The sequence below is a fragment of the Isoptericola sp. NPDC056573 genome, from assembly GCF_042793335.1.
Classification (GTDB): Bacteria; Actinomycetota; Actinomycetes; order Actinomycetales; family Cellulomonadaceae; genus Isoptericola.
This window is the reverse complement of record NZ_JBHTUY010000003.1, coordinates 414,305-470,793: the sequence shown is the minus strand read 5'-3', so window position 1 is coordinate 470,793 and position 56,489 is coordinate 414,305. Positions and strand designations below refer to the sequence as shown.

55 protein-coding genes (2 of these 55 running past the window's edge) are annotated in these 56,489 nt (G+C 74.5%); 8 read left to right on the top strand and 47 right to left on the bottom strand.

What is annotated here, in order from left to right; translation table 11 throughout:
* Positions 1-838: the start of a proline--tRNA ligase gene (locus ACFQ8E_RS07335; protein ID WP_430549908.1), read on the bottom strand. 995 nt of this gene lie to the left of the window's left edge; only the first 838 of its 1,833 coding nucleotides appear in the window; the start codon lies at positions 836-838; its stop codon lies off the left edge, out of view.
* Between the two features lie 92 nt (positions 839-930).
* Here ACFQ8E_RS07335 and ACFQ8E_RS07330 point away from each other — a divergent pair, with 92 nt between their 5' ends.
* On the top strand, positions 931-1,821 hold the full coding sequence (locus tag ACFQ8E_RS07330; RefSeq protein WP_430549907.1) for an Fpg/Nei family DNA glycosylase: 891 nt from the start codon (positions 931-933) through the stop codon (positions 1,819-1,821).
* 12 nt (positions 1,822-1,833) lie between these two features.
* Here the strand turns inward: ACFQ8E_RS07330 and ACFQ8E_RS07325 are convergent, their stop codons facing one another.
* The 6 genes from ACFQ8E_RS07325 to dxr form a co-directional block, all read right to left on the bottom strand.
* Positions 1,834-3,024 carry a glycine C-acetyltransferase gene (locus tag ACFQ8E_RS07325; RefSeq protein WP_430549906.1) on the bottom strand — a complete coding sequence of 397 codons (1,191 nt, stop codon included), beginning with the start codon at positions 3,022-3,024 and terminating at the stop codon, positions 1,834-1,836.
* Positions 3,025-3,026: 2 nt separating this feature from the next.
* The gene (gene tdh / locus ACFQ8E_RS07320) at positions 3,027-4,124 is read right to left on the bottom strand and encodes an L-threonine 3-dehydrogenase (protein WP_430549905.1); all 1,098 of its coding nucleotides are present in this window, start codon (positions 4,122-4,124) and stop codon (positions 3,027-3,029) included.
* A gap of 116 nt (positions 4,125-4,240) precedes the next feature.
* Entirely contained in the window at positions 4,241-5,191 is a 951-nt protein-coding gene (locus tag ACFQ8E_RS07315) for a GNAT family N-acetyltransferase (protein ID WP_430549904.1), read from the bottom strand.
* A 79-nt stretch (positions 5,192-5,270) separates the two neighbouring features.
* The gene (ispG, locus tag ACFQ8E_RS07310; RefSeq protein ID WP_430549903.1) at positions 5,271-6,413 is read right to left on the bottom strand and encodes a flavodoxin-dependent (E)-4-hydroxy-3-methylbut-2-enyl-diphosphate synthase; all 1,143 of its coding nucleotides are present in this window, start codon (positions 6,411-6,413) and stop codon (positions 5,271-5,273) included.
* Positions 6,414-6,549: 136 nt separating this feature from the next.
* Positions 6,550-7,869 carry a M50 family metallopeptidase gene (locus ACFQ8E_RS07305; RefSeq protein WP_430549902.1) on the bottom strand — a complete coding sequence of 440 codons (1,320 nt, stop codon included), beginning with the start codon at positions 7,867-7,869 and terminating at the stop codon, positions 6,550-6,552.
* A 67-nt stretch (positions 7,870-7,936) separates the two neighbouring features.
* Positions 7,937-9,139 (bottom strand): 1-deoxy-D-xylulose-5-phosphate reductoisomerase, encoded by a 1,203-nt coding sequence (gene dxr, locus ACFQ8E_RS07300; protein WP_430549901.1) that lies wholly within the window; start codon positions 9,137-9,139, stop codon positions 7,937-7,939.
* A 189-nt stretch (positions 9,140-9,328) separates the two neighbouring features.
* On the opposite strand from dxr, the gene ACFQ8E_RS07295 reads away from it, so the two are divergent.
* Positions 9,329-10,135, top strand: coding sequence for a hypothetical protein (locus ACFQ8E_RS07295; RefSeq protein WP_430549900.1), 807 nt, complete (start codon positions 9,329-9,331; stop codon positions 10,133-10,135).
* Between the two features lie 9 nt (positions 10,136-10,144).
* On the opposite strand, the gene ACFQ8E_RS07290 is transcribed toward ACFQ8E_RS07295, so the two are convergent.
* On the bottom strand, positions 10,145-11,416 hold the full coding sequence (locus ACFQ8E_RS07290; RefSeq protein ID WP_430549899.1) for an MFS transporter: 1,272 nt from the start codon (positions 11,414-11,416) through the stop codon (positions 10,145-10,147).
* A 70-nt stretch (positions 11,417-11,486) separates the two neighbouring features.
* On the opposite strand from ACFQ8E_RS07290, the gene ACFQ8E_RS07285 reads away from it, so the two are divergent.
* Positions 11,487-11,891, top strand: coding sequence for a MerR family transcriptional regulator (locus ACFQ8E_RS07285; RefSeq protein ID WP_430549898.1), 405 nt, complete (start codon positions 11,487-11,489; stop codon positions 11,889-11,891).
* Positions 11,892-11,956: 65 nt separating this feature from the next.
* Here the strand turns inward: ACFQ8E_RS07285 and ACFQ8E_RS07280 are convergent, their stop codons facing one another.
* The 7 genes from ACFQ8E_RS07280 to rpsB form a co-directional block, all read right to left on the bottom strand.
* Positions 11,957-12,508, bottom strand: a complete 552-nt coding sequence (locus ACFQ8E_RS07280) for a DivIVA domain-containing protein (RefSeq protein ID WP_430549897.1) — start codon at positions 12,506-12,508, stop codon at positions 11,957-11,959.
* Positions 12,505-13,596, bottom strand: a complete 1,092-nt coding sequence (gene rlmN / locus ACFQ8E_RS07275; RefSeq protein WP_430549950.1) for a 23S rRNA (adenine(2503)-C(2))-methyltransferase RlmN — start codon at positions 13,594-13,596, stop codon at positions 12,505-12,507. The genes ACFQ8E_RS07280 and rlmN overlap by 4 nt, the downstream gene beginning before the upstream one ends.
* Before the next feature lie 105 nt (positions 13,597-13,701).
* Positions 13,702-14,598: a phosphatidate cytidylyltransferase gene (locus tag ACFQ8E_RS07270; RefSeq protein WP_430549896.1), complete on the bottom strand. Its 897-nt coding sequence runs from the start codon at positions 14,596-14,598 to the stop codon at positions 13,702-13,704.
* The gene (frr, locus tag ACFQ8E_RS07265; protein ID WP_430549895.1) at positions 14,598-15,155 is read right to left on the bottom strand and encodes a ribosome recycling factor; all 558 of its coding nucleotides are present in this window, start codon (positions 15,153-15,155) and stop codon (positions 14,598-14,600) included. Before frr ends, ACFQ8E_RS07270 begins: the two co-directional genes overlap by 1 nt.
* 65 nt (positions 15,156-15,220) lie before the next feature.
* On the bottom strand, positions 15,221-16,000 hold the full coding sequence (pyrH, locus tag ACFQ8E_RS07260) for a UMP kinase (RefSeq protein WP_430549894.1): 780 nt from the start codon (positions 15,998-16,000) through the stop codon (positions 15,221-15,223).
* 261 nt (positions 16,001-16,261) lie between these two features.
* The gene (gene tsf, locus ACFQ8E_RS07255; protein WP_430549893.1) at positions 16,262-17,101 is read right to left on the bottom strand and encodes a translation elongation factor Ts; all 840 of its coding nucleotides are present in this window, start codon (positions 17,099-17,101) and stop codon (positions 16,262-16,264) included.
* Positions 17,102-17,214: 113 nt separating this feature from the next.
* Positions 17,215-18,126, bottom strand: a complete 912-nt coding sequence (gene rpsB / locus ACFQ8E_RS07250; RefSeq protein ID WP_430549892.1) for a 30S ribosomal protein S2 — start codon at positions 18,124-18,126, stop codon at positions 17,215-17,217.
* Positions 18,127-18,856: 730 nt separating this feature from the next.
* On the opposite strand from rpsB, the gene ACFQ8E_RS07245 reads away from it, so the two are divergent.
* Complete coding sequence (locus ACFQ8E_RS07245) at positions 18,857-19,249, top strand: murein hydrolase activator EnvC family protein (protein WP_430549891.1); 393 nt, start codon at positions 18,857-18,859, stop codon at positions 19,247-19,249.
* 165 nt (positions 19,250-19,414) lie between these two features.
* On the opposite strand, the gene ACFQ8E_RS07240 is transcribed toward ACFQ8E_RS07245, so the two are convergent.
* From ACFQ8E_RS07240 to ACFQ8E_RS07100, 29 genes are all read right to left on the bottom strand, one after another.
* Complete coding sequence (locus ACFQ8E_RS07240; RefSeq protein WP_430549890.1) at positions 19,415-20,362, bottom strand: tyrosine recombinase XerC; 948 nt, start codon at positions 20,360-20,362, stop codon at positions 19,415-19,417.
* A 132-nt stretch (positions 20,363-20,494) separates the two neighbouring features.
* Complete coding sequence (gene dprA, locus ACFQ8E_RS07235) at positions 20,495-21,847, bottom strand: DNA-processing protein DprA (protein ID WP_430549889.1); 1,353 nt, start codon at positions 21,845-21,847, stop codon at positions 20,495-20,497.
* Positions 21,840-23,375, bottom strand: a complete 1,536-nt coding sequence (locus ACFQ8E_RS07230) for a YifB family Mg chelatase-like AAA ATPase (protein WP_430549888.1) — start codon at positions 23,373-23,375, stop codon at positions 21,840-21,842. Before ACFQ8E_RS07230 ends, dprA begins: the two co-directional genes overlap by 8 nt.
* On the bottom strand, positions 23,375-23,734 hold the full coding sequence (locus ACFQ8E_RS07225) for a YraN family protein (protein ID WP_430549887.1): 360 nt from the start codon (positions 23,732-23,734) through the stop codon (positions 23,375-23,377). Before ACFQ8E_RS07225 ends, ACFQ8E_RS07230 begins: the two co-directional genes overlap by 1 nt.
* Before the next feature lie 147 nt (positions 23,735-23,881).
* Entirely contained in the window at positions 23,882-24,181 is a 300-nt protein-coding gene (locus ACFQ8E_RS07220; protein WP_013838354.1) for a DUF2469 domain-containing protein, read from the bottom strand.
* Positions 24,178-25,005, bottom strand: a complete 828-nt coding sequence (locus tag ACFQ8E_RS07215; protein WP_430549949.1) for a ribonuclease HII — start codon at positions 25,003-25,005, stop codon at positions 24,178-24,180. Before ACFQ8E_RS07215 ends, ACFQ8E_RS07220 begins: the two co-directional genes overlap by 4 nt.
* Before the next feature lie 71 nt (positions 25,006-25,076).
* On the bottom strand, positions 25,077-25,898 hold the full coding sequence (gene lepB, locus ACFQ8E_RS07210; RefSeq protein WP_430549886.1) for a signal peptidase I: 822 nt from the start codon (positions 25,896-25,898) through the stop codon (positions 25,077-25,079).
* A gap of 192 nt (positions 25,899-26,090) precedes the next feature.
* Positions 26,091-26,453, bottom strand: a complete 363-nt coding sequence (gene rplS / locus ACFQ8E_RS07205; protein ID WP_429762293.1) for a 50S ribosomal protein L19 — start codon at positions 26,451-26,453, stop codon at positions 26,091-26,093.
* Positions 26,454-26,622: 169 nt separating this feature from the next.
* A complete protein-coding gene (trmD, locus tag ACFQ8E_RS07200) occupies positions 26,623-27,444 on the bottom strand; it encodes a tRNA (guanosine(37)-N1)-methyltransferase TrmD (protein WP_430549885.1) in 822 nt (273 codons plus the stop codon).
* Position 27,445: 1 nt separating this feature from the next.
* Positions 27,446-28,003, bottom strand: coding sequence for a ribosome maturation factor RimM (gene rimM, locus ACFQ8E_RS07195; protein WP_430549884.1), 558 nt, complete (start codon positions 28,001-28,003; stop codon positions 27,446-27,448).
* Between the two features lie 139 nt (positions 28,004-28,142).
* Positions 28,143-28,382 (bottom strand): RNA-binding protein, encoded by a 240-nt coding sequence (locus ACFQ8E_RS07190; protein ID WP_429728397.1) that lies wholly within the window; start codon positions 28,380-28,382, stop codon positions 28,143-28,145.
* Positions 28,382-28,801 (bottom strand): 30S ribosomal protein S16, encoded by a 420-nt coding sequence (rpsP, locus tag ACFQ8E_RS07185; RefSeq protein ID WP_430549883.1) that lies wholly within the window; start codon positions 28,799-28,801, stop codon positions 28,382-28,384. The genes ACFQ8E_RS07190 and rpsP overlap by 1 nt, the downstream gene beginning before the upstream one ends.
* Positions 28,802-28,996: 195 nt before the next feature.
* Positions 28,997-30,100, bottom strand: a complete 1,104-nt coding sequence (locus ACFQ8E_RS07180) for an amidohydrolase family protein (protein WP_430549882.1) — start codon at positions 30,098-30,100, stop codon at positions 28,997-28,999.
* A gap of 53 nt (positions 30,101-30,153) precedes the next feature.
* Positions 30,154-31,770, bottom strand: coding sequence for a signal recognition particle protein (ffh, locus tag ACFQ8E_RS07175; RefSeq protein ID WP_430549881.1), 1,617 nt, complete (start codon positions 31,768-31,770; stop codon positions 30,154-30,156).
* Positions 31,771-31,824: 54 nt separating this feature from the next.
* On the bottom strand, positions 31,825-33,663 hold the full coding sequence (locus ACFQ8E_RS07170; protein WP_430549880.1) for an HD domain-containing protein: 1,839 nt from the start codon (positions 33,661-33,663) through the stop codon (positions 31,825-31,827).
* 2 nt (positions 33,664-33,665) lie between these two features.
* Entirely contained in the window at positions 33,666-34,004 is a 339-nt protein-coding gene (locus ACFQ8E_RS07165; protein WP_430549879.1) for a P-II family nitrogen regulator, read from the bottom strand.
* The gene (locus tag ACFQ8E_RS07160; RefSeq protein ID WP_430549878.1) at positions 34,001-35,287 is read right to left on the bottom strand and encodes an ammonium transporter; all 1,287 of its coding nucleotides are present in this window, start codon (positions 35,285-35,287) and stop codon (positions 34,001-34,003) included. Before ACFQ8E_RS07160 ends, ACFQ8E_RS07165 begins: the two co-directional genes overlap by 4 nt.
* 214 nt (positions 35,288-35,501) lie before the next feature.
* Positions 35,502-36,668, bottom strand: a complete 1,167-nt coding sequence (ftsY, locus tag ACFQ8E_RS07155) for a signal recognition particle-docking protein FtsY (RefSeq protein ID WP_430549877.1) — start codon at positions 36,666-36,668, stop codon at positions 35,502-35,504.
* A gap of 82 nt (positions 36,669-36,750) precedes the next feature.
* Positions 36,751-37,077 carry a hypothetical protein gene (locus ACFQ8E_RS07150; protein WP_430549876.1) on the bottom strand — a complete coding sequence of 109 codons (327 nt, stop codon included), beginning with the start codon at positions 37,075-37,077 and terminating at the stop codon, positions 36,751-36,753.
* Positions 37,078-37,081: 4 nt separating this feature from the next.
* Positions 37,082-40,663, bottom strand: coding sequence for a chromosome segregation protein SMC (smc, locus tag ACFQ8E_RS07145; RefSeq protein ID WP_430549875.1), 3,582 nt, complete (start codon positions 40,661-40,663; stop codon positions 37,082-37,084).
* Between the two features lie 142 nt (positions 40,664-40,805).
* Positions 40,806-41,264 (bottom strand): nucleoside-diphosphate kinase, encoded by a 459-nt coding sequence (ndk, locus tag ACFQ8E_RS07140; RefSeq protein ID WP_430549874.1) that lies wholly within the window; start codon positions 41,262-41,264, stop codon positions 40,806-40,808.
* A 70-nt stretch (positions 41,265-41,334) separates the two neighbouring features.
* Positions 41,335-41,778, bottom strand: a complete 444-nt coding sequence (locus ACFQ8E_RS07135) for a DUF4233 domain-containing protein (RefSeq protein ID WP_430549873.1) — start codon at positions 41,776-41,778, stop codon at positions 41,335-41,337.
* Positions 41,775-43,457, bottom strand: a complete 1,683-nt coding sequence (locus tag ACFQ8E_RS07130) for an MDR family MFS transporter (RefSeq protein ID WP_430549872.1) — start codon at positions 43,455-43,457, stop codon at positions 41,775-41,777. The genes ACFQ8E_RS07135 and ACFQ8E_RS07130 overlap by 4 nt, the downstream gene beginning before the upstream one ends.
* Positions 43,458-43,557: 100 nt before the next feature.
* A complete protein-coding gene (locus ACFQ8E_RS07125) occupies positions 43,558-44,166 on the bottom strand; it encodes a TetR/AcrR family transcriptional regulator (protein ID WP_430549871.1) in 609 nt (202 codons plus the stop codon).
* Between the two features lie 57 nt (positions 44,167-44,223).
* Positions 44,224-44,934 carry a dihydroxyacetone kinase phosphoryl donor subunit DhaM gene (gene dhaM / locus ACFQ8E_RS07120; RefSeq protein ID WP_430549870.1) on the bottom strand — a complete coding sequence of 237 codons (711 nt, stop codon included), beginning with the start codon at positions 44,932-44,934 and terminating at the stop codon, positions 44,224-44,226.
* Positions 44,931-45,656: a dihydroxyacetone kinase subunit DhaL gene (dhaL, locus tag ACFQ8E_RS07115; protein WP_430549869.1), complete on the bottom strand. Its 726-nt coding sequence runs from the start codon at positions 45,654-45,656 to the stop codon at positions 44,931-44,933. Before dhaL ends, dhaM begins: the two co-directional genes overlap by 4 nt.
* A gap of 41 nt (positions 45,657-45,697) precedes the next feature.
* Positions 45,698-46,693, bottom strand: a complete 996-nt coding sequence (dhaK, locus tag ACFQ8E_RS07110) for a dihydroxyacetone kinase subunit DhaK (protein ID WP_430549868.1) — start codon at positions 46,691-46,693, stop codon at positions 45,698-45,700.
* Positions 46,694-46,824: 131 nt separating this feature from the next.
* On the bottom strand, positions 46,825-48,261 hold the full coding sequence (locus tag ACFQ8E_RS07105; protein ID WP_430549867.1) for a bifunctional folylpolyglutamate synthase/dihydrofolate synthase: 1,437 nt from the start codon (positions 48,259-48,261) through the stop codon (positions 46,825-46,827).
* A 41-nt stretch (positions 48,262-48,302) separates the two neighbouring features.
* Positions 48,303-48,791: a nitroreductase/quinone reductase family protein gene (locus tag ACFQ8E_RS07100; protein ID WP_430549866.1), complete on the bottom strand. Its 489-nt coding sequence runs from the start codon at positions 48,789-48,791 to the stop codon at positions 48,303-48,305.
* A gap of 113 nt (positions 48,792-48,904) precedes the next feature.
* Here ACFQ8E_RS07100 and ACFQ8E_RS07095 point away from each other — a divergent pair, with 113 nt between their 5' ends.
* Positions 48,905-49,615, top strand: a complete 711-nt coding sequence (locus ACFQ8E_RS07095; protein WP_430549865.1) for an alpha/beta fold hydrolase — start codon at positions 48,905-48,907, stop codon at positions 49,613-49,615.
* A 15-nt stretch (positions 49,616-49,630) separates the two neighbouring features.
* On the opposite strand, the gene ileS is transcribed toward ACFQ8E_RS07095, so the two are convergent.
* Positions 49,631-53,020, bottom strand: a complete 3,390-nt coding sequence (ileS, locus tag ACFQ8E_RS07090; RefSeq protein ID WP_430549864.1) for an isoleucine--tRNA ligase — start codon at positions 53,018-53,020, stop codon at positions 49,631-49,633.
* A gap of 361 nt (positions 53,021-53,381) precedes the next feature.
* Here ileS and ACFQ8E_RS07085 point away from each other — a divergent pair, with 361 nt between their 5' ends.
* Complete coding sequence (locus ACFQ8E_RS07085; protein WP_430549863.1) at positions 53,382-54,128, top strand: phosphotransferase family protein; 747 nt, start codon at positions 53,382-53,384, stop codon at positions 54,126-54,128.
* Between the two features lie 24 nt (positions 54,129-54,152).
* Here ACFQ8E_RS07085 and ACFQ8E_RS07080 read toward each other — a convergent pair whose 3' ends face one another.
* Positions 54,153-54,716: a GNAT family N-acetyltransferase gene (locus ACFQ8E_RS07080; RefSeq protein ID WP_430549862.1), complete on the bottom strand. Its 564-nt coding sequence runs from the start codon at positions 54,714-54,716 to the stop codon at positions 54,153-54,155.
* A gap of 86 nt (positions 54,717-54,802) precedes the next feature.
* On the opposite strand from ACFQ8E_RS07080, the gene ACFQ8E_RS07075 reads away from it, so the two are divergent.
* Positions 54,803-55,402: a YdcF family protein gene (locus ACFQ8E_RS07075; protein ID WP_430549861.1), complete on the top strand. Its 600-nt coding sequence runs from the start codon at positions 54,803-54,805 to the stop codon at positions 55,400-55,402.
* A 31-nt stretch (positions 55,403-55,433) separates the two neighbouring features.
* A complete protein-coding gene (locus tag ACFQ8E_RS07070) occupies positions 55,434-56,075 on the top strand; it encodes a LysE family translocator (RefSeq protein ID WP_430549860.1) in 642 nt (213 codons plus the stop codon).
* A gap of 27 nt (positions 56,076-56,102) precedes the next feature.
* Here the strand turns inward: ACFQ8E_RS07070 and ACFQ8E_RS07065 are convergent, their stop codons facing one another.
* A protein-coding gene (locus tag ACFQ8E_RS07065; protein WP_430549859.1) for a molybdopterin-dependent oxidoreductase crosses the window boundary here: on the bottom strand, positions 56,103-56,489 show its end. The gene runs 1,221 nt beyond the window's last position; only the last 387 of its 1,608 coding nucleotides appear in the window; the start codon falls outside the window, past its right edge — the gene reads right to left on this strand; the stop codon is at positions 56,103-56,105.

Here is a 56,489-nt window from a genome sequence, read left to right as displayed (position 1 = left end):
CCACCAGCGACTCGATGGTCGGGGTGTCGGGGGTGTCCTCGACGTGCGCGGCCGGGGCGTCGTCGTACGGGAGCGCGTCCGGCACGGGCGTGACCACGGCCTCGACGTTCGCGGCGTACCCGCCCGCCGAGCGCACGAACGTGTCCTCGCCGATGGGCGACGGGGACAGGAACTCCTCCGAGCGGGAGCCGCCCATCGCGCCGGAGGTCGCGGAGACGATGACGTAGTCGAGGCCGAGGCGGTCGAAGATCCGCTGGTACGCGCCGCGCTGGCGCTCGTACGCCGCCGCGAGGCCCTCGTCGTCGATGTCGAAGGAGTAGGCGTCCTTCATGATGAACTCGCGCCCGCGGATGAGGCCGGCGCGGGGCCGGGCCTCGTCGCGGTACTTCGTCTGGATCTGGTACAGCGCGAGGGGCAGGTCCTTGTACGACGAGTACAGGTCCTTCACCAGCAGCGTGAACAGCTCCTCGTGCGTGGGCGCCAGGAGGTAGTCGGCCTCCTTGCGGTCCTGCAGCCGGAAGAGGTTGGGGCCGTACTCGGTCCAGCGGCCGGTGGCCTCGTAGGGCTCGCGCGGCAGCAGCGCCGGGAAGTGCACCTCCTGCGCACCGATCGCCTCCATCTCCTCACGGACGACGGCCTCGATCTTCGCCAGCACGCGCAGGCCGAGCGGCAGCCAGGAGTAGATGCCGGGGGCCGCGCGGCGGATGTAGCCGGCGCGCACCAGCAGCCGGTGGCTCGCGACCTCGGCGTCGGCCGGGTCCTCGCGCAGGGTGCGGACGAAGAGGTGGGACAGGCGGAGCAGGTCGCCCTGGGGCTGACGGGCGGACGCGATCGACATGGGGGCAAGCCTAGCGGCGCGGCGGGCCTCCCCCGGCCGGTGTCGCCGTCGCATCACTGGTCGCCGTCGCACCGTGCTGGCAGCATGGCGGCATGCCCGAGCTTCCCGAGGTGCAGGCGCTGGCGGAGTTCCTCGACGCTCGTACGTCCGGCCACCGCGTCGTCGCCGCCGACGTCGCGGCCATCGCCGCGCTCAAGACGTTCGACCCGCCCGTGACCGCGCTCGTCGGCCAGGAGGTCCACGGCGTCACCCGCCACGGCAAGTGGCTCGATCTCACGGCCGGTCCCGACGGCGGCGAGACGCACCTGCTGTTCCACCTGTCGCGCGGCGGCTGGGTGCGCTGGTCGGACCAGGCGCCGACCACGCCGGTACGCCCGCGCATGGGCGGCTCGTCGCGCGGGGCGGCGCTGGCGCTGCGGGTGCGGCTCGACGACGGCGCAGGCTTCGACCTCACCGAGGCGGGCACCCGCAAGCGCCTGGCGGTGCACGTGGTACGCGACCCGCGGGAGGTGGAGCAGGTCGCCACGCTCGGCGTCGACCCGCTCTCGGACGCCTTCACCCCGGACGCTCTCGCCGCGTTGATGCAGGACAGGAACCAGCAGGTCAAGGGCCTGCTGCGCGACCAGCGGGCGATCGCCGGGATCGGCAACGCCTACTCCGACGAGATCCTGCACGTCGCGCGGGTCTCGCCGTTCAAGCTCACCCGGTCGTTCACCCCGGACGAGGTCGCGGCGCTGCACGACGCCGTCGTCACCACCCTGCGCGACGCCGTCGCGGCGTCGTCGGGCAAGCCCGCCAAGGAGCTCAAGGACGCCAAGCGCGCGGGGATGCGCGTGCACGGCCGCACGGGCGAGGCGTGCCCGGTCTGCGGCGACGTCGTGCGCGAGGTCAGCTTCGCCGACCGCTCGCTGCAGTACTGCGCCACCTGCCAGACCGGCGGGCAGGTGCTCGCCGACCGGCGGATGTCGAGGCTGCTGAAGTAGCAGGCCTGCCGGTCAGCCTGCCGCGACCGCGTCGCGCGACGCCACGAAGGCGTCGACGCACGCGCGGACCTGCTCCGGCGTGTGGGCGGCGGAGAGCTGGACGCGGATGCGCGCCTCGCCGCGCGGCACGACCGGGAACGAGAAGGCCGTGACGTACACGCCGCGCTCCCCCATCGCCGCCGCCACCTTCGCCGCGAGCACGGCGTCGCCGAACATCACCGGCACGATCGGGTGCTCGCCGGGCAGCAGGTCGAAGCCCGCCTCGGTCATGAGACGACGGAACAGGGCGGCGTTCTCGGTCAGCCGGGCGCGCAGGTCCGCGGAGCCCTCCACGAGGTCGAGCGCCGTGAGGGTGCCCGCCACGATCGTCGGCGCCAGCGTGTTCGAGAACAGGTAGGGGCGGGCGCGCTGCCGCAGCAGGTCGACGATCTCCTGGTGCGCCGCGACGTAGCCGCCGGACGCGCCGCCCAGGGCCTTGCCGAACGTGCCCGTGAGGATGTCCACGCGGTCCGCGACGCCGAGCAGCTCCGGCGTCCCGCGGCCGTGGTCGCCCATGAACCCCACCGCGTGCGAGTCGTCCACGAGGACGAGCGCGGAGTACCGGTCGGCGAGGTCGCAGATCTCGCGCAGCGGCGCGAGGTAGCCGTCCATCGAGAACACGCCGTCCGTGACGACCACGACGTGGCGGGCGCCGCCGTCGCGCGCCGCGCGGAGCTGGTCCTCGAGGTCGGCCATGTCCCGGTTCCGGTAGCGGAACCGGGCGGCCTTCGACAGGCGGATGCCGTCGATGAGCGAGGCGTGGTTGAGCGCGTCCGACACGATCGCGTCGTCGGCGCCGAACAGCGTCTCGAAGACCCCGCCGTTGGCGTCGAAGCACGACGAGAACAGGATCGAGTCGTCCGTCCCCAGGAAGCCCGCCAGGCGCTGCTCCAGGTCGCGGTGCTGGTCCTGCGTGCCGCAGATGAACCGCACGCTCGCCAGCCCGTAGCCCCACGTGTCGAGGGCGTGCCGCGCCGCCGCGACGATGCGCGGGTCGTCGGCCAGCCCGAGGTAGTTGTTGGCGCAGAAGTTGAGCAGCTCGGCGCCGTCGGCGCGGATGCGCGCGCCCTGCGGGCCGGCGATGCCGCGCTCGTGCTTGGTGAGACCCGCGCTCTCGATCTCGGCGAGCTGGCCCGCCAGGTGCTCCCGGAACGTCCCGTACATCGCTACGCCTTCCCCTCGTCGTCCTGCGCGTCGTCCTGCGCGTCGTCCTGCGCGTCGCCCCAGTCCGTCCAGTCGAGCACGACCTTGCCGCCGTGTGCGGAGGCCGCGGCCTCGAACCCCTCGCGCCAGCGGCTCGCGGGGAGCCGGTCGGTCACGACCGACGCGATCGCCGTCCGCAGGGTCGCGCTGGTGCGCAGCATCGCGTCCATCGCCTGCCACGTCTCGAACATCTCCCGGCCGTAGATGCCCTTGAGCGTGAGCATGTGGGTCACGACCGTGCCCCAGTCGACGGCGATCGGCCCGGACGGCAGGCCGAGCATCGCGATCCGCCCGCCGTGGTTCATGTTCTCGATCATCTCGGGCAGCGCGCTCGGCGCCCCGCTCATCTCGAAGCCGACGTCGAACCCCTCGCGCAGGCCGAGCTCGCGCTGCGCGTCGGCGACCCGGGCCGTGCGCACGTCGAGGGCGGCGTCCGCGCCCATGGCCTTGGCCATCTCGAGCCGGGCCGGGCTGACGTCCGTGCCCACCACGAGGTGGGCGCCCGCGTGCCGGGCGACGGCGATCGCCATGAGCCCGATGGGCCCGCAGCCGGACACGAGCACGTCCTCGCCGATCACCGGGAACGCGAGCGCCGTGTGGACCGCGTTGCCGAGCGGGTCGAAGATCGCCGCGACGTCCAGGTCGACCTCGGCGTGGTGCACCCACACGTTGGTGGCGGGCAGCACGACGTACTCGGCGAACGCGCCGTCGCGGTGCAGGCCGAGGCCCTGGGTGCGGATGCACATCTGGCGGCGCCCGGCGCGGCAGTTGCGGCAGGTGCCGCAGACGATGTGCCCCTCGCCCGAGACGAGGTCGCCCACGGCGACGTCGTGCACCGTCTCCCCGACCTCGACGACCTCGCCGACGAACTCGTGGCCGGGCACCAGCGGCGCCGCGATCGTGGACGCGGCCCAGTCGTCCCAGCGGTCGATGTGCAGGTCGGTGCCGCAGATGCCGGTGCGCAGCACCCGGATCTTCACGTCGCCGATGCCGGCCTCCGGCTCGGGCCGCTCCACCAGCTCCAGCCCGGGGCCCGGCCCCGGCTTGTACAGCGCCCTCATCGTCGTCCCGCCCGTCGACCCCTCACGGACCTCACCCCGGCTGCCGCCGTCGCTCGCGTCGTCACGCGCCGTACCATCTCACGATCCGGACAGATCCGGGAACCGCAGGGCACCGGTCAGAACAGCACCGTCGTGAACGTGCCGACCTGCTCGAAGCCCACGCGCCGGTAGGTGGCGAGCGCGGGCGCATTGAAGGCGTTGACGTACAGCGAGACCACGGGCGCCACCTCGCGCCGCGTCGCGACGACGACGGCGGCCATGCCGGGCGCGGCCAGGCCGCGCCCGCGCCGCAGCGGGTCGACCCACACGCCCTGCACCTGCGCCACCCCGCCCGCGACCGCGCCCAGCTCGGCCTTGAAGGCGACGAAGGGCCCGGGTCCGGTGCCCGCGCCCGAGGTCGAACCGGCTGCCTCCATGCGCACGAACGACCGCCCCTCGGCCACGAGGGAGCGCACGCGCAGGGCGTACGCGCTGCCCGGCGACGCGGCCGGGGCGTAGCCGACCTCCTCCGCGAACATCCGCACGCAGGCGGGCAGCACGGCGTCCACCTCGCCGAGGGTCGAGCGCCGCACCTCCGGGTCGGGCTCCACGTCGGGGTCGCGCGCGATCGCGAGGGACGGCTGGTCGGCGCGCACCTCGCGCGCCGGCGGCCAGCGGGGCGCGAGCAGGTCCCAGAGCGCGAGCGCCGCCGTCCGCTCCCCCACGATCGACGAGGAGCGCCGCCCCTGGGCGCGGGCCGTCGCGGCGAACGCGGCGACGGCGTCGTCCGCGTCGCGGCCCGCGAGGTCCGGGGCCAGCACGGGGACGAGGTTCGCGCCGGACCAGCAGACCGCGACCAGCGGGCCCGTCGCCGGGAAGCCCCAGGCCTGCCCGCCGGCGGCGGCGAAGCCCGCCACCGCCGCCACCTCGAGCCGCGCCGCCGCGAGCACCGACGTCACCGGGTCGAGGGCGCACAGGGCGCGGGCCTCGGCGAGGTCCTCCTGGCCGAGGACGCGGGCCCGCGGGCGGCGCACGTCGAGGCCGCGCGCGTCGCCGCGCGCCCGCACCGCCGGTCGCCAGCCGCCCATCACGCCCCCTTCGCCGCCGTGGGCCCTCCCGCCATCGTCCCCGATGCGGCCGCCACAGGTCGACCTGTCGGCCGGACCGTCAGCCGACCGTGACCTCGGGGGCCCCGGCCTGCGCCTCGTTCTCGGGGGCGGGCATCGTCTCGGCGATGCGCATCGCCTCCTCGATGAGGGTCTCGACGATCATCGCCTCCGGGACGGTCTTGATGACCTCGCCCTTGACGAAGATCTGGCCCTTGCCGTTGCCCGACGCGACGCCGAGGTCGGCCTCGCGCGCCTCGCCCGGGCCGTTGACGACGCAACCCATGACCGCGACGCGCAGCGGGACCGTCATCCCCTCGAGACCCGCGGTGACCTTCTCGGCGAGCGTGTAGACGTCCACCTGGGCGCGGCCGCACGACGGGCAGGAGACGATCTCGAGCTTGCGCGGGCGCAGGTTGAGCGCCTGCAGGATCTGCGTGCCGACCTTGACCTCCTCGACCGGCGGCGCGGACAGCGACACCCGGATCGTGTCGCCGATGCCCTGGCTGAGCAGGGCCCCGAACGCGGTGGCCGACTTGATCGTGCCCTGGAACGCCGGGCCCGCCTCGGTGACGCCGAGGTGCAGCGGCCAGTCGCCGCGCTGCGCGAGCAGCTCGTAGGCGCGCACCATGACCACCGGGTCGTTGTGCTTCACGGAGATCTTGAAGTCGTGGAAGCCGTGCTCCTCGAACAGGCTCGCCTCCCACACGGCGGACTCGACCAGCGCCTCCGCGGTCGGCTTGCCGTACTTCTCCAGCAGGCGCTTGTCGAGGGAGCCGGCGTTGACGCCGATCCGCAGCGAGACCCCGGCGTCGGAGGCCGCCTTCGCGATCTCCTTGACCTGGTCGTCGAACTTGCGGATGTTGCCCGGGTTCACGCGCACGGCGGCGCAGCCGGCGTCGATCGCGGCGAACACGTACTTGGGCTGGAAGTGGATGTCCGCGATGACCGGGATCTGCGACTTCTTCGCGATGGCGGGCAGCGCCTCCGCGTCGTCGATGGTCGGCACCGCGACGCGCACGATGTCGCAGCCCGACGCCGTCAGCTCCGCGATCTGCTGCAGCGTCGCGTTGATGTCCGTCGTCGGGGTCGTCGTCATGGACTGGATGCTGATCGGCGCGTCACCGCCGACGGCCACCTTGCCCACCTGGATCTTGCGGGACTTGCGGCGCGGGGCCAGCGTGGGCGCGGGCGGAGTAGGCATGCCGAGATTGATCGCAGTCACGGTGCCAGTATCGCGCCTGCGGGCGGGTGCTACGCACGCGGGCACCGCACCGGCACGGAATCCCCGCGCGTCGTCACGCACGACCTTCACCGGACCGGGCCGGCGGCGAGGGTCCTCAGCCCAGGCGTACCGGGTCGACCAGGTCTGCGACGATGAGGATCGCCCCGGTGCCGACGAGCACGACGAACATCACGTAGGCCACCGGCATCATCCGCGCGACGTCGGCCGGACCGGGCCGCGGGAGCCCGCGCAGCCGCGCGAGCGTGCGCTTGGCGCCCTCGTACAGGGCGTTGACGACGTGCCCGCCGTCCAGCGGCAGCAGCGGGATGAGGTTGAAGACGAAGAGCGCCACGTTGAGCGCGGCCAGCAGGCTCAGCAGGAACTGCAGCGTGCTGACCACGGGGGCGTCCGCGGCGACGGCGTCCACGGCCATCCGGCCGACACCGACCACGGACACCACGGAGTCCTGCGACCGCGGCTCGTCGGTGAACGCCTGCACCGCGGCGTCGCCGATGCGCACCGGGAGCGTGACGATCATGCCCGCCGTGCCGGAGACCTGCTGCCAGACCGCCTCCGGGACGGTCGAGACCGGCAGCGGCTCGTACTCCTGCGTCGGTGTGACGCCCAGGAACCCCGCGGTCTCCGTGACCGGCTGTCCGTCGGCGCCGACCTTCGCGGTGCCGTCGGCCTCGACCACCGGGACCTGCCGGTCCGACGTCGTGACGGTCAGCGGGACCTCCGCGCCGTCGCGCAGCACGACCACCGGGACCTGCTGGTCGGGGGCGTCCGCGATCGCGCCGGAGAGCTGCTCCCACGACGTCACGGCCGTGCCGTCCCACTCGACGATCTCGTCGCCCGGACGCAGACCCGCCGCGGCCGCCGGGGACGGCGCGGCGTCGTCGCCGCACACGGGCGCCCCCTCCGCCGTCGTCGACGTGGGCGTGCACTCGCTCACCGCGCCGACGGTCGTGGTCACCGTCGGCGCCCCGATGCCCACGAGGACGACGAACGTGAGCACGACCGCGATGAGGAGGTTCATCACCGGGCCGCCGAGCATCACGACGAGCTTCTTGGGCGTGGACAGGTGGTAGAAGGCGCGGTGCTCCTCGCCGGGGCGGATCTCGCTCACGGACGCGTCGCGCGCGTCGGCGATCGCCTGCCCGAAGAAGCCGCCGCGACGGCGGGTGCCCTCGGGTGCGGGCGGCATCATGCCGACCATCCGCACGTAGCCGCCCAGCGGGATCGCCTTGACCCCGTACTCGGTCTCCCCCTTGGTGCGCGACCACAGCGTGGGGCCGAAGCCGACCATGTACTGGCTCACGCGCACGCCGAACTTCTTCGCGGGCACCATGTGGCCCACCTCGTGCAGGCCGATGGAGAGGGCGAGGCCCACGACCATCACGGCGATGCCGACCACCCAGGAGAGAACGTCCACGGCGTCGAGCCTAGGACACCTGCGGCGACCCGCCGCACGCCCCGGTCGCGCGGGCGTGGAGGGTTCGTCAGGACCGCGCGAGGATCTCGTCCGCGCGGGCCCGCGCCCAGCGCTCGGCGCCCTCGACGGCGTCGAGCGTGACGCCGGCGGCCGCGACGCCGTCGTGCTCGGCCAGCACCCGCTCCACCGTCTCGACGATGTCGAGGAAACCGATGCGCCCGGCGAGGAACGCGGCCACCCCCTGCTCGTTCGCCGCGTTGTAGACGGCGGGGTGGGTGGCCGACGCCGCGGCGGCGGCGCGCGCCAGCCCGACCGCCGGGAACGTGTCCTCGTCGAGCGGCTCGAACGTCCACGACGCGGCGCGCGTCCAGTCGCAGGGCGGGGAGACGACGTCGAGCCGCTCCGGCCAGGACAGCCCGAGCGCGATGGGCAGCCGCATGTCCGGCGGGGACGCCTGCGCGATCGTCGACCCGTCGTGGAACTCGACCATGGAGTGCACCACCGACTGGGGGTGCACCACCACGGTGATGTCGTCGACCGGCACGTCGAAGAGCAGGTGCGCCTCGATGAGCTCGAGGCCCTTGTTCATCAGCGAGGCCGAGTTCACCGTCACCACCGGCCCCATCGCCCAGGTGGGGTGGGCGAGCGCCTCGTCGACCGTGACCTTCTTGATGTCGTCGCGGCTGCGACCGCGGAACGGTCCGCCGGAGGCCGTGAGCACCAGGCGCCGCACCTCGCTCTGATCGGGTGAGTGCGCGCCGGCGCGCAGCGCCTGGGCGATCGCCGAGTGCTCGGAGTCCACCGGCACGATCTGCCCGGGCGCGGCCGCGGCCTTGACCAGCGAGCCGCCCACCACGAGCGACTCCTTGTTCGCCAGCGCCAGCGTCGAGCCGCCCTCGAGCGCCGCGAGCGTGGGCCGCAGGCCCACCGACCCGGTGATGCCGTTGAGGACGACGTCGCTGCCGCGGCCCGCCAGCTCGGTCGCCGCCGCCGGCCCGGCCAGCACCTCGACGTCGCCCGCCGCGGCGCCGAGCCGCTCGACCAGGGCGGCCCGCAGCTCGTCCGCGCGGGCGCCGTCCGCGACGGCGACCGTGCGCGCCCCCACGGTCGCGACCTGCTCCGCGAGCAGCACGACGTCGGACCCGCCCGCGCTCAGCGCCTCCACCCGGAACCGCCCGGGGTGGGCCCGCACGACGTCGATGGCCTGCGTGCCGATCGAGCCGGTGGAACCGAGGAGCGTGACGGTGCGGGGGGTCGCGAGGTCGGGCATGGCGCCCATCATCCCAGGCCCCCACGCTCGTTCGGCCGCGTCGTCCCACCCCGTCGACCCACCCCGCCGTCCCACCCGGCGACTCGCCGCGGAATCGCGCGGAATTCACCCGCTCCGGTGCTTGACTTCCGGACAAGGACCTCTCTCGCCCGGTCGCGGCAGGGTGTGACGCCGGTTACGTTCGCATACATGCGTCCTTATCGCGTGATAGTCGGCAAGCGCGCCATGTCCACCCTCGCCGGGATCGCCGCCCTCGTCACCGGGGCGGTCGTCGGCGTGGCGGCACCCGCCGCCGCGGACGGCGACGGCGAGACCCACCGCATCTTCGCGACCCGCGAGGGCCTGGTGGGCAAGCGCACCGCGAACGGCCACACGATCGAGAAGCGGGACCACTTCGTCGCCCTGCCTTCCCGGCGCGCCCTGTCCGCCGACGGCGACGGCGCGTACTCCGTCCGGGTCTGCCGCGCCGACAGCGCGCGGTGCGAGTACGCGCCGGTGTGGGACGTCGGGCCGTGGAACACCACCGACGACTACTGGAGCTCCACCCGGCACGCCGCGCGCGACCTCCCGAAGGGGACCCCGCAGGCGTCCGCCGCCTACCGGCTCGGCCACCACGGCGGCAAGGACCTCTTCGGCCGCAAGGTCACCAACCCCGCAGGCATCGACCTGGCGGACGGCACCTACTGGGACGGCCTGGGCCTGCGCTCCAACGCCTGGATCGACGTGACCTACCTGTGGCAGGGCTCCGCCCGGACCGGGATCGTCTCCGCCGACGGCGGCACCCTCAACGTCCGCACCGGCCCGGGCACCGGATACCGGTGGACCGGCGTCGCCGCCGACACCGCGCGCGTGCCGCTGCTCTGCCACGCGCGCGGCCAGACGGTCACGGGCACCCGCGGCACCACGAACCTCTGGTACCGCATCGGCCCGAGCAACTGGGTGTCCGACGCCTACCTCAACACGGGCAGCGGCTCCGCCCTCGCCCCCGCCTGCTGACGGGCGGGGTCAGACCCCGGCAGGACTCTCGGCCACCGCGCGACCGGCGCGGTCACCACCGCTCTCCACAACCGTCGGCGTCGACCAGGCCCGCGCCCCGGCGCCGAGCGCGACGGCGGTCACCGCGACCACGACGGCCGCAGGGACCGGCAGCGCCCCGACACCGCCGCCCGCCACGACCCACGACGCCAGCGCGGCCCCGACGGCGATGCCGCCGTTGAACACCACCGGGATCAGCGCCGACGACGTCGCCCGCCGCTGCGGCCCGCCGAGGCGCAGGATCAGCGTCTGCGCCAGGGGAGGCAGCGCGCCCGACGACACGCCCCACAGCACGACGACGGCCACACCGAGGGCCGGATGCACGTCCACCACCGCCAGCCCGAGCAGGGCGAGCGCGGTCCCGCCGGCAGCGAGCGCGAGCACGGGGGCGGTCCGCGCCCCGAACCGGCCGGCCAGGACCACGCCCAGCGCGGACGCGACGCCGAACACCAGGAGCAGCCCGCTCACGCCGCCCGGCAGCGCGTCGGCCGGCACCTCGACGATGCGCGTCACGTACGTGTACGCGCCGTAGTGCCCCACCAGCAGCACGCCGACGATCGCCGTGACCGTGATCATCGGACCGGGCCCCCCGGCCGGCGCGGGTCCCGCGGCGCCCGGCGTCGCCCCCTCACCGGGCCGCTCCGTGGCGGGCGCGGCCGCACGCGCGACGACGAGTCGCACCAGGACGGCGACCACCAGCGTCAGCAGCGCGAGGCCGGCGAACGCGGCCCGCCAGCCGACCACCCGGGTGACGAGGCTGGCGAGCGGCGTGCCGAGCACCATGCCGAGGGTGGCGCCACCCAGCACCACGGCGATCGAGCGGGCGAGCAGCCGGTCGGGCACCAGGTCGGCGACGTGCGCGTTCGCGGACGCCCACAGGAGCCCGACGGCGGCCGCACCCACCAGTCGCGCCCCCACGGCGACGCCGTACGTCGGCGCCAGCGCGGTGGCGAGGGACGAGGCGGCCAGGACGCCGAGCGCGACCGCGACCACGGCGCGCCGGTCCCTGCCGGCGACGAGGCGCACGAGCGGGAAGCTCGCCACCACCACCGCGGCGGCCCACACGGACACGAGCAACCCGGTGCGCGCCTCGGAGACGCCGAGCCCCGCGCTCATCTGCGGCAGCACGGCGGTCGGCAGCATCTCGGCGGTGACCATCGTGAAGGTCGCCGTGCCGAGGACCAGCAGGGAGGGCCACGGGAGCCCGTCGGACGGGGTGGGGGGAGATCCTGGTGTCGTCATGTGTCCGACGCTAGAGTTTGACATTGATGTCAATGTCAAGTGTGAACCCGGTCACTCCTGGAGGTGCGAGATGAAGATCGGCGAGCTCGCCCGGCGCGCGGGCGTCGCGCCGCGCCTCGTGCGGTACTACGAGCAGCAGGGCCTGCTCGTGGCCGACCGCGCGGCGAACGGGTACCGCACCTACTCCGAGGACGACGTCGAGCGCGTGTCCAGGGTGGCCGGGATGGTGCGTGCCGGGATCCCCACACGCCTGATCAAGGTGCTGCTCGACATGGAGACGACGAGCCGGTCCGAGGCGCCGACCTGCCCACGCACGGTCGCGGAGATGCTCGCCACGGAGCTCGTGGGCATCGAGGACAAGATCGCCTGCCTCACCCGCAGCCGGGACACGATCCGTGACGTCCTCACCCGCACCGAGCAGGCCGCCGTCCTGTCGGAGGCCGCGGCGGGCGCCGCCACGACCTCCGGCCGGTGAACGACGAGGGCCGCCGACGTGTCGTCGGCGGCCCTCGTCAGGTCTCGCGGTCGTGCCCCGGGAGGTCACTCGACCCCGAGCAGCACCTCGATCGCGCGGGCGAAGAACCGGTCGACCGGACCCTCGGCGTAGGCGTCCGACCCCTTGGCCCGGCCGAAGGTGGCCGAGCGGATCTCGCCGGAGCTCAGCGGCTCCTGCCGGTCGAAGTAGGCGACGAGCCGGTCGCACAGCGCGTCGACGTCGTCCGGGTCGTAGCCCTGCTCGCCGCGGTCGGCCGGGGCGAACTTGTCGCCGTCGGGCCGCCCCAGGCGCCCGTACATCGTACGGGCGCGGTCGGCCAGCGCGGCCATCCACGCCTCCTGCCCGTGCGCCGCCACGTACTCGGCGCGCTGCCGCGCGATGAACGCCGACTCGAGACGGTCCAGCGCCGCGTCGACCTCGTGCGTGTCGTAGCCGCCGCGCACCAGGTCGAACGTCGACACCTGGATGTCGGCGTGCGACAGGGGCTCCGCGGTGCGACCCTCGTACGCCTGCCGGGCGTGGTCGAAGAAGTCCTCGACCTCGTCGCGGTCGTACCCGGTGCGCATCGCGGACACCGTGCTGAACAGTGCGCTCACTCGTCCTCCTCGGCAGCCAGCTGCCCGCAGGCGCCGTCGATGTCGCTCCCGCGGGTGTCACGGATCGTGGTGGGGATGCCGTGCCCGCGCAAGCGGGCCACAAACTCGTCCTCGACATCACGCTCGCTCGCGGTCCAGATGGACCCGGGCGTGGGGTTGAGCGGGATGGGGTTGACGTGCACCCAGCCGCGCCCGCGCGCGTTGAGCTTCTCCCCCAGCAGGTCGGCGCGCCAGCCGTGGTCGTTCATGTCCTTGATGAGCGCGTACTCGATCGACACGCGCCGCCCGGTGACCTCGAAGTAGCGCCGTGCGGCGTCGAGGGCCTCGTCCACGCTCCACCGGGTGTTGATCGGCACGAGCTCGCTGCGCAGGTCGTCGTCGGGCGCGTGCAGGCTGAGGGCGAGCGTCACCGGGATCTCGAGCTTCGTGAGCTTCTCGATCGCGGGCACCAGTCCCACGGTCGAGACGGTGATGTTGCGCGCCGACATGCCGAAGCCCTCGGGCTGCGGCGCGACCAGGGCGCGGACCGTCTCGAAGACGGCCTTCGGGTTCGCCAGCGGCTCGCCCATCCCCATGAACACGAGGTTGTTGAGCCGCGTGGGCCCCCCGGGGATCTCTCCCGCCGCGAGCGACCGGTTCGCCGCGCGCACCTGCTCGAGGATCTCCGCCGTCGACAGGTTGCGCGTGAGGCCCAGCTGGCCCGTCGCGCAGAACGGGCACGCCATGCCGCACCCCGCCTGCGACGACACGCACAGCGTGGTGCGGTGCGGGTAGCGCATGAGCACCGACTCGACCTTGGCGTCGTCGAACAGGTGCCACAGCGTCTTGACGGTGGTGCCGCCATCGGCCTCGAGACGCCGGGTCGGGCGGATGAGCTGCGGGAACATCGTCGTCGCGATGGCCTCGCGCGTCTTCGCCGGCAGGTCGGTCATCTGCTCCGGGTCGGACGTGTAGTGCTGGAAGTAGTGCGTCGCGAGCTGCTTGGCCCGGAACGGCTTCTCCCCCATCTCCTGGATCGACGCGACGCGCTCGGCGGGCGTGAGGTCGGCGAAGTGCCTCGGCGGCTTGCCCCGGCGGCGCGGCGCCATCTGCAGGGGCATCGGCGCGGTCTCGTCGCCCGGCCGGACCGCGGGGAACCCGAGGTCGGCGCCGGACGTCGCGGGACGGGCGGTGGTGGGGGGCATGACGTGTCCTTACAGGGCGGTCGTGGGCGCCATCGTGAGCACGAGGTACACGAACGGGGCGGTGACGACCAGCGAGTCGAGGCGGTCCAGCACACCCCCGTGACCCGGGAGCAGCGAACCCATGTCCTTCAATTCTAGGTCCCGCTTGATGAGGGACTCGGCGAGGTCGCCCACGGTGGCCGTGATCGCGGTGAGCACGCCGAGCACGATGCCGAGCACCGGGCTCGCGTCGAGGGCGAGCACCGCGCCCGCGACACCCACGGCCGTGGCCAGCACGAGCGAGCCACCCAGGCCCTCCCAGGTCTTCTTCGGGCTCACGGTGGGTGCCAGCGGGTGGCGGCCCATCGTCACCCCGGCGATGTACCCGCCGGTGTCGTTCGCCACGGCCAGGAGGATGAACAGGGCCACCCGCAGCTCGCCGTCGGGCTGCGCGAGCAGCAGCAGGACGAAGCCCGCCAGGAACGGCACGTAGGTGGCCGCGAAGACCGCGGCCGCGCAGTCGCGCAGCGCCTGCGGCCCGGGGCCGTCCAGCACCCGCCAGACGACGACGGCGCCGACGGTCAGCACGTACGCGACGAGCAGCGCCTCGGGTCCCGCGGTGTACGCCGAGACCACCATGCCCGCGCCGCCCACGAGCAGCGGCAGCATCGGCAGGTGGATGTCCCGGCGGGCGAAGGCCTGCCGCAGCTCCCACAGCGCGGCACCGACCGCGACCGCCGCGACCGCGACGAACGGCTCGGGCCGGAACCACAGGGACGCCGCGACGCCGACGAGCAGCAGGACGCCGACCGCGATCGCCACGGGGAGGTTGCGGCCGGCGCGCGACGACGTCGGGTCCGCCGCCCCGGCGGTGGCCGGGTCGAGCGGGGACGCGTCCTCGCCCGGTTCGAGGGGATGGGCCACCATCAGACCTCGAGCAGCTCGCTCTCCTTGCCGGCGAGCAGCTGGTCGATCGCGTCGACGTGCTTCTTCGTCAGCGACTCCAGCTCCTTCTCGGCCCGCGTGACCTCGTCCTCGCCGGCCTCGCCGTCCTTGACGATGCGGTCCAGCTCCTCCTTGGCCTTGCGGCGGACGTTGCGCACCGAGATGCGGGCGTCCTCCGCCTTCGTCTTCGCGAGCTTCACGTAGTCGCGACGGCGCTCCTCCGTGAGGGCGGGCATGATGATGCGGATCGCGTTGCCGTCGTTGGACGGGTTGACGCCCAGGTCGGACTCGCGCAGCGCCTTCTCGATGGTGGTCATCGAGCCCTTGTCGAACGGGGAGATGAGCACCGTGCGAGCGTCCGGGATGTTGAACGACGCGAGCTGCTGCAGGGGCGTCGGGGCGCCGTAGTAGTCCACGGTGATCTTCGAGAACATGCCCGAGCTGGCGCGGCCCGTGCGGATCCCCGCGAACTCCTCCTTGGCGACCTCGATCGCCCTGTCCATCTTCTCCTCGGCCTCGAGGAGGGTGTCGTCGATCACCGGTGCTCCATTCTCGTCGTCGTGCTCGTCGTCGTGCTGCGTGGGGTCGTACGGCTGGTGCGGCGTCAGTGGGTGGTGACCAGCGTGCCCATCTTCTCGCCCAGCAGCGCGCGGGTCACGTTACCCGGCTCCTCGAGGCCGAAGACACGCATGCGCACGTCGTTGTCCCGGCACAGGGACAGCGCGGTGGCGTCCATCACGTTCAGACCGCGCACCAGGGCGTCGGTGTAGGTCAGGTGCTCGAGGCGCTCGGCGTCCGGGTCCGTGCGCGGGTCGGCCGAGTAGACGGCGTCCACGCCGTTCTTGCCCATGAGGACCTCGTCGCAGTGCGTCTCCAGGGCACGCTGGACCGACACGGTGTCGGTGGAGAAGTACGGCATGCCGGCGCCCGCGCCGAAGATCACGACCCGCCCCTTCTCCAGGTGCCGGATCGCGCGCAGCGGGATGTACGGCTCGGCGACCTGGCCCATGGTGATCGCGGTCTGCACGCGCGTCTTGACGCCGTCCTGCTCGAGGAAGTCCTGCAGCGCGAGGCAGTTCATCACCGTGCCGAGCATGCCCATGTAGTCGGCGCGCGCGCGGTCCAGGCCGGCGCGGGAGAGCTCGGCGCCCCGGAAGAAGTTGCCGCCGCCGGAGACGATCGCGACCTGCACGCCCTGCCGGACGGCGTCGCCGATCTCCTGCGCGATCCGCCGCACGACGTCGGTCGCGAGGCCCACGCTGCCGCCCCCGAAGGTCTCGCCGGAGAGCTTGAGGAGCACCCGGCGCGCGGGCGCGGCCTCACCGGTCGCCTCGCCCGTCGTGCTGGTCCGCTCGGTCTGGTTGGTCTCGGTCACGTGGGTCACCGTCGCTCTCTGGTCTGTTCCGCATGCCGGTCTGTTCCGCATGTCCTGCGGCATGTCCGCGTCCGCCGTGCACCGCCGTCGACGGGCCCGGCAGGTCGGGCGCGCTCGCCCGGTGGTTCGTGTTCGGTGGTACGTGGTCGCCCTCCGCGCATCCTGGCACCGGACGGCGGCTCCCGCCCCGTCAGGGGGCGGGCGCGGGCGGGTACGCGAAGGCCCGACCGCACCGCGCACGGTGCGGTCGGGCCTGAGCGCGGGGAGGCGTCAGCTGCCGACGCGGAAGCGGACGAAGCCGAGCAGGTTGCCGCCGGTGGTGGCGACATGCTTGGCGACGGTCGTCTTCGTGTCCTTGGCCAGCGGCTGGTCCACGAGCACGGCGTCCTTGAAGAAGCCGTTGAGGCGACCCTCGACGATCTTCGGCAGCGCGGCCTCGGGCTTGCCCTCGGCGATCGAGACCTCGCGCGCGATCTCGCGCTCCTTCTCGACGACGTCCGCCGGGACGTCCTCGCGGGACAGGTACTTCGGGGCGAGCGCGGCGATGTGCTGCGCGACGTCCTTGGCGACGGGCTCGGCCGCGTCGTCGGTGGCGACGAGCACACCGATCGACGGCGGCAGGTCCTTGGCCGTCTTGTGCAGGTAGGTCGTCACCTTGGGGGCCTCGAGGCGGGCCACGCGGCGCAGCACGACCTTCTCCCCCATCGTGGCGCCCTGGGCGGCGATGGTGTCGGCCACGGTGCCCTCGGCGGCCGGGGCGGCGAGGCCGGACTCGGCGTCCGTGGCACCCGCGGCGGCGACGGCCTCGAGGACCGCGTCGGCGAGGGCGATGAACTTCTCGTTCTTGACGACGAAGTCCGTCTCGGCGTCGAGCTCGATCATCGTGGCGACCTGGCCGGCCGCGGAGTCGGCGACCTTGACGGCCACGAGGCCCTCGGTGGTCGCGTTGCCCTCGCGCTTGGCGGCGCGGGCCAGACCCTTCTTGCGGATGATCTCGATCGCCTGGTCGGTGTTGCCGTCGGCCTCGTCGAGCGCCTTCTTGACGTCGAGCATGCCGGCACCGGTGCGCTCGCGCAGCGCCTTGATGTCAGCGGCGGTGTAGTTCGCCATGGATGTCCTCCGTGCTGGTTCGAGGTCCGCCCGGCCCCGGTCGGGAGCCGGGCGGAGTGGGTCGTGCGGCGGTCCGCGGGCCGGTCACCCGGGGGTGACCGGCCCGCGAGGACTCACTCGGACTTCTCGGCCTCGGCGGCCGGCGTCTCCTCGGCGGCGGGGGCCTCCTCGGTCGCGACCTCGGCGGCCGGGGCCTCCTCGGCGGCGGGCGCCTCGGTGGCCTCGGCGGCGGGGGCCTCGGCCTGGGCGGCCTCGGCGCCGGCCAGGAGCTCGCGCTCCCACTCGGCCAGCGGCTCGGCCTCGGCGGTCTCCGCGGCCTCGCCCTTCTTGCCGGAGTGACGCTGCAGCAGGCCCTCGGCGGCCGCGTCCGCGATCACGCGGGTGAGCAGCGTGACGGAGCGGATCGCGTCGTCGTTGCCCGGGATGGCGTAGTCGACGTCGTCGGGGTCGCAGTTGGTGTCGAGGATGGCGACGACCGGGATGCCCAGCTTCTTCGCCTCGTTGACGGCCAGGTGCTCCTTGTTGGTGTCGACGATCCAGACCGCGGACGGCGTCTTGGCCATGTCACGGATGCCGCCGAGCGTGCGCGCGAGCTTGTCCTTCTCGCGACGCAGGACGAGGAGCTCCTTCTTCGTCAGCGCGGAGCCGGCGACGTCGTCGAAGTCGATCTCCTCGAGCTCCTTGAGGCGCTGGAGGCGCTTGTGCACCGTGGTGAAGTTGGTGAGCATGCCACCGAGCCAGCGGTGGTTCACGTACGGCATGCCGACGCGGGCGGCCTGCTCGGCCACGGGCTCCTGCGCCTGCTTCTTGGTGCCGACGAACAGGATGCTGCCGCCGTGGGCGACGGTCTCCTTGACGAACTCGTAGGCGCGGTCGATGTACGACAGCGACTGCTGGAGGTCGACGATGTAGATGCCGTTGCGCTCCGTGAAGATGAACCGCTTCATCTTCGGGTTCCAACGGCGGGTCTGGTGCCCGAAGTGGACACCGCTCTCGAGGAGCTGGCGCATGGTCACGACGGCCATGACACGTCCTTTCGCCGCGTGCGCCGGATCCTCCGGGCTGCACGCGCGTCGGGCGACCGGGCTGCTGCTGCAGGTCTCCGGTCGCGGTACTCGGTTCGTCGGTGACGGGCATCGGGCCCGGCACCCCTGGCGTCACGCCGGGCCGGCACCGCTCCCGGGGACCGGGGGCGGACCGCTGCCGACGCGGCCGCGCCCTGCACCCGGCGGGCCGGGTCGCGGGGCGCGTACGTGACGCGCGATGTCGACCGGTTCGCGTCCGCTCCCCCGACCGGCGGGCCCGCAGGACGTCGAGGACGGCCCACGGGATCCACCGGGATGGTTCGGGGAGGCGAGGCACAAGCCGATCGCGGCAGCCAGTCTACCCGACGGTTCCGGGCCTCCTAGCCCACCGGCGATCGCCCACCTGGCGCCCCGCCCAGCGCGGCCGGAACCGCCCTCGGCGGACGACGTGGCGCGCGGCACGAACGTCCCGAGCCTGCCCCCAGGAGTCGGGTGCCACGGGCGATCCACAGCGCCTCGGCCGACGCGTCCGGCGGTCTACCGACTTCGCCATCGTCGCCCCATGACGCTTCGCACCTCTACCGCCCCGACCGTCACGAGACCGCTCAGGGGACTCCTCACGGCTCTCGTCGTGCTCGGCGCCGCGGTCCTCCTGGTCGCAGCACCGCTCGCTGGGGCGGCACCGTCGGCACGTGTCCCGTCGTCGGGGAGCGACGGGTGGGCACGCCCCGTGCCCGGCGACGTCGTGCAGACGTTCGATCCGCCGGCCGAGGAGTGGGCCGCGGGCCACCGCGGGGTGGACCTCGCCGCCGCGACGGGTGAGCGGGTGCGGACACCGGCCGCGGGAACGGTGTCGTTCGCCGGGGAGGTCGCGGGCAAGCCCGTCGTGGTGGTGGCGCACCCCGGCGGCCTGCGGTCCACGTTCGAACCCGTCACAGCCTCGGTGAGCCTCGGCGACCCGGTGGCCGAGGGCGACGTCGTGGGCACGCTCGCCGCCGGGCCGGGACACTGCGCGCCCGCCGGGTGCGTGCACTGGGGCGTGCTGCGCGGGGAGGTCTACCTCGACCCGCTCGCCCTGCTCGGCCAGGCGCCACCGATCGTGCTGCTGCCCGGCGGTCCCTGAGCGGAGGCGGGCACGCCGGTCGGGCCGACTCCTACGAGCCCGTGCCGACGAACGGTACGGGCGAACGTGACGGGCGAACGTGACGGGCGAACGTGACGGGCGAACGTGACGGGCGAACGGGACGGGCGATCGGACCGGGCGACGTCGAGCGAGTGCCCGGGGCGGTCAGGCGCGCGGGAACGCCTGGACGAACACCTTGCGCAGCCGCTCGTCGTCCACGTGGGTGTACCGCTGGGTGGTGCCCAGGTCGGAGTGCCCCAGCACCTCCTGGACGGACCGGAGGTCCGAGCCGCCCTGCAGCAGGTGCGTCGCCGCGGAGTGCCGCAGCGCGTGCGGGGCGACGTCCTCCACGCCCGCCCGGGCCGCGAGCTGGTGCACCGCGTCGCGGACCTGTCGCTGACCCCAGCGGCCCCCGCGCGCGCCCAGGAGGAGCGCGGCGCCCGAGGTCGGCTGCACCAGTGCCGGCCTGCCGCGCGCCAACCACTCGGACACCGCGCGCGCCGCCGGGACGCCGAACGGCACCACCCGCTCCTTGCCGCCCTTGCCGAGCACCCGCACGAGCCGCTCCGTGAGGTCGACGGCGGGAACGTCCACCTGCACCAGCTCGCCGACGCGGATGCCGCTGCCGTAGAGGAGCTCCGCCGCCGCCCAGGCGCGCAGGGCCGCCGGCCGGTCCTCCGGCTCCGCGGTGTGCGCCGCCTCGCGGGCGCTGTCGAGCAGCGTCGCGGCCGCGTCCGCGCTCAGCACCGTCGGCAGGGTCCGCGACACCTTCGGGCTCGCCAGCCGTGCCGTCGGGTCCGCCTGCACCAGGCCCACGCGGTAGGCCCACCGCAGGAAGGTCCGCGCCGCGGCGCCGCGACGGGCGATGGTCGCCCGGGCCAGGCCACGCTCGGCCTGGGTGGCGAGCCAGCCACGGAGCACGCCCACGTCCACCCCCGGCAGAGCGTCGACCCCGTGCCGCACCGCGTACCGCAGGAGCGACCCGACGTCGGCGCGGTACGCGCGTCGCGTGTGCGCCGAGTGCCCCCGCTGGACCTCGAGGTACTCGTCGAAACGCGCCAGCGCCTCCGCCAGCGGCGCCGGCAGCGGCGGGAGGTCCGGATCGGTGTCCATCCAGGTCAGTGTGCCCCTGAGCCGTCCCGGGACGGGTGAGGCGGCGCGCGTGTCGAGGTCGTCCACGGACCGGGCGGCCCCCACGTGACCCGCCACCCGGCCGGACCTCGACGTGCTCCCGGCGCCGCCGCCTCAGCTCGGCGGTCTCCCCCTGCCCGCCTCGCCGGCGTCGCGGCGGACCCTGCGCCACCGGCCGCCCTCCTGGCCGGCGAGGCCGTGCAGCTCCAGGGCACCGAGCCCGGCGAGCAGCTCGCCCGGGGCGAGCCCGGCCGTGCGCGCCAACGCGTCCGTCGCTGCGGCGCCCCGCGCGGGCAGCGCGTCCCACACCAGACGGGCGTGCTCGCCGAGCGCCTCGACCTCCGCGGGGATCCGCCGGCGCGAACGTTCGCCACCGGCGCGCCCGGGTGCGGACGTCCCCTCGGGCGGAGCCTGCGCCGGGGTCGCGTCGGCGTCGTACGGACCGGCGAGCTCGGCCACCTCGGCGGCATCCGTCACGCAGACCGCCGCCCCGTCCCGCAGGAGCGCGTGGCACCCGGTCGAGGTACCCGACGTCACCGGGCCGGGCACGACGCCGAGCGGGCGCAGCAGCCGCGTCGCGTGGCGGGCCGTCGACAGCGCCCCCGAACGCCAGGCAGCCTCCACCACGACGGTCGCGCACGACACCGCGGCGATGATCCGGTTGCGGGCCAGGAAGCGTTGCTTGAACGGCGCCGACCCGGGCGGCACCTCGCTCACGACCGCCCCCGCGCCGTCCGCGAGCCGGCGCAGCAGGTCCTGGTTGCCCGGCGGGTAGAAGCGGTCGACGCCCCCGGCGAGCACCGCGACGGTCAGGGCGCCTCCCGCGACCGCGCCGCGGTGGGCGGCGGCGTCGATCCCGTACGCCCCTCCGGACACGACGGCGAAGCCGCGGTCCGCCACCCCGGCCGCGAGGTCGGCCGCCACGTGGTCCCCGTAGGCGCTGGACGCCCGCGCACCGACGAGCGCGACCGATCGGGCCGTCGCGGCCGCCAGGTCCGGATCCCCCCGCACCCAGAGCGCGAACGGCTCCTCCGGACCCAGCGCGGCGAGGCCTGCCGGCCATCGGCCGTCCCCCGGCACCAGCAGCGTGCCGCCGAGCCGCTCGAGGACCCGCAGCTCCCGCCGCGGGTCCAGCCGCTCGAGCCGCGGCGCCCACCGGGCGACTCCCTCCATCAGCCGGTCGGCCGCGACCGCGCTGCCCAGCGGCTCGACCGCCGACCCCCGCAGGGCGCGCGCCGGGTCGCGGACCGCGTCGACGACCCACTCCAGCGCCGCTGGGGCGCCGAGGTGCGCGACGAGCGTGCCCGCCACCGCGTCGGCCGGCTCCGCCAGCCGGCTCCACGCGGCGCGGGCGAGCGTCGGGTCGTCCGTCGCGAAGGGCAGCCCTTCGGCGCCGCGGGACCGCGACGCGCTCATGGCCGGCGCCGCGTCCTGCGCCACGCCCGGGGGCACCTCGAGCTCACGCATGGCTCCCCCTCGTGCGCATCGTCACGGCCGTGGAGACGTCGTCGGCCGTCGGCGCGACGCGCCCCGCCAGGTCGGCGTGGGTCCACGCGATCCGCAGCACACGGTCGGCCCCACGCAGGCTCAGCACGCCCCGGTCCACCATCTGCTCGATCGGCCGCAGCACGCCCGGCGCCCCCGACCGTTCCCGGAGCCACCGCCCGGCCACCTCGGCGTTCGTCGTCCAGGGCGTCCCCGACAGTCGCTCGCGCGCCGCGGCCCGGGCCTCGGCGACCCGCGCCGCGACCACGGCCGACGCCTCCCCCTCCGACCGGGCCGTCCGTTCCGCCCGCGTCACGGGCAGGACCTCCACCTGAAGGTCGACCCGGTCGAGCAGCGGCCCCGACAGGCGACCGAAGTACCGCCGCTTCGCCGTCGGGGTGCAGGAGCAGTCCAGCCCCTTGTTCACCGACGCCATCCCGCACGGGCAGGGGTTCGCCGCCAGCACCAGCTGGAAGCGGGCGGGGTAGCGGGCGGCGCCGCCGGAGCGGTGCAGCACCAGCTCTCCCTGCTCGAGCGGCTGGCGCAGCGTCTCCAGCACGCGGGACGGGAACTCGGGCGCCTCGTCGAGGAGCAGCACCCCCCGGTGTGCTCGGGACACCGCCCCGGGCCGGGCGAGGCCGCTGCCTCCGCCGACGATCGCCGCCGGGGTGGCCGTGTGGTGCGGGTCCTCGAACGGCGGCCGGGTCAGGAGCCCGTTCCCGGGGTCGAACGTCCCGGCCACCGAGTGCACCGCCGTCACCTCGACGGCCTCCGACGGCGTGAGGTCCGGCAGGATGCCCGGCAGGCGGGCGGCGAGCATGGTCTTGCCCGCGCCCGGCGGCCCGACCAGGAGCAGGTGGTGCCCGCCTGCCGCGGCGACCTCCAGCGCCATCCGCGCCTGCACCTGCCCCACCACCTCCGCGAGGTCCCCTGGTGACCGGCGCTGCACGGTCTGCCGCGCCGCCCGGACAGGCTCCAGGACCGGCGGCTCCGCGAGCTCGCCGCCGTGCAGCAGCACCACCTCGGCGAGGCTCGACGCCGCGTGGACGCGTGCCCCGGGGACCAGTCGTGCCTCGTCCGCGTCCCCGGTCGCGACGACGACGTCGGGGCAGCCCGCCTCGACGGCCGCGGCGACCGCGGGGAGCACCCCGCGCACGGGCTGGAGGCGACCGTCGAGCCCCAGCTCCGCCAGGTGCACCACCCGGTCCAGCCCGGACCCGGGCACCACGCCGTCCCCGGCGAGGACGGCGACGGCGATGGCGACGTCGAACGACGAACCGGACTTGCGGAGCGAGGCGGGCGACAGGTTGACGGTGATCTTGCGGTGCGGCCACTTGATGCCGGTGGAGAGCACCGCGGCCCGCACGCGCTCGCGCGACTCGTTCAGCGCCGTGTCCGGCAGCCCCACCAGCGTGAAGCCGGGCACGGACGCCGCGAGCTGCGCCTGCACCTCCACGACGTGCCCGGTCAGCCCCGTGAGGGCGACGGCCGCCGTCGTCCCGAGCCCCATCAGAGCACCCCCACGAGGTGCTCGACCTGCGCGGCACCCGCTCTCGGGAGCACCACCGCCACCACGTCGACCCGGATCTCGCGGCAGCGCACGTCCCGGTGCTCGGCCAGCCACTGCCCCGTGAGCCTGCGGATCCGGGACAGCTTGGCGGCCGTCACCGCCTCCGCCGGGTGCCCGAACGCGATGCCGCGCCGCGTCTTCACCTCGATCGCGACCAGCACGTCGCCGTCGCGCGCGACGAGGTCGAGCTCGCCTCCCGTGCCGCGCCAGTTGCGCTCGAGCACCTCCAGGCCCTGCGCCTCGACGTGGCGCGCCGCCACCCGTTCCCCGTACCGCCCGACGGCGTCCTTCGCCCGCATCGAACCACCTCCGCGGGGAAGCCTCGCGTCGCCGCGGAGGACGACGCGCGCGCGGACCGTCGGCTGTGGACGGGGAGCGGCCGGTGCGACCTGGGGGCAGGGTCCGTGCCTCGGGACGCCTCGTGGCATCCCGGGACGGCGAGGAAGCTAGAGGGCGAGCTCGGCCTTCGCGAGCTCCTCCACGTTGACATCCTTGAACGTCACGACGCGCACCGACTTCACGAACCGCGCGGAGCGGTAGACGTCCCAGACCCAGGCGTCGGCCAGTCGGAGCTCGAAGTAGACCTCGCCGGCGGCGGACCGCACCTGCAGGTCCACCTGGTTGGCGAGGTAGAACCGTCGTTCCGTCTCCACGACGTACGAGAACAGGCCCACCACGTCGCGGTACTCGCGGTACAGCGCGAGCTCCATCTCGGTCTCGTAGTTCTCGAGGTCTTCGGCGCTCACGGGGCCATCCTCCCATCGGGTGCCACATCGGCGAGACCGACGTCGAGCGTGCCCACCGTCGTGCCCGGCAGCACGTCGCCCGCGCCGTCGTCGGCCAGCGCCCGCAGGTTCCACGACCGGCGGTGCTGCGGCGTCGGGCCGAGCCGCCGCAGCGCGTCCAGGTGGGCGGGCGCCGAGTAGCCCTTGTTCTGGTCCCACGCGTACGCCGGGTACTGGCGCGCCAGGCGCACGAGCAGCCCGTCGCGCTCCACCTTGGCGAGCACGCTCGCGGCCGCGACCGAGGAGCACTGCAGGTCCGCCTTGACGAGGGTGCGCACCCCCGGCTCGGGCGCCTCGGGCCCGAGCGGGTCGAGGGCCGCGGCCTCGAACAGGTCGACGTCGCCCCGGCTCAGCCAGTCGTGCGAACCGTCGAGGAGCACCACGTCCACGTCGCCGCACGTCCGGCGGACCTGGGCCAGCGCCCGCCGCCCGGCGAGCCGCAGCGCGGCCACGATGCCGTGGGCGTCGATCTCCGCCGGCCCCGCGTGCCCGACGGCCCACGCGACACCCCAGCGCTGCAGCTGCGGCACCATCGCGACCCGTGCCGCCGGGGTGAGCAGCTTCGAGTCGGTCAGCCCCTGGGGCGCCGTCCGCGTCGCCGCGTCCACGACGACGACCCCCACGCTCACGGGCCCGGCGAGGGAGCCGCGCCCGACCTCGTCCATGCCCGCGACCAGCCGCGCGCCGCCCGTGAGCAGCGCGCGCTCCTGGCGCAGGGTCGGGCTCCGGCGCTGCTTGGCGCCGCCGCTGGCCGTGCGGCGGCGGGGCGGCGTGGGCCGGCGCACCGTCTCCGGACCGGACGTCGCCCGGACGGGCTGGACGGCGTCCTCCTCGACGCCCGGCTCGACGAGCGACGTCACGGCTCCGGAACCTTCGCGAAGACGTCGCCCGGGTTGCGCAGGAGCTTCGCGTCACCCAGCGGCCACACGGTGGCGAACGCCGACCCGACGACGTTCTCCATCGGCACGAACCCGCCGCCGGGCTTGCCCGTGTTGTAGCGGGAGTCCTGCGAGTTCTGCCGGTTGTCCCCCATGACGAACAGCATGTCGTCGGGCACCACCGTGTCGAACGGGTCCTGGCTCGGCACCGAGCCCGGCTTGATGTACGACTCCTCGTCGATCGGCTCCCCGTTGACGCTCACGCGACCCTGGTCGTCGCAGCACGTCACGTGGTCCCCGGGCGTCCCGACGACCCGCTTGATCAGGTGGTCGCCCGTCTCCTGCGGCAGCAGCCCCACGAACGTCAGCACGTTCGTCACCGCCTGCCCCACCGGGGTCCGCTCGGGGGGCTCGTACGGCGGCAACCAGCCACCCGGGTCCTTGAACACCACGATGTCGCCCCGGTTCACGTCGAACACGTCCGGCACCATGCGCGAGACCATCACCCGGTCCCCGATCTCCAACGTGTCCTCCATCGAGCCGCTGGGGATGAAGAACGCCTGCACCAGGAACGTCTTGATCAGCCACGACAGCACCAGCGCGCTGACCACGATGATCGCGGTCTCACGCAGGACCCCGAGCCCACGGCTCGGGGCGCCGCCCGCGGCGGTCGCGGGGCGTCCCGCCCCGACCACGGCGTCGAAGCCCTCGACCCCGTCGCCGGAGCCGCTGCCCGCGGGGTCGTGGGGACGGGGCTCGCGCGCGCTGGGCCGGTCGGTCACGGGATCGGAGTCTGCCACGGACTCACTCTTTCACTCGTCACCGTCCACGGCGAAACCCGCGGCGGGGCCCCCAGACGCCCCGGAGGACGCCCGTGCGCGCACGACGTCCCCGGCTCGGAGACGACGGACGGGCGGCCCTGCCATCGGCAGGACCGCCCGTCCGGGGTTCGCGTCAAGGCGTCGCGACGCGGTGCGTCACGACGCACGGCCTCACTTCGAGGTCGGCGCGGTCTCGCGCTTCTCGCGGATCTTCGCCTTCTTGCCGCGCAGGTTGCGCAGGTAGTACAGCTTCGCCCGGCGGACGACGCCGCGGGAGACGACCTCGATCGAGTCGATGGTCGGGGCGTGCAGGGGGAACGTGCGCTCCACGCCGACGCCGAAGCTGATCTTGCGGACGGTGAACGTCTCGCGGACGCCGCCGCCCTGGCGCGCGATGACGATGCCCTGGAACGCCTGGACGCGCGAGCGGTTGCCCTCGACGACCTTGACGTTGACCTTGACGGTGTCGCCGGCGCGGAAGTCCGGGACGTCGGAGCGCAGCGAGGCTGCGTCGACGGAGTCGAGCGTGTGCATGATGTTCTCCCCGCTCTGCCACAGGTCAGGAGCAAGATCGTGGCGCGCCCGCGGGCGCGCGATGTCTGACGTATCGGTGGGTGCGTCGGCTCCTCGACCGGCGGGCTGACCAGCAGCCCGTCATGACCTCCCCTGTGGCAGAGGCCGGGTCGGCGAACACACCAGCGCCCTATTCTGCCATACGTCCCGGCACGGCTCCCGGCCCGGGCCCCGCCGCGGGGCGGAGGTGTCCGTCACGCACGTCCCAGCCCAGGCCGGACAGGACGGCCAGGTCGGCCTTGTCGAGCGCCGTCGGGTCGAGCGCGGCCACCATGTCGGGCCGCCGCGCGGCCGTCCGCTCCAGCGCCCGGTCGCGGCGCCAGCGCTCGATCCGGGCGTGGTGGCCGGACAGGAGCACCTCGGGCACCTCGAGCTCCTCCCACTCCGGCGGCTTCGTGTACACCGGGTACTCCAGCAGCCCGGCCGCGCCGTGCGACTCCTCGACCAGCGAGTGCGGGTTCCCCACGACACCCGGCAGCAGCCGGCCGAACGCCTCGATCATCACGAGCGCGGCCACCTCCCCGCCGTTGAGCACGTAGTCGCCGATGGACAGCTCGCTGACCCGGTGGCCGGCGGCGCGGGTGCGTTCGGCGACGCGCGCGTCGATGCCCTCGTACCGCCCGCACGCGAAGACCACGTGCTCCTCGGTCGCGAGCGCCTCCGCGTGCCGCTGCGTGAAGACGTCGCCCGACGGCGTGGGCACCACCAGGTGCCCGCCGCCGTCCGCCGGCAGGACGTCGTCGAGCGCGCGGCCCCAGACGTCCGGACGCATGACCATGCCCGCTCCCCCGCCGAACGGGGTGTCGTCGACCGTGCGGTGCCGGTCGGTGGCCCAGTCCCGCAGGTCGTGCACCCGCAGGTCGAGCAGCCCCGCCCTGCGCGCCTTGCCGACCAGCGAGAGGTCGAGCGCGGCCAGGTAGTCGGGGAAGATCGAGACGACGTCGACGCGCACGTCAGGCCTCGCCCTGCTCGGTCTCGCCGCCCGCCCGGTCGACGACGACCGCGTCGGCGTCCCGGGCGAGCAGCCCGCCGGGGGGCGTCAGGACCACGCGGCCGCCCGCGACGTCGACCACCGGCACGATGGCGTGCACGAACGGCACGAGCGTGCGCTCGCCGCCGGCCTCCCGCACGACGAGCGCGTCGTGCGCGGGCAGGTGCTCGAGACCGGTCACCTCGCCGACCACGGTCCCGTCCTCGAGCTCGGCGCGCAGCCCCTGGAGCTCGTGCGGGTACCAGGCCTCGTCCTCGTCGGAGACGTCGGCCTCGACGACCAGCTCGACGCCCCGCAGCGCCTCGGCCGCGGTGCGGTCCGCCACCTCGGCGAAGGACACGAGCCAGCGGCCCTGGTGCACCCGCGCGGCCGTCACCGTCAGGGGTCCGGCATCGGCCGGCTCCGTCGCGAGGGTGAGCCCCACCGCGAGCCGCTCCTCGGGGTTGTCCGTGCGCAGGTCGAGCCCGACCTCGCCACGGAGCCCGTGCGCCCGCCCGACGCGCGCCACCACCAGCTGCATGACCACTCCTGTCTCGATCTGTTCTCGTCGGCCCGGTGACCACCGGTCCCAGCATGCCTCGCGGCAGACGACGAGGCCCGGCCCCACCGTGCAGTGGGACCGGGCCTCGTCAGAGCTACGGCAGCGGGTGCGGCACGCGTCAGCGCCGGTCGACGTCGACGACGTCGACCCGCACGGGGCCGTCCGTCGCGAGCGCGCCGACCACCGTGCGCAGCGCCTTCGCCGTCCGTCCGCCCCGGCCGATCACGCGGCCGAGGTCGTCGGGGTGCACCCGCACCTCGAGCAGGTCGCCCCGGCGCTGCGTCCGCGAAGCCACCCGGACGTCGTCCGGGTTGTCCACGATGCCGCGCACCAGGTGCTCGAGGGCCTCGGCGAGCATCAGGCCTCGGCCTCAGCCTCGGTGGCCTCGGCCGCCGGCTCGTCGGCCTTCTTCTCGGCGGCCTTCGCCTTGGCCTTCTCGGCCTCGGCGGCGACGGCCTCGACCGCGGCGGCGCTGTCGGCCTTCACGGCCTTGGTCTTGAGGGTGCCCTCGGCGCCCGGAAGACCCTTGAACTTCTGCCAGTCACCGGTGATCTTGAGCAGCGCGGCGACCTGCTCGGTCGGCTGCGCGCCGACGCCGAGCCAGTACTGCGCGCGCTCGGACTTGATCTCGATGAACGACGGCTCCTCGGTCGGGTGGTACTTCCCGATCTCCTCGATGACACGACCGTCGCGCTTGGAGCGCGAGTCGGCCACGACGACGCGGTAGTACGGGGCCCGGATCTTGCCGAGGCGCTTCAGACGAATCTTGACGGCCACTGTGGTGGTGTCTCCTGGTTCTGGTGGGGCGACCTCACGCGCCGCCGGGTGGGGTCCTGGCGGTGTCCGGAGGTCTGGACGCGACCTGCGCAGGAGAGAGGGGCCTGGGCACGCCGAGTACCCGGACATTGTGCCAGACCCGGCACGCCCGCTCCAACCTCGGTGACGCACCTCTCGCCCGCCCGCCGTGGCGGGTCAGCCCCGCACGACCTGCCCGCGCAGCACGACGGCGGTCGGGTGGCGGAGCACCTCGATGTCCTCGCGCGGGTCGGCGGGGTACACCACCAGGTCGGCGCTGGACCCCTCGACGAGCGCTCCGAAGCCCAACAGCTCGCGCGCCCGCCAGGTCGCCATCGCGACGACGTCCGCGGCCGGGATGCCGGCCGCGACCAGCTCGGCGCACTCGTCCACGACGCGCCCGTGCCCGAGCGTGCCGCCGGCGTCCGTCCCGACGAGCAGGGGCACGCCCGCCTCGTGCAGCGCACGCACGTGCTCGTACCGGCGGGCGTGCATGCGCCGCATCCGCGCCGCGTACTCGGGGTACTTCCCCTCCGCCTGCCGGGCGATCTCCTCGAAGCGGGCCACCTGGAGCAGCGTGGGGGTCACGGGGATGCGCCGCGCCGCGACCTCGTCCACGAGCGGGCCCACGACGCCGGTGCCGTGCTCGATGCCGTCCACGCCCGCGGCGAGCAGGTCGGGCACGACCTCCTCGGAGAAGGCGTGCACCGTGACGCGCGCGGCCTCCGCGTGCGCGGCGGCGACCGCCTCGATGAGCACGTCCCGGGGCCACAGCGGGCCCAGGTCGCCCGCCTCGCGGTCGATCCAGTCCCCGACCAGCTTGACCCAGCCGTCCGCGCCGCGCGCCTGGGCGCGCACCGCGTCGGGGAGCGCTCCCACGTCGTCGAGCTCGAGCCCGAAGTGCCGCAGGTAGCGCTTGGGGCGGGCCAGGTGCCGGCCGGCGCGCACGAGCCGCGGCAGGTCGGGGCGCTCCTGGACCCAGGAGGTGTCCACGGGCGAGCCGGCGTCGCGCACGAGCAGGACGCCGGAGTCCCGGTCGGCGACCGCCTGGGCCTCCGCCGTCTCGTGGTCGACCGCGCCGTCGGGGCCGAGGCCCACGTGGCAGTGCACGTCCACCAGGCCGGGCAGCACCCAGCCCTCGAGCTCGCGGGTGGCGCTGCCCTGCGGCGACGGCCGGGTGAGGCTCACGCGCCCGTCGCGCACCCACATCTCGCCGACGTCGCGATCGTGGCCGAGCAGGACGTGGCCGGTGACGTGCAGCGGGACGTGCGGGGCAGACATGGTCGAAGGTTACCGAGTCGGGAGGCCGAGCCGTGGACGCCGGTCCGTACGCCTCAGCGCCCGCCGAGCAGCTTGTCGAGGCCGTCCGGCAGCTGGAGCTTCGAGAGGTCCTGCTCGGCGGGCTCGTCGCCGCCCATGCCGAACGCGGAGCCCGGCGAGGACGGCTTCGCGGCGGGACCGCCGAGCGCGCGCTGCATGGCCTCGCGCTCCTGCTGCGCCCGCTTCGCGGGGTTGCCCGACTTGCCCTTGACCTTCTTCGCCGGCGCCTGCTTGCCGCGCGCCTTCTTGCCGCCGCCGGGCATGCCCGGCATCCCGGGGACGCCGCCGGGCATCCCCGGCATCCCGCCGCCCTTGCTCATCTGGCGCATCATCTTCTGCGCCTGACCGAACCGCTCGAGCAGCTGGTTGACGGCCGTCGTCGTCTGGCCGGAGCCGCGGGCGATGCGCGCGCGCCGCGAGCCGTTGATGAGCTTGGGGTTGTCGCGCTCGGCGGGCGTCATCGACTGGATGAGCGCCTGGACGCGGTCGACCTCGCGCTCGTCGAAGTTCTCGAGCTGCTCGCGCATCTGCCCCATGCCCGGCATCATCCCGAGCATCTTCTTCATGGAGCCGAGCTTCTTCATCTGCTGCATCTGCACCAGGAAGTCGGACAGGGTGAAGTCCTCGCCCTTCTCCACCTTGGCCGCCATCTTGGCGGCCTCCTCGGCGTCGAAGGCCTTCTCGGCCTGCTCGATGAGGGTGAGCACGTCACCCATGTCGAGGATGCGCGACGCCATGCGGTCGGGGTGGAAGACCTCGAAGTCGGTGAGCTTCTCACCGGTCGAGGCGAACATGATGGGGCGGCCCGTCACCGTCGCCACCGAGAGGGCGGCACCGCCGCGCGCGTCGCCGTCGAGCTTGGACAGGACGACGCCGGTGAAGTCGACACCCTCCTCGAAGGCCTTCGCCGTCGCGACGGCGTCCTGGCCGATCATCGCGTCGATGACGAACAGGACCTCGTCGGGCTGCACGGCGTCGCGGATGTCCGAGGCCTGCTGCATGAGCACCTGGTCGACGCCCAGGCGGCCGGCGGTGTCGACGATGACGACGTCGTGCTGCTTGACCTTCGCCTCGGCGACGCCGTCGCGGGCCACGCCCACCGGGTCGCCGATGACGACGTCCGTCTCGGCGCCCTGGTTGCCCGGGTGCGGCGCGTAGACCGGCACCCCGGCCCGCTCCGCGACGACGGAGAGCTGGGTCACCGCGTTCGGACGCTGCAGGTCGGCGGCGACCAGCAGCGGGGTGTGGCCCTGCTCCCTGAGCGCCAGCGCCAGCTTCCCGGCGAGGGTGGTCTTACCGGCACCCTGCAGACCCGCGAGCATGATGACCGTCGGCGGCGTCTTGGCGAACCGGAGCGGCCGGGTCTGGCCGCCGAGGATCGCCACGAGCTCGTCGTTGACGATCTTCACGACCTGCTGCGCCGGGTTCAGCGCGCCCGACACCTCGGCCGACAGGGAGCGCTCGCGCACGGCGGCGGTGAACTCGCGCACGACGGGCACGGCGACGTCGGCGTCGAGGAGAGCCCGGCGGATCTCGCGCACGGTCGCGTCGATGTCCGCCTCGGAGAGCCGGCCCCGCCCGCGCAGGTTCTTGAACGTCGCGGTGAGCCGGTCCGACAGGGAGTTGAACACCAGGCAGGTCCTCACAGAGATTCGGTCGTTGCAGCCACCTACCCTACCGGTCTGCTACCGGTCACCGGCGAGTTCCCGGCGCGCCCGCCCGGTGAGGTCGTCCACCAGGCTCGCGCGCCAGGCCGTCCACCCCGCCGGGCCCAGCGACGACGAGTCCGCCTCCGTGACGACGCGCACGACCTCCAGCAGGTCCCCGCGGTGCTCGAGCGCGTCGAGGAGCTCCGCCACCGTGGCGGGGTCCTCCAGGTCGGCGGTCGTCGCCAGCCGCGCGAGGGTGAGGTGGTGCCGCACGACGATCCCGACGTCGCGCGCCACGGCGTCGCCGAACCCCGTCCGGCGCACGATGCCGGGGGCGATGCGCGCCCCCTCCACGGAGTGGTCGGGCTCGACGGCGCCCCGCCGCTTGCCGATGTCGTGCAGCAGGGCGCCCAGCAGGAGCACCTCGGTCGGCGCCGGTGGGACGCCCCCGTCGGCGGCGACCTGGCGGCGCAGCTTGGCGGCGCGTGCCGCGGTCTCCACCAGGTGCCGGTCCACCGTGTGCCGGTGGATCGCGGCCCGTTGGGGTCGGTTGCGCACCCCGGCCCACTCGGGGACCCAGGTCGTGACCACGCCCGCCAGGTCGAGCGCCTCCCAGACCGGCACCTGCGCCGGGCCCGCGCCCAGCAGGGTGAGCAGCGAGGCCCGCGCGGCGGACGGCCACGGCTCGGGCGGGGGCGGCGACTCCGCCAGGGACTGGACGGTCACGGGCGAGAGCACGAGGCCGGTGCGCGCCGCGGTGGCTGCCGCGCGCAGGGGCAGCAGCGGGTCGTCGGCCGGCTGCGCGCCCACGGCCAGCACCAGCTCGCCGTCGTGCTCCACGAGGCCGTCGCCCACCGACCGCAGCCGCGGCGCGGACCGGCGACCCCGGACCATGACCGGCCGGCGGACCGCGGGCCGCTGCAGCGCCTGGCGGGCGCGGCGCACCGTGGAGTCCAGCGCGTAGGAGATCTCGCGCCCCGCCTCGGCGAGGCTGGCCAGCAGCTCGTCCGGGTCGTCGTGCCCGCAGCGGGCGGCCACCTCGTCCAGGTCGGCGAGCAGGAGCTTCGTGGACCGGCGGCGCGTCACGACGTGCACTGCGTCCCGCACGTCCAGCAGGTGCGCGTACGCCCGGTCGACCCTGCCGTGCGGACGGTCGGTGAGCCATGTGGCCGCGAGCGCCGACAGCAGGACGGCGTCACGGATGCCCCCGCGCGACTCCTTGAGGTCCGGCTCGATGAGGTACGCCAGCTCCCCCGCGCGCTCGGCCCGGTCGCGGGCGCTGTGCAGCAGCTCGGGCAGGCGGCGGCGCGACGCCGAGCGCCAGTCCGTGAGGATGGCGGACGCCGCGCGGTGCACGACGACGGCGTCCCCCGCCACGGGCCGCACGTCGAGCCAGCCGACGGCGGCCGGCAGGTCGGTGGAGGCGAGGCGGCGGGTCTGGCTCAGCGAGCGCACGGCGTGGTCGACGTCCACGCCGGAGTCCCACAGCGGGTACCACAGGGCGTCGGCGACGCGGGCGAGCTCGTCGGGCTTGTGCGTGCGCCCGTCGTGCACGAGCACGAGGTCGAGGTCCGACAACGGACCGAGCTCGCCGCGGCCCAGGCTGCCGACGGCGGCGAGCGCGAGGCCCGACGGGTCGACGTCGGCCGTGGCCGCCTCGAACAGGGGGGTGAGCCGGTCGGTGACGAGCTGCTGCAGGGCCGTGCGGCGCGCCACGCCCGACCGGCCGGGGCCGGTCAGGCCGTCGGCGGTGGCGAGCAGGTCCGCGCGCAGCGGGCCCACCGCGGCGCCGGCGCCGGCGTCGACGCGCGAGCCCCGCACCCCGGCGTCCGGGGTGCGGGGCTCGGTCGCGCCCGGCTGGTCGTCCGGGAGCACGGTCAGAGGGCCGCGTCGCCGTGCTCGCCGGTGCGCACGCGCACCACGTCGTCGAGCGTCGTGGTCCACACCTTGCCGTCCCCGATCCGGCCGGTCTGGGCGGCCTTGACGACGACGTCCACGACGGTGGGCGCGTCCTCGTCCGCGACGAGGACCTCCACGCGGACCTTCGGCACCAGGTCGACCGTGTACTCGGCGCCCCGGTACACCTCGGTGTGCCCCTTCTGGCGGCCGTAGCCGCTGGCCTCGCTGACCGTCATGCCGCGGATGCCCGCGGCCTCGAGGGCGGACTTCACGTCGTCCAGGCGGTGGGGCTGGACGACTCCGGTGACGAGCTTCATGCGCGGATCTCCCTCTTGATCTGGCCGCTGGCGGAACCCTGCGGGACGGTCTCGTAGGCGGACTCGCTGTGCACCGCGAGGTCGATGCCCCCGACCTCGGCCTCCTCGGAGACCCGCCAGCCCATGACCGCCTTGAGCGCGATCGCGATGAGGTACGTGATGATGCCGGAGAAGACGATCGCGACGACGGCGATGATCGCCTGGACGGCGAGCTGGTTCAGGCCGCCACCGTAGAACAGCCCCGTCTCGGTGGCGAGGAAGCCGATCGAGACCGTGCCCCAGAGGCCGGAGACGAGGTGCACGCCCACGACGTCGAGCGAGTCGTCGTAGCCCAGCTTGTACTTGAGGCCCACCGCGAAGGCGGAGAGCACGCCCGCGATCGCACCGACCGCGATCGAGCCCACGGGGCTGACGGAGCCGGCGGCCGGGGTGATCGCGACGAGGCCCGCCACGACGCCCGACGCCGCGCCGAGCGACGTCGCAGAGCCGTCGCGCAGCCGCTCCACCAGGAGCCAGCCGAGCACCGCGGCCGCGGTCGCGACCGTCGTGTTGACCCACGCGAGGCCCGCGAAGCCGTCGGCCGTGAAGGCGGAACCGCCGTTGAAGCCGAACCAGCCGAACCACAGGAGGGCGGCGCCCAGCATGACGAGCGGGAGGCTGTGCGGGCGCATCGGCTCGGAGCCGAAGCCCTTGCGCTTGCCCACCACCAGGGCGAGGACCAGGGCGGCCACACCGGCGTTGATGTGCACCACGGTGCCGCCGGCGAAGTCGATCGGCGTCGCGATGGACGCGAACGGCCCGTCGCCGGACAGCAGGCCGCCGCCCCAGACCATGTGCGCCATCGGGAAGTAGCAGAGGGTCACCCACACGGCCACGAAGACCATCCAGGTGCCGAACTTGGCGCGGTCCGCGATCGCGCCGGAGATCAGCGCGACGGTGATGATGGCGAACGTCGCCTGGAAGCCGACGCCCACGATGCCCGGGACGCCGAAGTCGTCGATCACGAACTCACCGGCGGCGTCGTAGATCGCGCCCGACAGCCCGAACTGGTCGAACGGGTTGCCGACGATCCCGCCGAGGTCGGCACCGTAGGACATCGACCAGCCCCACAGCACGTAGACGACGCCGACGACGGCGATCGCGCCGAACGACATCATCATCATGTTCAGCACGGACTTGCCGCGCACCATCCCGCCGTAGAAGAGCGCGAGTCCAGGGGTCATCAGGAGCACGAGAGATGCCGACATCAGCATCCACGCGGTTGCTCCGGTGTCCAGCTCCATGAGTTGTTCCTCCCTCACCAGCCGGGCGGCCGGGTCGGGCACTACCGTGGTCGGGCGGGGTTTCGCCTGGACTCTCCTGGTGTTTCGCGGGTGTGACAAGGCCTCGCCACGCGTCAACTTTGCGTTAACGGGGCCCGGTGAGCCGCGTCGGCGGGCGGAGCCGTCGCCCCGGTCAGCCGATCCCGCTCAGCCGATCCCAGTCAGCCGATCCCAGTCAGCCGAGCAGGCCGTCGACGAACTCTTCGGGGTCGAACGGCGCCAGGTCGTCCGGCCCCTCCCCCAGGCCCACGAGCTTGACCGGCACGCCGAGCTCGCGCTGCACGGCCACGACGATGCCGCCGCGGGCGGTGCCGTCGAGCTTGGTGAGCACGATGCCGGTCACGCCCGCGACCTCGCCGAACACGCGCGCCTGGTTGAGGCCGTTCTGCCCGGTGGTGGCGTCGAGCACGAGCAGCACCTCGGCGAGCGGCGCCTCCCGCGTGATGACGCGGGTGATCTTGCCGAGCTCGTCCATGAGGCCCGCCTTGTTCTGCAGGCGGCCGGCGGTGTCGACGAGGACGACGTCCGTGCCCTCGGTCTTGCCGCGCCGCACCGCGTCGAACGCGACGGCGGCCGGGTCGGCGCCGTCCCGGTCCGAACGGACGGTCTCCACGCCCACGCGGGCGCCCCACGTCTGCAGCTGGTCGGCCGCCGCCGCGCGGAACGTGTCGGCCGCGCCGAGCACCACCGACCGGTCCTCCGCGACGAGCACGCGGGCGAGCTTGCCGACGGTCGTCGTCTTGCCCGTGCCGTTGACCCCCACGACGAGCACGACGGCGGGCAGCCGCGTGCCGTCCTCGCCGACCGGGCCGGTGGTGGCGACCTCGCGGTCCAGCGCCGGGTCGACGACCTTGAGCAGCTCCTCGCGCAGCAGGTCGCGCACGGTCTTCGGGTCGCGCACGCCGAGCACGCGCACGCGGGTGCGCAGGGCCTCGAGGAGCTCCTCTGCCGGGCCGGCGCCGATGTCGGCCAGCAGCAGCGTCTCCTCGAGCTCTTCCCAGTCGTCCTCGGTGAGGTGGTCGCGCGACAGGACGCTGAGCAGCCGCGCACCGAGCGGCGACCCGGACCGTGCGAGCCGGTCGCGCAGGCGCACCAGGCGGCCGGCCACCGGCTCCGGCGTCTCGAGCGCGGGGGCCGCCGGCTCCGCCACCTCGGGCTCCGCGGCGGCCGCCTCGGGGGCGGGCCGTCCCGGCGCGGGCGCGACCGTCGTCGTGCCCTCGTCGCGCCGGTCGACCTGCTCGTCGAGGCGACGGCGGCGCGACCGCGGGACGAGCAGGGCGGCGCCGCCGCCGACCACGACGACGACGCCAAGAAGGATCCAGAGCCAGAGCAGATCAGTCACGCGCACAGTCTCCCAGAAGCGCACGACCGCGCCGCGCGACCCGGGTCGCCGCCGGGTTCACCGCCGGACCCACGGGCGGGGGTCACTCCGGCTTGCGGACCGTCCCCACGTGCCACGAGCTGCGGGCCTGCAGGCGTGCCCGGTGCAGCGCGTCGGTGAGCTCCTCCGGGTCGACGTAGCCCGGTGCGTCCTCGATCGTCGCGGCGAAGAACTCGTCCATCCCGGTCTCGACCGGGGCAGGTGGCGCGACGCGCTTGCGCCGCAGCCCGGACCGGAAGTCGCGCAAGAAGCGACCGAGGCCGGGTGCCTCGTCGTCCTGACCCCCACGACGCTCCATGACGTTGGCCACGAGGAACACCACCGCGGCGAGAACGAGGGACCCGAGGACCCAGAGGACGAACGTGAGCATGGCGCTATTCTCCCCGCGCATCGACGGTCTCGCGCATCCGCTGGGAGATGACGGTCGTCACACCGTCGCCGCGCATCGTCACGCCGTACAGCGCGTCCGCGACCTCCATCGTGCGCTTCTGGTGGGTGATGACGATGAGCTGGGAGTCCTCCTGCAGCTCGCGGAAGATCTCCAGCAGGCGGCCCAGGTTCACGTCGTCGAGCGCCGCCTCGACCTCGTCCATCACGTAGAACGGGCTGGGGCGCGCCTTGAAGATCGACACGAGGAACGCGACCGCGGTCAGCGACCGCTCCCCTCCGGACAGCAGCGACAGCCGCTTGACCTTCTTGCCCGCCGGGCGCGCCTCGACCTCGATGCCCGTGGTGAGCAGGTCACCCGGGTCGGTGAGCACCAGGCGCCCCTCGCCGCCCGGGAAGAGCCGGCCGAAGACCCGCTCGAACTGCTCCGCGGTGTCGCGGAACGCCTCCGCGAAGACCTGCTGCACCCGCTCGTCGATCTCCTCGACGATGTGCAGCAGGTCCTGGCGCGACTTCTTGAGGTCCGCGAGCTGCTCCGTGAGGAACTGGTGCCGCTCCTCCAGCGCCGCGAACTCCTCCAGGGCCAGCGGGTTGACCGCGCCGATGCGGGCGAGCGCACGCTCCGCCGTCGCGAGCCGCTTCTCCTGCTCCGCCCGCACGTAGGGCACGGGCTCCGGGTCCGGGTCCTCCTCGGCGGCGTCGGCGGGGCGCGCCACGGGCACGTCGTGGTGGGGGCCGAGCTCCTCGACCAGGACGTCGGGGTCGCTGCCGAGCTCGTCCACCGCCCGGGCCCGCAGCTGCTCGAGCCGCGCCACCTGCTGGGCGCGCGCCACCTCGTCGCGGTGCGCGACGTCGGTGAGGTCGCGCAGCTCGCCCGCGAGCCGGTCGGCGTCGACGCGGACCGCCTCGAGCTCCTGCTGCCGTGCGGCGCGCTCCTCGTCGGCGGCGGCGCGCTCGGCCTGGGCGCGCTCGATCGAACGGGCGAGCACGGTGAGGGCCGTGCCCGCGTCGTCGCGCACGCCGGCCGCCGTCCGTGCCTCGGCCGCGCGCTGCACCGCGCGTCGCTCCGCCTTCTCGCGGGCGGCCCGCTCCTGCGCCGCGGCCCGCGCGAGGCCCTGCGCACGGCCGGCGACGGCGCGCGCCCGCTCCTCGCCGGTGCGCAGCTCGAGGCGCGCCTCCGTCTCGGCCGCGCGCGCCTCGGTGGCGGCCGCCTGCGTCGTCTCGCGGGCCGCCTGCGCCTCGGCGACCTGCTCCTGGGTCTGCGCCGGCTCGGCCTCCGCGACCTCCAGGCGACGGGCCAGCTCGGCCAGCTCCGCCTCGTCGGCCTCCCGGCGCTCCGCCGCCTGTGCCAGCGTCGCGCGGTGCCGCTCCGCCTCCGCGAGCGCGGACCGGTGCGCCGAGCCCAGCGTGCCGAGCTGCTCCGCGACGGCGGCGAGCGCCGCGTCCGACTCGTGCAGCCGCGCCAGGGTGTCGTCGTGGGCGGCCTGCGCCGCTTCGAGCCGTTCGCGCGTCCCGACCAGCTCGAAGCGGCACCGCTCGGCACGGGCCGCCGCGTCGTCGAGCCCCTCCTTGGCCTCGTCCAGCGCGGACGTCAGGTGCAGCACGCTCGGCGCGGCCGCGGAGCCGCCCCAGGCCCGCGTGGCGCCCAGCAGGTCGCCCGCCCGCGTCACGGCGACGACGGCGGGCGCCGCCTGGACCAGGGCGCGCGCCTGGGCCAGGTCGTCCACGACGACCACGTCACGCAGCAGCGTGCGCAACGGCGCGGCCGCGGGCCCCGCCACGGTGACGACGTCGGCCGCGCGGCGTGCGCCGTCGGGCAGGTCGGCGGGGACGGCGGTCGGCCCCGACGGGCCGTCGTCCGCGCCGCCCACGACGAGCCCGGCGCGGCCGGCGTCGTCGTCGCGCAGGCGGCGCAGCGCGTCGACCGCCGCGCCGAGGTCGCGCACGGCCACGGCGTCCGCGACCGGGCCGAGCGCGGCCGTCACCGCGTCCTCGTAGCCGGGCTCGACGCCGAGCAACGCGGCGACCGAGCCGAGCACGCCGGGCGCGGCGTCCGCGAGCAGGGCCCCCGCGCCGTCCTTGCGGTCCAGGCTGAGCTCGAGGGCCTCGACGCGCGCGCTCCAGGTGGCGCGGTCACGCTCGGCCTCGGCCGCGCGGGCCTCGAGGTCTCCCACCGCCTCCTGCGCCTCGGCCAGCGCCGTCGTCGCCTCCTCGTGCCGGGCGTCGAGGTCCTCCTCGCCCTCCTCGGCACCCACGACCTGCACCTCGAGCGCGCCGAACTCGCGCGCCGCCGCCTCGGCCCGGCGCTCCGCCTCGGCCACGACCTCGCGCACGCGCTCGAGCTCGGCGTCGCCGGCCTCGACGCGGCTGCGGCGCGCGGCCACCTGCCCCGAGAGCCGGGCGAGGCCCTCGCGGCGGTCGGCCGCGCCGCGGTGCAGGGTCGCGAGCTCGCGCTCCGCGGCGTCCGCGGCCTTCTCGGCGTCGGTGCGGGCGGCGACGGCGGAGTCGAGCGCGGCGCGCGCGAGCTCGACCTCGCGGGTCAGCTCCGCCTCCGTGGCCCGCGCGCGCTCGGCCTGGGCCTCCAGGTCGGCCGGGTCCTGCCCCCGGTGCTCCGGCTCGGCGGCACCCAGCAGCCGCACCCGCTCGTCGGCGAGCGTGGCGAGGCCCCGCAGCCGCTCGCGCAGCGCACTCAGCGCGTGGAACGCGTCGGCCGCGCGGCCGGCGTCCGCGACCGCGGCGGACGCCGCGACCTCGAGCCGCGCCAGGTGCTCCCGCGCCCGCTCCAGGCCCTGCTCCGTCTCCTGCTGCCGCTCGCGCAGCGCCGCCTCGTCGGCCCGCTCCTGGGCCATCTGGGCGGTGAGCTGGGCCAGGTCGTCCGCGAGCAGGCGGGCCTTCGCGTCGCGCAGGTCGGCCTGGACGGTGCGGGCCCTGCGCGCCGCCTCCGCCTGCCGTCCGAGCGGCCCGAGCTGACGGCGCAGCTCCGCGGTGAGGTCCGTGAGGCGGGCGAGGTTGCCCTGCATCGCCTCGAGCTTGCGTAGCGCCTTCTCCTTGCGCTTGCGGTGCTTGAGGACGCCGGCCGCCTCCTCGACGAAGCCGCGCCGGTCGTCGGGGGTGGCGCGCAGCACGGCGTCGAGCTGCCCCTGACCCACCACGACGTGCATCTCGCGGCCGATGCCGGAGTCGCTCAGCAGCTCCTGGATGTCGAGCAGCCGGCAGGAGCTGCCGTTGATCGCATACTCCGACCCGCCGCTGCGGAACAGCGTGCGGGTGATCGTCACCTCGGTGTAGTCGATCGGCAGGGCGCCGTCGGTGTTGTCGATCGTGAGGGACACCTCGGCCCGGCCGAGCGGCGGACGGCCGGCGGTGCCGGCGAAGATGACGTCCTCCATCTTGCCGCCGCGCAGCGACTTGGCGCCCTGCTCCCCCATCACCCAGGAGAGCGCGTCGACCACGTTCGACTTGCCCGAGCCGTTCGGCCCGACGACGCACGTGATGCCCGGCTCGAGGCTCAGCGTCGTCGCCGAGGCGAACGACTTGAAGCCGCGGAGCGTGAGCGTCTTGAGGTGCACCCGGCGAGCCTAACCGCCGGATCCCGCCGATCCGCGGAACTACGCCGGTCCCGCCCGGAGACGTCCGGACACGCCGACGGCCGGGCCCGTGCGGGCCCGGCCGTGCGACGTCGTGCGTGAGTCGTGCGAGACGTGCGAGCGCTCAGAGGTTCGGGAACCAGAGGCCGATCTCGCGGGCCGCGGACTCGGGCGAGTCGGACCCGTGCACCAGGTTCTGCTGCACCTTGAGGCCCCAGTCACGACCGAGGTCGCCGCGGATGGTGCCGGGGGCCGCCTCGGTGGGGTTGGTCGCCCCCGCCAGCGAACGGAAGCCCGGGATGACGCCCTGGCCCTCGGCGACGACGGCGAGCGTCGGGCCCGAGAGCATGAAGTCCACGAGCGGCTGGTAGAACGGCTTGCCCTCGTGCTCGGCGTAGTGCGCGGCGAGGAGCTCGGTCGTGGCCTGCTTCAGCTCGACGGCGACGAGCGAGTAGCCCTTCGCCTCGATGCGCCGCAGCACCTCGCCGGACAGGCCGCGGCGCACGCCGTCGGGCTTGACGAGCACCAGGGTGCGCTCGATGGCGGGCTCGGCGGGCAGGGGGGTGTCTGCGACGTCGGTCATGGCGGAGAGCCTATCGGCGCCCGTGCCGTGCCCCGTACGCCCGACCGCCCGACGACCCCGGCGCGGCCGGTCAGAGGTTCGGCGCCGTCTCCGGGTGCTGCGCGTCGTACTCCGCGCGCTCGCGGTCGATGCGTCCGCCCAGGCGCATCGAGACGACCCACATCGCGACGAACACCACACCGACCACGAACATCATCGGCAGCAGCAGGCCCATCGCCAGCACGGGCACCTGCACGACCGTCCCCGCGTAGTACCCCAGCGGCGTCCCGACCATGCGGGACATCACCAGCAGCACCACGAACAGCACGCCGATCACGAGCCACAGGGCGAGCGGCGACTCGATCACCAGGGGGCCGCGCTCGTAGCCGGTGTTCCGCAGCCCGTAGAGGGCGACGCCGGCGAACAGCACCACGAACGCCTCCAGCTGCAGCATCATCGACGTGAACTGCACCTTGGCGGGCTTGCGGGGCTTGATGCGGTCCCCCGGGCGGGGACGGTCGTCCTTCTTGCTCACGACCCCACGATATCCGCGCGCTCGCGGGTGCCGGGACCGTCCTCGTCGGAGGTGACCTCGGACGCGCCGTCGGCGACCGGCAGCTCGTCGAGCGCCCCCGCCCTGGCCGGGTCGGCGACCGCCTCGCCGCGCGCCACCATGCCGGCGACGTCGGAGAGCTTGATCACGGGCAGGAAGAGGGCGAGCACCAGGCCCAGCACGATCAGGGGCAGCAGGTACCAGAACGACGGCGCCAGGGCGTCGGCGTAGGCGTCGATGACGCCGGTCTTCAGCGGCTCGGGCAGCTGCTGCACGAGGGCGGGGGTGAGGCTGGACTCCCCCGCACCGGCCGCGCCGCCCGGCACGCCGGCGAACACGCCCTGCAGGTTGTCGGTGAGCCGCGTGGTGAAGATCGTCGTGAACAGGGCCGTGCCCGTGGCGGCGCCGATCTCGCGGAAGAAGTTGTTGGAGCTCGTGGCGGTGCCCAGCTCGTGCGGGTCGACGGCGTTCTGCACCGCGAGCACGACGGTCTGCATCACCAGGCCCATGCCGGCGCCGAGCGTGAAGATCATCGCGCCGAACGTCCACATGGACATGTCGCCCGACAGGGTCGTCAGCCACACCATCGCCAGCGCGACGACGATCAGCCCGACCACGGGGTACGCCTTGTACTTCCCCGTCTTGGAGATCGCGATGCCCGACACGATCGAGGTCAGCATCATGCCGGCCATCATCGGGAGCATCAGCCAGCCGGACTCGGTCACGCCGGCGCCGGTCGACATCTGCAGGAACGTCGGGATCATCGCCATCGCCGAGAACATGCCCATGCCGAGCACCAGGCCGATGAGCGTGGTGATCGTGAAGGTCCGGTTCTTGAACAGGCGCAGCGGGATCAGCGGCTCGGCGACGCGCGTCTCGGCCACGATGAACCCGGCCACGGCGGCCAGCGTCAGCACGACCAGCCCGGACAGGCGCCAGTCGGTCCAGTCGTAGCCGCTCGAGGAGAGCGACTCCCAGCTCGTGACGAGCACGATGCCGGTGGTGGCCACCGCCATCGTGACGATCCCGGCCCAGTCGATCGGACGGGAGGAGCGGTGGGAGGGCAGCTTGAGCGCGAACCACGCGATGACGAACGCGGCGACGCCGACGGGGAGGTTGATCCAGAACGTCCAGCGCCAGCCCGGGCCCTCGGTGAGCCACCCGCCGAGGAGCGGCCCGAGGACGGCGGAGATGCCGAACAGCGCACCGAGCGGGCCCATGTACTTGCCGCGCTCGGACGCCGGCACGATGTCGGCGATGATCGACTGCGACAGGATCATCAGGCCGCCGCCGCCGAGGCCCTGGACCCCGCGCCACAGGACGAGCTCGATCATGTTCTGCGAGAGCGCGGCGCCCACGGAGGCGAGGGTGAACAGCCCGATCGCGACGAGGAACGGCCAGCGCCGGCCCATGAGGTCGCCGAACTTGCCGTACAGGGGCATGCCGATGGCGACGGCCAGGATGTAGGCCGTGATGACCCACCCCTGGTGCTCGACACCGTTCAGCTCGCCGACGATCGTGGGCATCGCGGTGCCGACGATCGTCTGGTCGAGGGAGGACAGGAACATCGACGCCATCAGGGCGCCGAAGATCAGCCAGACGGTGCGCTGCGTCAGGACGACGAGCGGCTTGTCCGGCGCGGCGGGAGCGGCATGGCTCATGGAACACCTCGGATCGGCGGCGCACGGGGCGCCGGGGTAGTGACGGGGGCGGGGATGCTTCGGGTGACGACGTGCGCGGGTGCCGGCGGGCACCCGGGGGTCACGACGTGAGGATGGCGGCGAGCTGGCCGACGACGTGCGGCACGTGGTCGCCGACGTCGCCCTCGTGACCGGCGCGGGCCCAGTCGTCCATCGCGGCTCGCGTGACGACGAAGACGACCATGGCGCACATCTCGGGGTCGGCGGGCAACGGGGCCGCCTCGTGCCGCCGCTCGAACAGGGCGACGACCTGGGTCTTGTGCCGCTCGAACCAGGCGAAGTGCCGGCCGAGCAGCCGTGGCTCCAGCTGCAGGATCTCCATCACCTGCTCGCCGTGGTGCTGCCCCGGGCCCGCGAAGGCCTCGAGCAGGGACCGGACGAGCACCTCGAGGTCGGCCACGAGGCGTCCGTGGGGCCCGCCGGCCGCGAACGCCTCGCGGATCTCGGCGCTCAGCTCGAACGAGCCCTGGCCGAGCACCGCGTCGTCCTTCGACTCGAAGTAGTTGAAGAACGTGCGGGGAGAGATCTGGGCCGCCTCGGCGATCTCCTCCACGGTCACGGCGTCCAGGCCGCGCTCGAGCACGAGGCGCTGGGCGGCGTCGACGATCGCGTCCGTGCGCGCGCGCTTCTTGCGCTCACGCAGTCCGAGGTCGCCGGCGGGAGGAGTCACCGGACAATCATGCACCCACTGCAATATTGCACCAAGTGCAATTTCCTGTGAGCGTGGTCACACCTCGCCGAAGCCGCCCTCGATCAGCCCGACGACGGTGGCCACGGCGTCGCGCGCGTCCGCGCCGTGCGCGGCCACCTCGACCTCGGTGCCGGCGGCCGTGCCCAGCGCCATGAGCTGCAGCACGCTCGTCGCGTCCACGCCCTGCAGGGTGACCGGCCCGCCGAACGCCGCCGCGGCGCGTGCCACCACCGCCGCCGGGCGGGCGTGCAGGCCCAGCGGGTTGCGGATCACGACCCGCGCCGAGACCGTCTCGCCGCCCGCGTCCGGGGCCTCGGGGGTCGGGGCCGTCGGCGGGGCGACGGGCGGGGCGACGGGCGGGGCGGCGGGCGCGCCCGCCCCCTCGGCGGCGGCCAGCACCGCGTCCAGGTCGCCGCCCTGCTGCGCCGCGACCGCCGCGGCGACGGTGCCCTCGACGAACGGCGCGTCGGCGAGGCGCACCCGGTCCGCCAGGTCGGCGTCGAGCTCCAGCGCCGTCTCGACGGTCAGCACGGCGGAGCCCAGGTCCGCCAGGACGACGACGCCGTCGACGCGCGGCAGCGCGTGCCCCAGAGCGTCCTGCACGACCTCCAGCGACGTGCCCAGGCCGCCGTCGCCGTCCCCCGCCCCGCTCTCCAGGACGACGTCCGGCGCCATCTCGCGGGCCAGCTCGACCGCACCCTCGGCGAGCCGCGTCGAGTGGGAGACCAGCAGCAGCCCGACGCTCACTCCGCGACCGCCTCCGCCTCGCTCTCGCCCGCCGTGGAGTCGGGCGTGGAGTCGGGCGTGGAATCGGGCGTGGAATCGGGCGTGGCGTCGAGCGCCGCGTCGAGCGCCGCGCGCAGCACCAGCGCCGTCGAGCGCGCGCCCGGGTCCTCGTGGCCGGCGCTCCGCTCCCCCAGGTAGGAGGCGCGCCCCTTGGTCGCGACGAGCGGGATCGTGCCGGTGGCCCCCGCGTCGGCCGCCTCCGCGGCGGCTCGGAGCACGTCGACAGGGTCCCGACCGGCGTCCGCGGCGGTGGTCGCCGCCTCGACCGCGGGGGCGAGGGCGTCGACCATCGTCTTCTCCCCGACCTGCGCCTTGCCGCGCGACGTCACGCCCTCGAGCGCGGCGTCGAGCAGCACCACGACGCCGGACCCGTCCACGCTGGGGCGGGCGGACCGCTTCGCCGCCCGCAGGAACGCCGTCCCGTACAGCGGCCCCGAGGCGCCGCCGACCTTCGACATCAGGGTCGTCGCGACGAGCATCAGCACGTCGCCCACCTCCGCGCGCTCCGGGGTGCCCGGCTCGTCCAGCTTCGCGACCACGGCCTGGAACCCGCGGTGCAGGTTCTCCCCGTGGTCGCCGTCCCCGATCTGCCGGTCGAGCTCCGTGAGCTCGTCCTTCGACCCCGCCACGACGTCGGCGGTGCGCCGCACCCAACGCTCCGCCCAAGCCACGTCGAGCCCCATGACCGCACGCCTCCTCGCCTCGGGGCGCCCCGCGGCGCCCGTCACCAGTGCAACGCCGCCGTACGCACCGGCGCGTCCCACAGCCCCCGCAGCTCGTCGTCCAGCCGCAGCAGCGTGATCGACGCGCCCTGCATCTCCAGCGACGTCACGTAGTTGCCCACGAGCGACCGGGAGACGGTGACACCGCGCTCCTCGAGCAGCCCGCGCGCTCGACCATAGACGACGTACAGCTCCGACAGCGGCGTGCCCCCCATCCCGTTGACGAACAGCAGCACGTCGTCGCCGCCGCCCAGCCGCAGGTCGTCGGCGACCGGGTCGAGCAGGCTGCGCGTGATCTCGGCGGCGCCGGCGAACGGGATCCGGTGGCGGCCGGGCTCGCCGTGGATGCCGATGCCGATCTCGACCTCGTCGTCGGGCAGGTCGAACGACGGCTTCCCGACGTGCGGCACCGTGCAGGCCGTGAGCGCGACGCCCATGCTGCGCACGTTCGCCACGACGCGGCCGGCGATCTCGGTGACGGCGCCGAGGTCGTCGCCGCGGGCCGCGGCGGCGCCCGCGATCTTCTCCACGCAGACGGTGCCGGCGACGCCGCGGCGGCCCGCCGTGTACAGCGAGTCCTCGACGGCGACGTCGTCGTTGACGAGGATCGTCGCCACCTGCGACCCCTCCGCCTCGACGAGCTCCACGGCCGTCTCGAAGTTGAGCACGTCGCCCGTGTAGTTCTTCACGATCGCGACGACGCCGGCGCCCGAGTCCGCGCCCAGGATCGCCGGGACGATCTGGTCCGGCGTGGGCGAGGTGAACACCGCGCCCGGGACCGCCGCGTCGAGCATCCCGTCCCCGACGAACCCGGCGTGCAGCGGCTCGTGCCCCGAGCCTCCGCCGCTGACCAGCCCCACCTTGCCCGGGACGGGCCCGCCGGCCCGCGTCACGTACACGGGCTCGTCGTGCACCTCGACCAGGTCGGCGTGGGCGAGCCCGAATCCCGCGAGCGAGTCGGTCACCGCGTCCGCGGGGTCGTCGAGCAGCTTCTTCATGTCGTGCCTCCTCGCCTGGCACCGCCGTGCACCGCGGCGGCCTGTCCCCATCCAACACCCGGGCGGCACGCCACGCAGCACCCCCGGGGGGTGGCGGGCGGGTGATCGTGCGCGCGTCCCGGACGGGCGCGTCAGCCGCGGCCGAGCAGGATCCGGGCGTCCGCGACGGTGATGACCGAGCCGGTGACGAGCACGCCGCGGCCGGTGCCGACGCCCACCTGGTCGCCGCTCTCGGCGAGGTCGGCCGCCATCTGCAGCGCCTCGTCGAGGCGGGCGGCGGTGCGTACGCGGTCCTCGCCGAAGATCTCGTGGGCCACCTCGAGCAGGTCCTCGGGGTCGGCCGAGCGGGCCGACGAGTTCTTCGTGAGCACGAGCTCCGTGAGCGCCGGCTCGAGCGTCGCGAGCAGCCCTTCGACGTCCTTGTCCGCCATCACGGCGACGACGCCGACCAGGCGCGGCAGGTCGAACTCCTCGTCGAGCGCGTCGACGAGGGCCTGCGCCCCGTGCGGGTTGTGGGCCGCGTCCACCAGGACGGTCGGGCTCGAGCGCACCACCTCGAGGCGCCCGGGCACGACGACGTCGGCGAACGCCGTCTCGACCACGCCGCCGTCCAGGGCCCGGCCGCCGAGCAGCGCCTCGACCGCGGCGAGCGCGAGGAGCGCGTTGTGGGCCTGGTACGCGCCGTGCAGCGGCACCAGCACCTCGGTGTACAGGCCGGCGGGGGTACGCAGGTCGACGAGCTGCCCACCGACGGCCGGCCGACGGCCGGCGACCTCGAGCTCCACGCCCTCGCGCAGCAGGTGCGCCGACACCTCCGCCGCACGTTCGCGCAGGATCTCGTCGACGACGACCTCCTGCTCGGCGCTCACGACCGTGGCGCCCTCCTTGACGATGCCGGACTTCTCCGTGGCGATCTCCGCCAGCGTCGAGCCGAGCCAGCGCTCGTGGTCGATGCCCACCGGGGTGAGCACCGCGACCTCGCCGTCGACGACGTTGGTGGAGTCCCACCGGCCGCCCATGCCGACCTCGACGACCGCGACGTCGACCGGGGCGTCCGCGAAGGCCGCGACCGCCATGACGGTGAGCACCTCGAAGAAGCTCAGCCGCGGCCCGTCCGCCTCCTGCGACTCGCGGTCGACCACGCCGATGTAGGGCGCGACGTCCTCCCAGACCTCGACGAAGCGGGCGGCGCTCAGCGGCTCGCCGTCCACCTGGATGCGCTCGGTGACGCTCGTGAGGTGGGGCGACGTGAACAGGCCGGTGCGCAGGCCGTGCTCGCGCACGAGCCGCTCGGTCATGCGCGCCGTCGACGACTTGCCGTTGGTGCCGGTGAGGTGGATCGCGCGGAACGCGTGCTGCGGGTCGCCCAGCAGCTCGAGCACGCGCCGCACGCGGTCGAGCGTCGGGTCGATGTCGTGCTCCGGCGCCCGCGACATGATCTCCGCGTACACCTCGCGCAGCGACTCCTGCGCTACGGCGTCCTCCGCCGCCGCGCGGGCGGCCTGGCGCTCGGCGGCACGGGCCTTGCGCACGGCGGACGAGGGCTTGTTCTCAGCGTCGGGGGTCACCCCCGAAGGATAGGCGCTGCGCGCCCGCCGACGACGGCCGGTCAGCGCGGCGCGAGCACCACGACCGGGGTCTCTCCGGCGCGGTGCGCGGCGAACCGGTCGATCTCGCCCCAGCCCTGGTGGCGGCCGACGAGCGTCCAGAGCCGGTCGCGCTCCTCGCCCTGCGCCGCCGTCGCCCGGACCGGTCGCGGGCCGTCGACGGTGTCCACCTCGGCGTCCGGGTGCGCGCGCAGGTTGAGCCACCACGCGGGCGGCGGGTCGCCCCAGCCGTTCATCGCCAGGGTCACGTACCGGCCGTCGTCCTCGACGTAGCCGAGGATCACGGCACGCTCCTGGCCGCTGCGGCGCCCGACGACGCGCAGGCGCAGCATGCCGAACTTGCCGCCGGGGGTGGGCCGCCGCAGCGGCCACCGCCCGCCGCTGATCCGGTAGCCGGCGCGCTGGACCGCCCACGCCGAGCGGACGAACCAGCGCGGCGGGACGAAGGGCGGGCGGGACTCGGGGGCCGGTGTCGCGTGCGTGCTGCCCATGGCGGACTCCTCGGCGAACTCCTCGCAGCGGACCGGCGCGGCACGCCGGGGCACCAGGCTAGCCCCGGGGTGGGCGCCGCGCCGCTGTCGTCGGCCGGGGCTACGGTCGGGTCGTGGCCCCCGCCTCCGACGCTCCCGAGCGTCCCGTCCGCCTCGCTCATCGCGTCGTCCCCGGCCCTCCGGGGTCGGACGCCGCGCCGCTGGTGCTGCTGCACGGCGGGGGCGGTGACGGCTCGACGTGGGACCCGTTCCTCGACCCGCTCTCCCGCCGCGGCCCGGTCGTGGTGCCGGACCTGCGGGGCGCGGGGCGCAGCCCGCGGCGCGGCATCGGGTCGGTGACCGAGCTGCGGGACGACGTGCTGCTGCTGCTCGACGACCTCGCCCTGGACCGCGCGGTGCTGGTCGGGCACTCGCTGGGCGCACTCGTCGGGCTGCTGGTCGCCCTCGAGCGGCCCGACCGCGTCGCGGCGCTGGTGCTCGAGGAGCCCCCGCCCCTGGAGCCCTTCCGCCTCCCCGCGCCGGCCAGGCGCCCGGACGACGCGTCGTTCTACGAGCGGGAGATCCGCCCCGCGGTGCTGGCGGCGCTCGCCGCCCCGGACCCCGCCTGGGTGGACGGTCTGGCCGCCGTCAGCGCGCCGACGCTGGTGATCGGAGGCGGCCCCGACAGCCACCTGCCGCAGGACGCGATGGCCCGCACGGCGGCCCGGCTGCCCGACGCCCGGTTCGTCACGCTGTCCGGCGGCCACCTGGTGCACCCGCACGCCCCCGACGCGTTCCTGCGCGAGGTCGAGGGGTTCCTCGACCTCGCGCAGGGCGGCTCGTGACGGCTGGTCCGCGGGTCAGCCGGCCGGCGTCTCCCGCTTGCTCACGCGCACGGCGCGCTCGCCGTCGCCCGCCGCCACGGCGAGGTCGAGGGCGAGGGTCTCGCGGGCGATGAGCTCCCGGTAGGCCTCCACCGCGGCGACGTGCTCGGCGGGCACGTCGAGCTCCAGGGCGATGCGGTCGCTCACCTCCAGGCCCGCGGCCTTGCGGGCGTCCTGCACGTCGCGGATGACGTCGCGGGCGTAGCCCTCGGCGCGCAGCGCGTCGTCGAGCGCGAGGTCCAGGACGACGAACCCGCCGCCCGGCAGCACGGACGCCGCGACGTGCTCGCCGGCCGCGTCGCCCACGACGGTGGTGAGCTCGTACTCCGCCTCGAGGAGGGGCTCGTCGCCGGCGTCGGTCGTGACGACGACGGCGCCGTCGTCGTCCCGGCGCCACGCGCCCGACTTCGCCGCCTTGATGACGGACTGGACGCCGCGGCCCAGGCGCGGGCCGGCGGCCCGGGCGTTGACGGCCAGGCGCTCGGTGATGCCGAAACGCTCGGACGCGTCGGCGTCCGCCTCGACCAGGTCGACCGCCTTGACGTTGAGCTCCGACGTCAGCAGGCCGACGTAGTCCGCGAGCGCCGCCGGGTCCGGCACGGCCACCGTGAGGCGGGCCAGCGGCTGGCGCACGCGCAGCTGGTGCGCCTTGCGCAGCGCGAGCGCGCTGGACACGACCGCGCGCACCTCGTCCATCGCCGCGACGAGCTCGTCGTCGCGCACGAGCGCGGCCTCGGGGACCTGGTGGACCGCGACGGCGTGGACGCCGTCGGCGCCCTCGAACCGCTCGCCGACGTCCTGCGCGGTCGCCGGCCAGTCCGTGAGGTGCACGGACCGGCCGCCGGTGAGGCCGCGCCAGACCTCCTCGGTGAGCAGCGGCGCCAGCGGCGCCATGACGCGCGTCAGCGTCTCGAGCGCCGTGTACAGCGTGTCGAACGCGTCGGCGTCCTCGGCCCAGAACCGGTCGCGCTGGGTGCGCACGTACCAGTTGGTCAGGACGTCGAGGTGCTCGCGCACCGACTCGCAGGCGCCTCCGATGTCGTAGGCGTCGAGCTGTGCGGTGACCTTCGCGACCAGGTCGTGGGTGCGGGCCAGCAGGTAGCGGTCGAGGGCGGGCAGGCCGGGGACGCGCTCGGCCGTGACGGGCTGCGCCGTGTAGCCCGCGCCGCCCCCCTCGGAGCCGGTCGCGCTGTTCGCGTACAGGGTGAAGAAGTAGTAGGTGCTCCAGAGCGGCAGCAGCACCTGGCGCACGGAGTCGCGGATGCCCTCCTCCGTGACGACGAGGTTGCCGCCGCGCAGGATCGGGCTGGCCATGAGGAACCAGCGCATCGCGTCGGAGCCGTCGCGGTCGAACACCTCGGAGACGTCCGGGTAGTTGCGCAGGGACTTGCTCATCTTGCGGCCGTCGGACCCGAGCACGATGCCGTGCGAGACGGCGGTGCGGAACGCGGGCCGGTCGAACAGCGCGGTGGCGAGCACGTGCAGCAGGTAGAACCAGCCGCGCGTCTGGCCGATGTACTCGACGATGAAGTCGCCCGGGTAGTGGTGCTCGAACCAGTCGGCGTTCTCGAACGGGTAGTGCACCTGGGCGTACGGCATGGAGCCGGAGTCCATCCACACGTCCATGACGTCCTCGACGCGGCGCATCGTGGACTTCCCGGTCGGGTCGTCGGGGTTCGGGCGGGTGAGCTCGTCGACGAACGGGCGGTGCAGGTCCGGCTCTCCGTCAGGGCCCAGCGGCAGGCGGCCGAAGTCGCGCTCGATCTCCGCCAGCGAACCGTAGACGTCGATGCGCGGGTGCGCCGGGTCGTCGCTCTTCCACACCGGCACCGGGGATCCCCAGAACCGGTTGCGGCTCAGCGACCAGTCGCGGGCGTTCGCGAGCCACTTGCCGAACTGGCCGTCCTTGATGTGCTCGGGGGTCCAGGCGATCTCCTGGTTGAGCTCGACCATGCGGTCCTTGAACTTCGTCACCTCGACGAACCACGAGGACACGCCCATGTAGATCAGCGGCTGCCGGCAGCGCCAGCAGTGCGGGTAGGAGTGCGCGTACGACTCGCGGCGCAGCAGCACCGTGCCGGCGGTGACCGACCCGGCGTCGGCCTCACCGCGGGTGCGCGCCTTGAGGTGGTCGATGATCGGCAGGTTCGCGTCGAAGACCTGCAGCCCGGCGTACTCGTCCACGGGGTGGATGAACTTGCCGTCCGCGCCCACCGGCATGACGGACGCGACGCCCTCGCGGTCGCACACGACCTTGTCGTCCTCGCCGAACGCGCCGGCGCTGTGCACCAGGCCGGTGCCGTCCGTCGTCGTGACGAAGTCGGCCTCCACCACCCGGTGCGCGCGCTCGCGCCCCTCGTAGTACGAGAACGGCGGGGTGTAGGAGGTCTGGAGCAGGTCGCGGCCGGTGAGGCGCCCGACGACGCGCGGCGCGTCCTCGTCCGGGTCGGTGAGCTCGCGGGCGTACGCGTCCACGCGCGCCGCGGCGAGCACGTAGCGCTGCGGCGCGCCCGTGAACGACGACTCCACGACGACGTACTCGATGTCCTCGCCGACCATGACGAGCAGGTTGGACGGGAGCGTCCACGGCGTCGTGGTCCAGATGAGGAGCTTGTCGCCGGGGCGCACGACGTCCTGGCCCGCGGGCACGGTGGTGACGTCGAAGCCGACGGTCACGGCCGGGTCCTGCCGGGTCTGGTAGACGTCGTCGTCCATGCGCAGCTCGTGGTTGCTCAGCGGCGTCTGGTCGTTCCAGCAGTACGGCAGCACGCGGTAGCCCTCGTACACGAGGCCCGCGTCGTAGAGCTTCTTGAAGCCCCAGAGCACCGACTCCATGTAGGTGACGTTGAGCGTCTTGTAGTCGTGGTCGAAGTCGACCCAGCGCGCCTGGCGGGTGACGTAGTCACGCCACTCGGACGTGTACTTCAGCACCGACGAGCGGCAGGCGGCGTTGAACTTCTCGATGCCGAGCTCGAGGATCTCGTCCTTGGTCTTGATGCCGAGCTGGCTCATCGCCTCGAGCTCGGCGGGCAGGCCGTGCGTGTCCCAGCCGAACCGGCGCTCCACGTGCTTGCCGCGCATCGTCTGGTAGCGCGGGACGACGTCCTTCGCGTAGCCGGTGAGCAGGTGGCCGTAGTGCGGCAGGCCGTTGGCGAACGGCGGGCCGTCGTAGAACACGAACTCGTTGCTGCCGTTCTCCCCCGCCGGGTTCTTCGCGACGGACGCGCGGAACGTGTCGTCGGCGGCCCAGAAGTCCAGGACCTCGCGCTCGATCGCCGGCAGGTCCGGGGACGCGGGGACCCCGGCGATGCCGAAGGCGGCGCCCTGCTGGGGCTGGTCGGACGAACGGTGCTGCGGATAGGCCATGGGTGGGCTCCTGTGCGGACGAGCTGGCGGTCGGTGGTACGACGTCGGTGCTGCTGTGCTGGTGCTGTGCAAGGACGACGCCCCCGCCCCGAAGGGCGCGGGTCCCGCGGTACCACCTCGCTTGCGGACGCCGCTCGCGCTGACCTCCGCCGCTCGTTCACGGCTGTGACGGGCCTACCCGTCCGGTTCTACTGAGAGCGCGGGTGCGCTCGGTTCTTCCGGAGGCTCACCGGTGATGGCCGGGTCGACGCCTGTGCGTCCATGGTAGCCAGCCGCGCAAGTGCGGTCGTCGAGGGGCGGCTTCGGCAGCAGGAGGAAAAACCCGGGCGGCATCGCGGACGTTCTCGCCAGGATGGCGGGTATGGACGAGGTCGAGGTCGTCGTGGCCCACAGCCAGCGCGCGACGCTGCGCGTGGGCGACATGTTCCTGAAGGTCGACGGCGACCCGGGGCACGCCGAGCGAGAGGCGCGTGCGATGGCCCTTGCTCCGGTCCCGACCCCGGCGATCCTCTGGTGCGAGCCGCCCGTGCTCGCCATCGCCGCCGTGCCCGGACGGGCGCTCGGCGTCCTCGGCGAACCGTCACCGGCGTCGTCGGCGGCCTGGGCCGCGGCCGGCGCCGCCGCCCGGACGCTGCACGACGCACCGCTGCCGCCGTGGCCGGGACGCCCGCTCGACGACATCAGGGCCGAGCTCGACGCCGAATGCGCCTGGCTGCTCGATCACAATGTCCTGCCCCCCGAGGTGATCCGCCACAACCGCGAGATCGCCGAGGCCGCCCTGCGGCCCTGGTCCCCGGTGTTCGTCCACGGCGACCTCCAGCTCACCCACGTGTTCGTCGACGGCGACGAGGTCACCGGCATCATCGACTGGTCCGAGGCCGCGCCCGGCGACGCGATGTTCGACCTCGCCATCCTGACGCTCGGGCACGAGGAGCGCCTGGACGACGTGCTGGCCGGCTACGGCCCCGGCGCGGACCGGGCCGTGATCCGCGCCTGGTGGTCGCTGCGGAGCCTGACGGCGTCGCGCTGGCTGATCGAGCACGGCTTCGACCCGGACGCGCCGGGAGCCGAGCTCGACGTGCTCAGAGCCCGGATGCGGGAGACCTAGGCACGGGCCTGCGAGCCCGCCACCTCACGCGCGGGCGTCCGCCGCCATCGCCTCGAGCGCGGCGAACGGCGCCGGGGCCGCGAAGCGCCCGCGCAGCGACGGCTCGTACGCCGTGAGCGGCCGCGCCTGGAAGAACCTCGCCAGCGCGGGGTCGTCCGGCTCGACGCCCAGCTCCGGAGCGGGCGCGAACCCGAAGCGGGAGTAGTACGCCGGGTCGCCGACGAGCACGACGAGCGGCTCCCCCAGCGCGTCGGCGGCGCCCAGCACCGTGTGCACCAGCGCGGAGCCGACGCCGCGGGCCTGGTGGTCCGGGTGCACGCTCAGCGGGCCGAGCACGAGGGCGGGGTCGTCGCCCACGCGCGCCCGCGTGCACACGACGTGCCCGACGACGTCGTCCCCCGCGCCGGCGACGAACGCGAGCTCGGGGATCCAGCACTCGTCCGCGCGCAGGAGGCCGACGAGCGTCGCCTCGCCGGGTGCGCCGTCCGGCTCCACGGGCGGCGCCGAGTACGGCGCGCCCGCGAAGGCGGCGGCGGTGACGGCGCGGACGGCGGCGGCGTCGGTCGGGAGCTCGCGGCGGATCAGCATGGGCCGATGGTGGCATCGGCCCGCCGTCGTCGTCTCCGGTATTCCCGGTCCCGCCGCGGCGGACGCCGCGGTCTACAGTCCCTCGCATGCGCCGCGGACCGATCGTCGCCCTCGCCGGGGTCTCCGGGCTCGCCGCCGTGCTGGCCTGGAGCGAGTGGCTGAACCGGCGCTGGTCGCGCACCCTCGTGGCCGACGCCGCGGGGCCGACGCAGGCCGTCGTCGTCCTGGGGTTCCGCAATCCCGGCCCGGCGGCGAACGTCGTCAGCCGCTGGCGGGTGCGCGCGGGGCTGCGGTCGATCGACCCGGCGGCACGCGCGCGGCTCGTGCTCAGCGGGGGCACGACGACGTCCCGCCGCTCCGAGGCGAGGGTGCTGGCCGACCACGCCGTCGGCGTCCTGGGCTATGACGGCCCTCTGGTGCTGGAGGAGGAGAGCCGGACCACCTGGGAGAACGTCGCGCGCGTCCTCCCGCTGGTCGAGGACGCCGACCGGATCACGTTCGTCTCGCAACCGGCGCACGCGCTCAAGGCCCGGGTCTACGTGGCCCGTCAGCGACCGGACCTCGTGGGCCGGCTGACCCGCGCGGCCGACCACCGCTGGGGCGAGTGGCTGCCGCTCAAGCCGGCCCTCGCCGCCTACGGCCTGTGGACGCTGCGGGGCGTCCGGCGCGACCTGCGCGGGCGGTGACACCGCGCCGCACGGCTCGTATCGTGACGCCGTGACCGTCACCCAGGCGCTGCTCGCCTTCGCGCTCGTCGCGGGCCTCCTCACCCTCGTCCCCGGACTCGACACCGCGCTCGTGCTGCGCAGCACCGTGACCCGCTCGCGCTCGCACGGGTTCGCGGCGCTCGGCGGCATCCAGGTCGGCACCCTCGTGTGGGGCGCCGCCGCCGCGGGCGGCGCGGCGGCGCTGCTCGCCGCCAGCCAGACGGCGTACCGCGTGCTCACCCTGGCGGGCGCGGCGTACATGGTCTGGATGGGGGCGTCGATGCTCTGGCGGTCCTTCCGGTCCCCCCGCGACGCCGCCGGCGAGGTCGACGTGCCGCTGCCGACCGGCGGCCGCTGGCGCGACTTCGGGCTGGGGCTCAGCACCAACCTCATGAACCCGAAGGTCGGCGTCTTCTACGTCGCCGCGATCCCCCAGTTCGTGCCCGACGGCGTCAACCCGCTGCTCATGGGCCTGCTGCTCGCCCTGGTGCACTGCGTGCTCGGGACCGTCTGGCTGTCGCTCGTCGTCCTCGGGGCAGGCTGGTTCGGGCCCCGGCTGCGCCGGTCCGGTGCCGTGCGCTGGGTGGACCGCGTCACCGGCGGGGTGCTGGTCCTGTTCGGCGCCCGGCTGGCGGCCACCGCGCGCGTCTGACGCCGCCCCGGGCCGGTCCGCGCCCGATCAGGTGATCGTCAGCTCGATCGTGTGCCAGCCGGTGGCGCCGTCCGGCGCGGGCGGTGCCTCCGCCTCGACCTGGACGGTGCCGTCCGCGTCCGTCGCGCGTACCGCCACGAGGTGGTCGCCGGGGGGCGCGTCCCAGTCCAGGCGCCACTGGCGCCACGTGTCCGGGCCGACGGTCTCGGCGAGCTCGGCCGCGACCCAGTCGCCGTCGTCCACCCGCACCTCGACGCCGGAGATCCCGGTGTGCTGGGCCCAGGCGACGCCCGCGAGCGTCACGGTGCCGGCGGGCAGGTCGTCGCCCGGGCGCGGGACGTCGATGCGCGACGACAGCTTGATCGGACCCAGCGCGGACCAGCCGCGCGGCGTCCAGTAGCCCTGCTCGTCGGC

Coding starts and splice junctions, on each gene's coding strand:
- ACFQ8E_RS07165 (WP_430549879.1), bottom strand. CDS start 34,004: ATGAAGCTCGTCACCGGAGTCGTCCAGCCCCACCGCCTGGACGACGTG.
- ACFQ8E_RS07100 (WP_430549866.1), bottom strand. CDS start 48,791: ATGGGCAGCACGCACGCGACACCGGCCCCCGAGTCCCGCCCGCCCTTC.
- tsf (WP_430549893.1), bottom strand. CDS start 17,101: ATGGCGAACTACACCGCCGCTGACATCAAGGCGCTGCGCGAGCGCACC.
- ACFQ8E_RS07075 (WP_430549861.1), top strand. CDS start 54,803: ATGCGCCGCGGACCGATCGTCGCCCTCGCCGGGGTCTCCGGGCTCGCC.
- ACFQ8E_RS07150 (WP_430549876.1), bottom strand. CDS start 37,077: ATGCTCACGTTCGTCCTCTGGGTCCTCGGGTCCCTCGTTCTCGCCGCG.
- ACFQ8E_RS07080 (WP_430549862.1), bottom strand. CDS start 54,716: ATGCTGATCCGCCGCGAGCTCCCGACCGACGCCGCCGCCGTCCGCGCC.
- ACFQ8E_RS07085 (WP_430549863.1), top strand. CDS start 53,382: ATGGACGAGGTCGAGGTCGTCGTGGCCCACAGCCAGCGCGCGACGCTG.
- ACFQ8E_RS07225 (WP_430549887.1), bottom strand. CDS start 23,734: ATGCGGGCGAAGGACGCCGTCGGGCGGTACGGGGAACGGGTGGCGGCG.
- ACFQ8E_RS07190 (WP_429728397.1), bottom strand. CDS start 28,382: ATGCTCGCCGAGGCCCTCGAGCACCTGGTGCGCGGCATCGTGGACAAC.
- rpsB (WP_430549892.1), bottom strand. CDS start 18,126: ATGGCCGTCGTGACCATGCGCCAGCTCCTCGAGAGCGGTGTCCACTTC.
- tdh (WP_430549905.1), bottom strand. CDS start 4,124: ATGAGGGCGCTGTACAAGCCGGGGCCGGGCCCCGGGCTGGAGCTGGTG.
- rlmN (WP_430549950.1), bottom strand. CDS start 13,596: ATGGCGCCGCGCCGCCGGGGCAAGCCGCCGAGGCACTTCGCCGACCTC.
- dxr (WP_430549901.1), bottom strand. CDS start 9,139: ATGCCCGACCTCGCGACCCCCCGCACCGTCACGCTCCTCGGTTCCACC.
- ACFQ8E_RS07285 (WP_430549898.1), top strand. CDS start 11,487: ATGAAGATCGGCGAGCTCGCCCGGCGCGCGGGCGTCGCGCCGCGCCTC.
- ACFQ8E_RS07295 (WP_430549900.1), top strand. CDS start 9,329: ATGCGTCCTTATCGCGTGATAGTCGGCAAGCGCGCCATGTCCACCCTC.
- ACFQ8E_RS07325 (WP_430549906.1), bottom strand. CDS start 3,024: ATGTACGGGACGTTCCGGGAGCACCTGGCGGGCCAGCTCGCCGAGATC.
- ACFQ8E_RS07270 (WP_430549896.1), bottom strand. CDS start 14,598: ATGGTGGCCCATCCCCTCGAACCGGGCGAGGACGCGTCCCCGCTCGAC.
- rplS (WP_429762293.1), bottom strand. CDS start 26,453: ATGCACACGCTCGACTCCGTCGACGCAGCCTCGCTGCGCTCCGACGTC.
- rimM (WP_430549884.1), bottom strand. CDS start 28,003: ATGCAGCTGGTGGTGGCGCGCGTCGGGCGGGCGCACGGGCTCCGTGGC.
- dhaK (WP_430549868.1), bottom strand. CDS start 46,693: ATGAAGAAGCTGCTCGACGACCCCGCGGACGCGGTGACCGACTCGCTC.
- ACFQ8E_RS07180 (WP_430549882.1), bottom strand. CDS start 30,100: ATGTCTGCCCCGCACGTCCCGCTGCACGTCACCGGCCACGTCCTGCTC.
- ACFQ8E_RS07330 (WP_430549907.1), top strand. CDS start 931: ATGCCCGAGCTTCCCGAGGTGCAGGCGCTGGCGGAGTTCCTCGACGCT.
- ACFQ8E_RS07130 (WP_430549872.1), bottom strand. CDS start 43,457: ATGAGCCATGCCGCTCCCGCCGCGCCGGACAAGCCGCTCGTCGTCCTG.
- ACFQ8E_RS07290 (WP_430549899.1), bottom strand. CDS start 11,416: ATGACGACACCAGGATCTCCCCCCACCCCGTCCGACGGGCTCCCGTGG.
- ACFQ8E_RS07230 (WP_430549888.1), bottom strand. CDS start 23,375: ATGGGGCTCGGGACGACGGCGGCCGTCGCCCTCACGGGGCTGACCGGG.
- ACFQ8E_RS07240 (WP_430549890.1), bottom strand. CDS start 20,362: ATGGACACCGATCCGGACCTCCCGCCGCTGCCGGCGCCGCTGGCGGAG.
- dhaL (WP_430549869.1), bottom strand. CDS start 45,656: ATGGGGCTCGACGTGGCTTGGGCGGAGCGTTGGGTGCGGCGCACCGCC.
- ispG (WP_430549903.1), bottom strand. CDS start 6,413: ATGCCTACTCCGCCCGCGCCCACGCTGGCCCCGCGCCGCAAGTCCCGC.
- dprA (WP_430549889.1), bottom strand. CDS start 21,847: ATGCGTGAGCTCGAGGTGCCCCCGGGCGTGGCGCAGGACGCGGCGCCG.
- ndk (WP_430549874.1), bottom strand. CDS start 41,264: ATGACCGACGTCGCAGACACCCCCCTGCCCGCCGAGCCCGCCATCGAG.
- ACFQ8E_RS07315 (WP_430549904.1), bottom strand. CDS start 5,191: ATGGGCGGCTGGCGACCGGCGGTGCGGGCGCGCGGCGACGCGCGCGGC.
- ileS (WP_430549864.1), bottom strand. CDS start 53,020: ATGGCCTATCCGCAGCACCGTTCGTCCGACCAGCCCCAGCAGGGCGCC.
- ACFQ8E_RS07160 (WP_430549878.1), bottom strand. CDS start 35,287: ATGGAGCTGGACACCGGAGCAACCGCGTGGATGCTGATGTCGGCATCT.